Source organism: Candidatus Nitrotoga sp. 1052, assembly GCF_927312905.1.
In the GTDB taxonomy this organism is placed as follows: Bacteria; Pseudomonadota; Gammaproteobacteria; order Burkholderiales; family Gallionellaceae; genus Nitrotoga.
This window is the reverse complement of sequence record NZ_CAKMHQ010000050.1, coordinates 1-47,925: the sequence shown is the minus strand read 5'-3', so window position 1 is coordinate 47,925 and position 47,925 is coordinate 1. Positions and strand designations below refer to the sequence as shown.

Genomic DNA, 47,925 nt, shown 5'->3' with positions numbered 1-47,925 from the left:
TATTGATGCTAGCTATAAGTATTGATTATAATTAAACGATGTTACATTTAACCATCCGCCAGCTTTCATGTAAATCTATAAATCGATCTATCATAGAGAATGAACATTTTGAAACAGCTCTAATTTTCGCTTGCATAAGCGAATCTATAACCTGGGGGCTACTGAAAAAATATGAATATTTGCCGTACCATTTAGCTCCATCTCTTTAGCGGCATGAAGAGATGCGTGGTCGATGGCTGCCTTCGATGAACCATATTAAAGACCAACCATCGGTTACTTTTGATGCAGCGCCTCAAGATACATTGATAACGATTCTCCCGTGCAAATCAGGGCGCGGTAAGCGATTTTGTCCTGCGTGTGCATGCTTCATCGATCAGCTCTATCCAGTGCCGCACCGGCACGCCGGTGCCGCTTTGCAGATGGGTCAGGCAGCCGATATTGGCGGTGGCGATGGTTTGTGGAGCGCCGTTGTTCAGCGCGTCGAGTTTGTTGCTGCGTAATTGCCGTGCCAGTTCGGGTTGTAGGATCGAGTAGGTGCCGGACGAGCCGCAGCAAAGGTGGGAATCCGCGACCGTGGTTAACTGGAAACCCGCCATGCTCAACATGCGTTCGATTACGCCGACGATCATCTGGCCATGTTGCAAAGTACACGGTGCATGGAATGCTATTTTTTCGCGTTGGGCGGGCGAGATCAGCGCGGCCAGGTGCGCCTGTTCGCCCGCGATGATCTCGCTCAGGTCGCGCGTCAGCCCGGAAATACGCGCGGCTTTGGCTGCGTACTCGGGATCATGTCGCAGCACATGTCCGTAGTCCTTGACCATCACGCCGCAGCCGCTGGCGGTGATGACGATGGCCTCGCAGTCATGTTGCAATAGCGGCCACCACGCATCAATGTTGCGTTTGATGGCAATCATGGCGGCGTCTTGTGCATTGAGGTGCTGGTCAAGGGCACCGCAGCAACCGGCGTTGCCGGGGCGTATCAACTGTATGCCGAGGCGGTCGAGAACGCGCGCCGTTGCCGCATTGATGTTGGGAGACAGTGCAGGCTGGACGCAGCCATCCAGGATCAACATGCGGCGAGCGTGTGCCGTGTTCGGCCATGCGCTGGCGCTTTGTCTGGCGGGGATTAGTTGGCGCAATGACGTCGGCACGACTGGCCTGATCAATTGCCCGAATTTGAGCAGCGCGCCGAACAGCAGCCGATTGGATAATAGCTTGCGCAGTCCCCAACGTTGCATGTTTTTCCATAGTCCGCGCGGGATGCTCTGTTCGGCGATGTTGCGTCCGATGTCGAGCAAATGTCCGTATTGCACACCGGATGGACAGGTGGTCTCGCAGGCGCGGCAGGTCAAACAGCGATCCAGGTGTAGTTGCGTCTTCGCGGTGACCGGCGCGCCCTCCAGCATCTGTTTAATCAGATAGATCCGCCCACGAGGGCTGTCCAGCTCATCGCCGAGCAACTGGTAGGTCGGGCAGGTTGCCAGACAAAAACCGCAATGCACACAGCTGCGTAATATCTGGTCTGCCGCCTGACCGTCGGGTGTGAGTTTGATAAAATCAGCGAGGTTGGTTTGCATGAGCGAGGAGTGTGAATGCCGGAATGGTTACGTTTCAGAATTCCCGGAACAGGCGGCGCGGATTGAAAATACCATGCGGGTCGAAGTTATTTTTTATGCGCCGCTGAATAGCAAGCAGCGCGGGCGGCAAGGGATGGTAAACCCCGCTGTGTTTGTCGCCGCCGCGAAACAGGGTGGCTTGACCGCCTGCGGCAGCAGCAGCGTCTCGAATCGTGCCAGGCACTGCGTCGCTAAGTAGCCAGCGCAAAGCACCACCCCATTCGATCAATTGTGTGCCTTGCAGCATGAGTGTAGCAGCGGTACTGGGCACGGACAGCCGCCACAGCGGCAGCGGCGATAAAAAGAATGCCGCACGCTGTTCGCGGATGTCGCGCCAGAATGTCGTGTCATCCGCAACAAGCTCCCCGCCGAGTTTTTCGCGTGCCGCTTGAATGGCGCGCTGTGTTCCTTCCAGGCGGATAGTCAATTGACCATCCTGCCAGCAGGTGGCGCTCAGCGGCAGTGCTTGTCCGGCCCAGGCATTCATGCGCCGGATGGCAGCCTGTATATCGTAAGCGAAGCGCAAGCTGAGCGCGGCGGCGGGCAGAGGCAACACTTTCAGCGAGACGTCGAGCAATACGCCCAATGTGCCCAGCGATCCGCTCATCAGGCGAGATACGTCATAGCCCGCGACATTCTTCATCACCTGGCCGCCGAATTTCAATTGCTGGCCGCGGCCATCGAGCATGCCTACACCCAATACGAAATCGCGCACCGCGCCGCTGTAGGGGCGGCGTGGGCCGGACAGTCCGCTGGCGACACAGCCGCCCAGCGTGGCATGGGATCCAAAATACGGCGGCTCGAATGCCAGCATCTGGTTGTGCTCGCGCAGCAACTGTTCGATCTCGCTCAGCGGTGTGCCGGCGCGTGCGGTCAGCACCAGTTCGGAGGGCGCGTAATCAACGATGCCGTGATGAGCAGCTACATCCAGCGTTGCGCCCTGCAACTCGCCGCCATAGAAAGCCTTGCTGCCAGAGCCACGAATTGCCAGCGTTTGGCTATGAGCTGCGGCATGCTGAATTTTTTCTATCAGTTCGGTGATCATGTCGCGCTCAGAATCTGGGCAGGTCAGGATGTTTCAACTGCCCGCCATGCACGTGCATCGCGCCCAGCTCGGCGCAGCGATGCAAGGCCGGCACCGCTTTGCCCGGATTGAGCAGGCGCGCTTCGTCCCAGGCTTGCTTGATGCCATGGAACAAAGCCAATTCTGGCGCGCTGAATTGGCCGCACATCTGGTCGATCTTTTCGATGCCGACGCCATGTTCGCCGGTGATCGTTCCACCAGCGGCCACGCACAGCTCCAGGATTTTTCCTCCGAATTCTTCGGTGCGCTCCAGCTCGCCGGGAATGTTGGCATCGTACAGAATCAGCGGGTGCAGGTTACCGTCACCGGCGTGGAACACATTGGCGACACGCAATCCATATTCGACAGAAAGTTCGCTGATGCGTTGTAGCACCTGCGGCAACTGGCGGCGCGGAATGGTGCCGTCCATGCAGTAATAATCCGGCGACAAACGACCGACCGCAGGGAAAGCGGCTTTGCGACCCGCCCAAAATTTCAAGCGTTCGGCCTCATCCACGGCGGTGCGCAAACTGGTCGCGCCGCTGCTTTTCAGGATGTCGTGCAACTTCAACATCTGCTCCGAAACCTCTTCGTTCAGGCCATCCAGTTCGCATAACAGGATCGCGGCTGCGTCGCGCGGATAACCGGCATGCACAAAGTCCTCGGCGGCCTGGATCGCCAAGGTGTCCATCATTTCCAAGCCGGCCGGGATGATCCCTGCAGAGATGATATCGCCCACGGCCTGCCCGGCTTTTTGCACGTCATCGAATGCGGCCAGGATCACTTGCGCGCGTTCGGGCTTGGCCAACAATTTCACCGTCACTTCGGTGATGACCGCTAACATGCCTTCCGAGCCGGTGAGTAAGGCCAGCAAGTCATAGCCCGCGCTGTCGAGCGCCTCGTTGCCGATCTCCAATATTTCACCATCGATTGTGATGACACGCAGACGCAGCAGGTTATGCACGGTGAGGCCGTATTTCAGGCAATGCACGCCGCCGGAATTCTCCGCGACATTTCCGCCGATGGTACAGGCGATCTGGCTGGAGGGATCGGGGGCGTAATAGAGACCATATCGCGCCGCCGCCTCGGAAATAGCCAGATTGCGCACGCCGGGCTGTAGCCTTGCAGTGCGCGCCTCGGCATCGATCGCGATTATCTGTTTGAAGCGCGCCAGCGACAGAATGACACCATTGACTAGCGGCAGCGCGCCTCCCGACAGGCCAGTTCCCGCGCCGCGCGCCACTACCGGAACCACGTGCCGGTGGCAGATTTTTAGCACTTGCTGCACTTGTGTTTCGGTCTCCGGTAAACACACCGCCAATGGCAACTGGCGATAGACGGACAGGCCATCGCATTCGTAGGGATGCAAATCCTCAGGCTCGACCAACAGGGCGTGTTTGGGCAGGACATTGCGCAGCAGATCAAAGAAGTCGGCGTTCATGGTTATGTGGGTGTCAGCGTGAGGTCATCATCATATCCCAGCCAGGCGGCGATAGGCCGTGGCCAGTGCATCATCGTCACCGACATTGCCGGGAAAGATTACCACCGGCATCTCGGCATAGCGCGGGTGATCGGACGGACAACGCACCACTGAGCAGCCCGGCAGAATCTGCCCGAGTACCCGCGAAGCCTTGAGCGCAAGCCCATCGGACAGCACGTCGTTCGAAGTGATGCCGCCTTTGCTGATGAGAAAGCCCAGTGTGGTCGGCAGGCCGCGTACCACGTCCATCAGGAATGCGGAAACTTGTTCGCCGAATGCCAGACGCGCGGCTTGGTCGGCAAAGCCGCGTTCTGCGCGGCTGGTATAGATCACCGGTGTTGTACCGGCAGCGTGGGCAAGCGCGGCTTGATGCAATACTTCCTGCAATAGGGCGGAACGCTCCGTGGCAATGCGGTCCACGTCCGCTTCGATGGCAATGATGCCCGGTTCTTTCAACAGCTTATTCAGTTGCGCCGTGGTCTTCTTGACATGCGAGCCGACGATCACTGCGCCGGGTTTGCCATTGCGCACGTACTGGCGCATGGCGCTGGCAGCCACAGGCTGAGGCGGTAGTTGCGCCAGTGCGGTGAGCAGGCTGGCGGCAGAGCGGAACAGGAAGCGCTTGCCGCTGGCGGCGGCATTTTTCAATTGAGCGGCAAAGTAATTTAGGTCGGCCTGGGTTTCTGCATCCACTACACAACACACGTTGTCGTGCAGTCCCATTAGGCGCGCCGAGACGTCACCGCGAATTTGGGCGAGCAGAAAACGCTCGACCTGATTCGCCTTGATGCGTCCGGCGGTTTTTTCCTCGACATAATCGGGCAGGTAGCTGGTGGAATAGCCGAACACCGAGTCGCGCGCGAATTCGGTCTGGTGAACCGGTGTGGCCACGCCATCGGCCATCAGGTAGTGGATGCTGTCGCGGGTGAAACGCCCGCCTTCAAAGAAGGCCGGAATCAGGAAATGCGCATCGAAACCTCCCAACTCTTCGGTCATTACATCGGTTTCCACCGGGTAATGACCGCGCAGCGTGGAGTCGGAGCGGCTGACGAAAATCGGATTGAAATGCAACCCTTGCGCGGCCAGGCTGGTCAAGGCCAGCTTGAGGTTGCGGCACACTTCGCGCGTCACCGTAGCGGCACGCATCGTATTGATGCCACGGGTGTTGGTGAGCACAAAGAAGAGCGGCGAGTCATCCAGTAACGCGGCACGCAACGTGTCCTGATCCCAACGAGTCAGCAGCAGGCAGGAATGTACCGTCTGCGAGCCGGTCGGGTCATCGTCGAGCACGATAATCTTGGTTTTGATCATGGTGATTCAGCCCAACATCGCCGTCGCCCTTGCCAGCATCGCGTCTGCGGTCAGGCCGTTGAAGGCCATGATCTCGCCGGCGCTGGCGGTGGTTTCGCCGCGCTTCCAGGCCATCACTTCGCGGCGTGTGGCACGGGTGCGCAGCAGCACCGGTTCGAGCGGGCCGGATGGTCCACCGGACACGGCGATCAGCGCATCAGCGTCGAACAGCGCGTTGAAATGGTCGTTGTCCATGAAGGCGTTATCCGGTTCTGATACGGTGTCCCAGGACACATCCGTCGGACGATACAGGCGGCGCGGATTGGCCATATTGACGATGCGCACGCGATGTCCGACCGCTTCCAGTTTGTCCTTGGCCTCGAATACCGGCAGCAACACCATGTCGCCGGTCACTGCAAACACCACGGTTTTTTTCCCGGCAGCGCTTTCATACAATTTCACCGCTCCATCCGCGATGCCCCGGCGCGCCTGTTCCAGCGTGGTGTACACCGGCAAAGGGCTCTTGGAGGCGATCACGATGATGCCCTTGTTATAGGTGTCCAGCGCCCATTCGTAAGCAGCCTGGATTTGGTTGGCATCACAGGGAAACAAGGGATAGACGTTGCCATTGCGCATCTGCGCCGCGAAGTAGTTCTCGATCTCCGGGCGTTGATGGGTCCAGCCGTTGCGCCCCTGTTCCAATGCGCCTGCGGTGAACATGCAGATCAGCGAGGGCGTCTTGCGGCGCAGTTCTGCCATCGCCTGAGTGACGGTCTGCATGATAGGCCAGCCGTTGATGGCGAAACTTTCATAAGACAGCCAGATCGAACGGGAGCCGAACAAAGCTAGCCCGGCCGCCAGGCCTGCGCAGGCATCCTCGTTGAGCGGCTCGTAAACTTGCCCGGATGGCCCCTGGTGGTACAGGTCATCTTTTACCGGATGGCGTATTTTCAACGCGACGTTAATGTTGGACATCGCCGAGGCTTCGTTGCCGTCGGCGTTGGTCACCACGAAATTTTTGTCATGTAGGCCCACGAATGCCACCAGTGCGCCGAACGCAGTGGCCGGTACCTGTTTGTCGCCCGGTGCAAACTCCTTGATCGGCAAGGCCGGCAAGCAAGAGATAGGCAACACGTGTTCGGTGACTGCGGTCTTCGCAGCTGGACCTCCGCCGGCGCGAGAGAAGTTGTCGCGCACGATCTGCCAGGCTTGCGAGTTGAGCGCACGGCGTTGCAGGGCGGTGACGATGTGTTCTGCGTCCAGCGTGTCGGCGGGGTACAAGTTGTGCGACTTGGCGCCTAGCCTGTGTACACCGCTGCCTTTTAATTGTTTCAGGATCAGCGCAGTGCGGGTTCCGCCCAGTGCGCTTTTTGCTGCTGCATCGGTTGATTGCAACACATTTGCGGCAAACGCCAGGCGCTGCTTGTGCGAAAACAGGCTGCTGTCCACGTAGGCACCGGATTGATTCTGGTCGTCGAAATCCTTCGCGTTCACCAGCAATACGTTCTCGAAACCGTGCCCGCGCCAGTAGGCAATCATTTCTTCGTTACTCCAGGTGGTGCACATGGAATGGTGCTCCTGACTGTAACCGTTCCATATCAACGCAGGCAGGAAATTGGTCACCGTAGGGTAGGCAGTATTGAAATGCATCATGCTGTTCAATACATAAGGTTCGCCCATGCCGCCATCGCCTATGGTTACCGGGAACAATGTGCCGGGATGCAAGAAGGCACCGGCCATGGCGAAGTGCTGGCCTTGGCCCAGAGGGCCGGCAGGTGCCAACAGGCCGGGAATCGCGCCGGACAAGTGGCCGAGCAGGCCGTGCTTTTCGCGGAAACGCTCGCGCATGTGCTGCACCGTGGTGATGCCCATCTCCTCTAATGAGCTATCCAGGAACATCGCAGAATAGAATCCCGGTGCGTGGTGGCCTACTTCGGTGACGATGTTGGTGTGGCCGAGCATCACCAGTGACGCGTAAACCTCGGCACTGGAGGCGAAGCCGCCGGGGTGACCGGAAGACTTCGCAGCGCAGATTTGCAAGGTCAGATAACGCAAGGCATCGGCGGCCAGCAGCGTCTGATAAGCCGCCGATGGATCAGCGGCATCGCTTACTGCTTTTGCATGCGCTGCGATGGCCGGTTGGGAGGCGTGTTCGTTAAAGCCCGGCCATGCAGGGTTGAAGTATTGGATACCCTGGCAAAAAGCCGGGATGGTCTCGGAATGGGCAGATGGGTACATGACAGGCTTCCAAAGTTAAGTTGATGCTATCTTACGGCAATAAATATCTTTTCACAATGCAGTTTTTGTTTCATAATGTGAAATATGAAAAAAACTAAATCTCATCTTGTGTCCTCATCCATCCAAGTCATCGACCGAATGGTTGCTTTGCTCGACGCGCTTGCTGCAGAAGGCAGTACATCGCTGAAAGTCCTTGCGGCGGAGACCGCACTGCATCCGTCCACCGCATTCCGCATCCTGGATTCGATGATCCGGCATGGCATGGTTAGACGCGATGAGGCTGGGGCTTATTTGCTTGGGCCTCATCTGCTGCAACTGGCCGCGCAAGCGCGTGTTGGTCTGGACCTGCGTGCCGTTGCGCGGTCTGAAATGGAGTGGTTGCGCGATCAAATCGGTGAGACAGTGAATCTCACCGTGCGCCAGGGAGATGAAGTGGTTTACGTCGAACGCGTCAGTCCTCAACGTATGATCCGTGTAGAGCAGGTGGTCGGAAGCCGCGCTCCGCTGCATGTCACCGCAGTGGGCAAGCTGATGTTGGGTGAAGCGGGCGAGAGCGTGATCAGCGATTATGTGCGCCGCACGCGCTTACCTGCTTACACCGTGAATACACACAGCAATCGCCAGCAGCTACTGGCGGATATTCAAGCTAGTCTGGCTCGTGGCTACGCACTGGATGATGAGGAAGCCGAGCTCGGCGTGGGCTGTATCGGCGTATTGGTGCGCGACGCAAGCGGTGCTGCGGTTGCCGGTTTGTCGGTGTCCGCACCGGTGGAACGGCGCCAAATCGACTGGGTTGGTCTGGTACAGGAAACCGCGCGCCGTATCTCGGCGCGCATGGGCTATGTCGGGTAAGCTGCGCCAAACGGAGGTAGTTTTATGGCAATTTTTGCTGAACGAGGCGCATACCGCCTTGCCGTGGCCGCTGGCGAACGACGAACGGTATGTGGCTGGCGCGGAGAGCAGGGCTTGCGCGTGCTGTCAGTGGACAGTTCTGAGGCGGCGATGAATAAGGCTGGGACGGGGAAAGTAGGGTAACAGGATAAAGCCAGAGATCTGGCTGCTGTTGGATTTATTCATCTGGAAAGTTTTGGGTAAATGCGCGCTTCAAATTCAAATTTGTTAATGGCGTCGCCATGTACAAAATCGCACCTAGCATTCTCTCCCCTAATTTCGCCAAGCTTAGTGAAGAAGTCATCAATGTCATCGCCTCCGGCGCGGACATTATCCACTTCGACGTGATGGACAACCATTACGTATCCAACCTGACCATTGGTCCGCTGGTGTGTTCTGCCATTCGTCCGATTACCCAAGCAGAAATCGATGTGCACCTGATGGTAAAGCAGGAATTGCTGCTGCGGGTTGCGATACCTTCGTAGCTGGCTCCGATGTGTATGGTGCAGGCAAGGACACTGACCCGCATCGCTATGATTCCATCATCGCCGCTCTGCGCACCGAACCACACCCGCTGCCGCTACTGCATGCCGCGAAGTTTTTCGTCATTCTGGTGGAGCAAGTGCTGCTGATCGGCGATTCACCCAATAACTCGATTGCGGCGCGCGCCGCCGGCTGTCCAATAATCTGCGTGTCCTACGGTTACAATCACGGCGAGCCCGTGGATAGACTTAATCTGGATGCTGTGAATGACACGCTGCCAGATGTGATAAAGCTGATTAGAAAAGCATGACCTGATGACTCACGAGAATTTCAAAACCCGGAAAGAAATTACTGCAAGGCGGGGTGCCTGATTTTTGTCAAGGTTGGTCACTTTGACGACGAGTCCTCCGCGATATTGCAAATGAGATCTGCCCACCACACTTTGCCACCGACTTCTTTGTCATGGCGGAGATCTGTTTCATGGCGATAAAACCGGCACGCTGACCTCTATTTTCAACCACCACAGCACCGGGGATTTGCCTTTGGCGCTGCGCCCCCACTTTCCACTGCGTCGGCCACCTATCAGGACATCGACAATCTCGATCAGATCTTGCAGGCGATAGAAGCCATCGTGATACCCCATGGCAATGCGTATCTTGCGCAGCATCCGGCAGGTGGTGATCTTGGATACGTCGATTTGTTTGTAAAGCCGCGTGCGAAAATACCGTCCTTGTCTGATGCAGCCAGATAGACTGTCCAGAGCCACTTAGTCAAGGAGAGGTTGGTGGAGTGAAACAGCGTCCCAGCCATGAGCGAGGCTTAGTAATGACACTCGGGGCATGCATAACTGTGGCCCGTGGTGATGGCATAGCCATGATCATGTCCACATCACGGACAACGGAATCTTTCCGATTAGCGTCGTTGCGCCAGTGCGCGGGCGCAGGCTTCTTCCGCTCCTTACCGTTTCTGCCAATCCAGCAGGTTCGTTTCCGTCGTATTCATGAGTCAACTCCTTATATCTTTGATTACGAAGGATTGGTCAAGTAGAACTGAAAATGGTTCAGAAGCATATTTCCTAATGCCTCGCTCCCATTCTTTGCTCTCACGGTATAATCGCACTCCTTTTTTATCGGCGATCCAGCCTGAATGTTGATTTTTCGCGGACTTCACTCAACAGACAAAACGCCAGTTGCACTAACTATCGGCAATTTTGATGGAGTACATCTGGGTCATCAGGCGTTACTCAAACAATTAAGGATGGCAGCGCAGCTGCTCGGACTTCCGACAGCGGTACTGGTATTCGAGCCGCATCCGCGTGAATTTTTTACGCCGCAGGAGGCTCCTGTGCGGCTGACCAGCATGCGCGAGAAGCTTGAGTTTTTCGCGACACTCGATGTGGATCGCGTATATGTATGTCGCTTTAACAGCAGTTTTGCACAGATGAGCGCGGTGGATTTTATTCATGCTCTGCATGAGAAGTTGGCGGCGAAGTTTGTGCTGATTGGCGATGATTTTCGTTTCGGTAACCGACGCAGCGGCGATATTGCGTTGATGGAGAAGATAGGCAGTCAGCAAGGTTTTAAAGTGGAGGTCATGCATAGGGTATCGCATAATGGCGTACGCATATCCAGCACGGCGGTGCGCGCTGCGCTGGTTGAAGGTGATCTGCGCGCGGCACAGCGTTATTTGGGGCGGCCTTATGGTATCAGCGGCCGTGTGGTTCATGGCGACGGTTTAGGCAAGCAGTTGGGGTTCCCGACCGCAAATATCCAGTTGAAGCACAATCGGCCGCCGCTTACCGGTATTTTCGTAGTAAGGGTGCAGGGGGATGGTCTGCCACCAATGCAGGGCGTAGCGAGCCTGGGTGTTCGTCCCACAGTGAAACAAAACGGCAAGCCAGTACTGGAAGTGCATCTGTTCGATTTTTCGGGCGAAATTTATAACAAACATTTGCGCGTGGATTTTCTGCACAAGCTGCGCGATGAAGTGAAATACCTCGACCTGCAAAGTTTAACGCAGCAAATTGAGCTCGACGTGTGTAATGCAAAGCAATGGTTTATACAACATGATTGATTATAAAAAAACTCTTAATCTTCCCGATACGCCTTTCCCCATGCGCGGCGATTTGGCCAAGCGCGAACCGCAGATGCTCGCCCAATGGCAGGCTCAGCAACGCTATGAAAAAATACGCGCCACCAGCCTGGGACGTCCAAAGTTCATCCTGCATGACGGCCCGCCATATGCTAACGGTGATATCCACATTGGGCATGCGGTGAACAAGGTGCTCAAGGACATAATTGTCAAAAGCAAGACTTTGTCCGGCTTCGATTCGCCATATGTTCCCGGCTGGGATTGTCACGGTTTGCCGATTGAATTGCAGGTAGAAAAAAAACATGGCAAGGAGATGCCGCCCGCTCGCTTTCGCGAGTTGTGCCGCGAATACGCCACCGAGCAAATCGAGAGACAGAAAAAGGATTTTATTCGTCTGGGTGTGTTGGGTGATTGGGACAATCCCTATCTCACCATGAATCACCAAACCGAGGCAGATATCATTCGCGCTTTGGGAAAAATACTCAAGCGCGGTCATCTTTATCAGGGGCGCAAGCCTGTGAATTGGTGTCTGGATTGTCAGTCTGCGCTGGCCGAGGCAGAAGTCGAACATGAGGATAAAGCTTCATCCGCGATTTATGTGGGTTTTGAAGTCATAAGTAATGATTCATTGGCTAAGGCTTTTGGCGTGTCTTTGCCGGGTGATGAAAAAGCTTATGCGGTCATTTGGACTACTACGCCATGGACGTTGCCCGCTAATCAAGCAGTAAGCGTACATCCTGATTTTGACTATGTGCTGGTACGAACCTCACGCGGATTGCTGATACTGGCTGCTGATCTGAAACAAGCATGCCTGGATCGCTATGACATTGATGGGGAAACACTCGCCACTTGCAAGGGCGTTGCACTGGATGGCACGTCATTGCATCACCCATTCGATAAACGTAGGGTAAATATTATTTGTGGTGACCATGTAACACTGGAAGCAGGTACAGGCTTAGTACATACCGCACCGGCACATGGCCTGGACGACTATTTTGTTGGTCAGAAATACGGGCTGCCTAATGACAGCCCGGTGGGCGACGATGGCAAGTTCCTCGCCAGCACGCCGCTGGTTGGTGGTTTGTTCGTATGGAAAGCGAATGATGTGGTGGTTGCCACACTTCAGGACAGCGGGCATCTGCTGCACTTGGAAAAAATCCAGCATAGCTATCCGCACTGCTGGCGGCACAAGACTCCGATTATTTTTCGCTCCACACCGCAGTGGTTTATCGGCATGGAACAAGTTCATCCCACGCAGACCCTTCCGAAGACGGGAGAAGGAGCAAACTTGCGTGACCTTGCCAATAATGCGGTTGAAGCTACTCAGTTCTACCCAGCATGGGGCAAAGCGCGACTGAAAGCGATGATTGCAAACCGCCCGGACTGGTGCGTGTCTCGCCAGCGTAATTGGGGCGTGCCGATGCCGTTCTTTGTCCACAATGAAACCACGCAGTTGCACCCGCGCACGCTTGAGTTGACCGAGCAGGTCGCGCAGCGCGTTGAGCAGCAGGGTATAGAAGCGTGGTTTTCGTTGGATGTCAAAGAGTTGTTGGGCGAAGAAGCGGCACAATACCGTAAACTTTCCGACACGCTGGACGTGTGGTTCGATTCCGGCACTACCCATGAGTCAGTGTTGCACCGACGCAAGGATTTGTCATTTCCGGCGGATTTGTATTTGGAAGGATCGGACCAACATCGTGGCTGGTTTCAGTCTTCTCTGCTTACCTCCTGCGCCATGAATGACCGTGCACCATACAATGCATTGCTCACCCATGGTTTCGTGGTGGATGGCCATGGACATAAGATGAGCAAATCCAAGGGCAATGTCATCGCGCCGCAGAAAGTTTTTGATACGCTGGGTGCTGACATTTTGCGCCTGTGGGCTGCGTCCACTGACTACTCCGGCGAGATGACCATCTCTGATGAGATTTTGAAGCGTGTGGTGGAAAGCTACCGTCGCATCCGTAACACTTTACGTTTTTTGTTGGCGAACACTGCTGATTTTGATGTCCAACGAGATGCCTTGCCAGTGGAAGAATGGCTGGAGATTGATCGCTATGCACTGGCGCTGGTAAGCAGGTTGCAGATAGAGGTAACAGGCGATTATGCGCGCTACGAGTTCCATCTGGTCGCACAGAAATTGCAGACTTTTTGTTCCGAGCAACTGGGTGGATTCTATCTGGATATCCTTAAAGATCGTCTCTACACTACGGCGAAAAATTCGCACGCACGGCGTTCTGCACAGAATGCACTGCACCATATCAGCCATAGTTTGGTGAGGTTAATGGCGCCGATACTCAGCTTCACCGCAGAAGAAGCGTGGGAGGTATTGAGTGGCCAGCAGGACGTGAGCGTGTTTCAGCAGGTATGGCTTTCCCTGCCAGATTTGCCTATAACAGACAATCAAGTGTTGGTACAAAACTGGACGATAATTTGTAACTGGCGTGCCAGAATAAATAAGCACATCGAAGAGGTGCGCGCTGCCGGGTTGATTGGCCAGGCGCTGGCCGCTGAGGTGGAAATTTATGCAGCGGATGAAAGTTTCGATGTACTGGCCCGTCTTGGTGATGACCTACGATTTGTGCTGATAACTTCGCGTGCTACCATGCATCGCGTTACATCTGAAGCGGAAGAGCGCATTGAAGTGACGCCGAGCAAGAATATCAAGTGCGAACGTTGCTGGCATTATCGCGCCGATGTAGGCAGCGATCCTCAAAACGCTACTCTGTGTGGGCGCTGTGTCAGTAATTTATCTGGTGACGGTGAGGAGCGGAAGTATGCTTAAGCAAAAACTTTATCCCCCTCTATCTCTTATGGAAAAAGAATGACGAAGCCAGTTGGGGGCGGTGTGGGGTTGATATACTGGTTAATCTTGGCAACGGTAATAATCGTCCTCGATCAGATCACCAAGCTGTGGATAAGCCAGAGTTTTGTTTATGGCGAGAGCGTGGCGGTGACAGATTTTTTTAACTTGGTACTCGTGCATAACACTGGTGCTGCGTTCAACTTCCTCAGCAACGCTGGTGGATGGCAACGTTGGTTATTCAGCGCCATCGCCGCGACTGCTTCGGTGTGGATAATTTGGCTACTGCGCAAACATAAGCATGAGAAGCTGTTTTGTTTTGCTCTGACATTGATACTAGGTGGTGCACTGGGTAATTTGATAGACCGTGCTGCTTACGGCTATGTGGTGGACTTCCTGGATTTTTACTGGAACACTTATCACTTTCCAGCATTTAACATTGCCGATTCAGCAGTTACCTGTGGCGCGGGTTTGTTGCTGTGGGAAAGTTTTACAAAAAAAACATAGGATGTTTTTCTGCCTTCGCGAGAATAGCAAATTACGGTGCTTCTAAAAATTCAGAGTTCTCCAAATGCAAAACGCAGAAAATATTCAAAGCGCTGTATATGCCTCTGATATGCAAGCAATAAGTCCTAATTTTTGAGGTATTCATTATTTATTGAAGAGATGGAATGGAACTATTACTCGCTAATCCCCGCGGTTTCTGTGCTGGCGTTGATCGCGCCATCGAAATGGTCGAGCGTGCGTTGACCCTGCATGGTGCCCCAATCTATGTGCGCCACGAAGTGGTACACAACGAGTTTGTGGTTGCTAACTTGCGAAAAAAAGGCGCAGTGTTCATTGATGATTTAGCCGATGTGCCAGCGGGCAGTATCCTCATTTTCAGCGCACATGGCGTATCGCAAGCGGTACGAAGCGAAGCGGCGGCACGCGGGTTTACGGTATTCGACGCAACTTGCCCGCTGGTAACTAAAGTGCATAGCGAAGTTGCGCGCCTGCGCGAGCGGGGCAAGGAAATTATAATGATAGGGCATGCCGGTCATCCAGAAGTGGAAGGCACGATGGGGCAGGGCGACGGCAGCATGTATCTGGTGGAGTCACCAGCAGACGCGCAGCTTTTGGAGGTGAAAGACCCAAATAATATCGCCTTTGTCACCCAGACTACTCTATCCATGGATGATACTGCTGCCATTATCGCGGTGCTCAAGACACGTTTTCCGGGCATCACCGGCCCCAGTAAGAATGACATTTGCTATGCAACGCAGAACCGTCAGGATGCGGTCAAACATCTAGCTAGCCAATGCGACGTGGTAATCGTGGTGGGTTCGCCCAGCAGTTCTAATTCCAACCGCTTGCGCGAAGTGGCACACAACATGAACGTTCCATCCTACCTAGTCGACAATGCCGGCGAATTGCAAGCGGAATGGCTGTCCGGAAAATTTCATATCGGCATCTCGGCTGGCGCTTCCGCCCCGGAAGTGCTGGTGCAGGACGTAATTGCACGGTTACAAGAGCTGGGTGCAGAGAGTGTGCGTGAATTGGATGGCATTAACGAAAATGTAGTATTCCCAATCCCCAAAGCGCTTATCTGAACAAAATCTGGGACCGCGCGATATCTTTAAGCTACGCACCAGATGTGGCTTCAAACCGCGAGCACGCTAATGCCAGCGCAATGCTGGTAGCGTCCACTCTCAGAACTTTTTCCATCGTGCGAGTGCCCCCAAATTGCAGCAGGCGAAGAGCCGCTCTTGACCACCCGCAGGATTGCCATGCAGACCTGCGTTCCAGCATTATATTAGTGGCCAAAATTAGGAGTGAGCCTTTGAGCCAGTACAAGCTGAAGGTCTTGTCCAGATCGTGGAAGGCCTGGGTATTCGGGGCATTCGTCACACGAATTATTAATTCATGTCCGCAAAACCAGTTTCGTCCGGGTTGAAGAACAACCATGAAATCATCTCCGCAGCCAGCTGATACAAGCACAGCCAACCCCACTAACGAGAAGGATGCGCATATTTCCGGTCAATTGCTGGAAATGGGGCACGCCGATGCAGCTGTAGCATTGCAGCAGCTTGCATCGCGCTTCGATGGCCTGACGCAGGCTGAAGCCGGTGCTCGCTTGAAGCAATATGGGCTGAACGTGATTGCCCGAGAGCAGCGGCTATCTGCCTTGATGCGCCTGTTGAGCAACGTCAAGAATCCATTGGTCCTGCTGCTCATAGCGCTGGGCGTTCTTTCTTTTATGACCGGCGACTTGCGCGCGACGGTCGTAATTTTCGTTATGGTAATTCTGGGCACTGTGTTGCGTTTCGTGCAGGAGATGCGCGCTGATAACGCGGCTGCGAAACTTGAAGCGATGGTCAGCAACACGGCTACGTTGGTGCGAGACGGCAAGGAAAAGGAAGTCCCGCTCAAGATGTTAGTGCCCGGCGATATCATCCGGCTGGCAGCAGGTGATATGACGCCGGCCGACGTCAGGGTGCTGTCCGCTAAAGACTTGTTTCTCAATCAGGCGGCGCTTACCGGCGAATCCCTGCCGGTGGAAAAAAAGGCCGACGTTGCGCCTGCCGATGTTCACAACCCGCTGGAACTCGCGAATATCTGCTTTCTGGGCACCAACGTGGAAAGCGGGGCCGCAACGGCGGTGGTCATCTGTACCGGCAAGCAAACTTACTTGGGATCGCTTGCTGCCAGTATAGTCGGACAGCGTCAGTTGACCAGTTTCGATAAGGGCATCAACAAGTTTACCTGGCTGATGATCCTGTTCATCGCCGTGATGGTGCCGACCGTGTTTCTGCTCAACGGGCTGAGCAAACACAACTGGACGGAAGCATTTCTGTTTGCTATGGCCGTGGCAGTCGGGCTGACACCCGAAATGCTGCCGATGATAGTCACGGTTAACCTGTCCAAGGGGGCATTGGCGATGGCGCGCAAAAAAGTGATTGTAAAGCGCCTGAATGCTATTCAGAACTTCGGTGCGATGGATGTGCTGTGTACCGACAAGACCGGCACGATTACCCAGGGCAAGATCGTGCTGGAAAAGCACTTGGACGTGAACGGCGAAGACAGCGAGAAGGTGCTGCATTTTGGCTACCTGAACAGCTTTCATCACACCGGCTTGAAGAACCTGCTGGACGAGGCCATTCTCAAGCATGAGGAGCTGGAACAACACCTGCAAGTGCAGGAGAAGTACCGAAAGATAGATGAGATTCCTTTCGACTTTGTGCGGCGCCGAATGTCGGTAGTGGTGGAAGATGAAAGCGGACTGAACACGCTCATCTGTAAAGGCGCGGTCGAAGAAGTGCTGAGCCTGTGCACGAGGGTGGAACTGAATGGCGAGGTGATTGCTGTTCAGGCCGAGCATGACACCAGACGCCGACAGCTTGCGGACGAGCTCAATGGCCAGGGTTTCCGCGTGATTGCCTTGGCTTACAAGCAAATGCAGGGCGCGTCGGATGAGCCGGTGTACGCGGTCAAGGATGAGTCGGACTTGATCCTGCTGGGTTTTCTGGCCTTTCTCGATCCACCCAAGGACACCGCTGCCGAGGCCTTGAAGCGGCTGCACAGACTGAATGTGGACGTCAAAATCCTGACCGGTGATAACGAAATTGTCACCTCCTACATCTGCAAGGAAGTGGGCATGCCGGTCGAGAATTTGTTGCTCGGTTCTCAAATTGAGGCGATGAGCGATGATGAACTTGCTGTTGCCGTAGCTGCAAGCAGCGTGTTTGCGAGGCTTGCTCCGGCGCACAAGGAGCGCATCATCCGCGCGTTGCAGAGCAAGGATCACGTAGTCGGCTTCATGGGTGATGGCATCAATGACGCCCCGGCGCTCAAGGCTGCCGACGTAGGCATTTCAGTGGATAGCGCGGTCGACATCGCCAAGGAGTCCTCCGACATCATTCTGCTGGAAAACAACTTGCTGATACTGGAGCAGGGGGTGCTGGAGGGGCGGCGGGTGTTCGGTAATATCATCAAGTACATCAAGATGGCGGCCAGTTCCAGCTTCGGTAACATGTTAAGTGTGGTCGGGGCCAGCGTGTTTTTGCCCTTTCTGCCGATGTTGCCGATCCAGGTGTTGATCAACAACTTGCTGTACGACTTCTCGCAGACCACGATTCCCACCGACGAGGTTGATGCCGACTGGCTGACCAAGCCGCGCAAGTGGGCGATAGGTGAGATCGAGCGTTTTATCCTGTTTTTCGGCCCGATCAGTTCGATTTTCGACTACCTGACATTCTTCATCATGCTGTACCTTTTCAACAGCTGGCAAAACCCGGCACTGTTTCATACCGGTTGGTTCGTGGAATCGATCTTCACCCAGACGCTGATCATCCACATTATTCGTACAAACAGGATTCCGTTCATCGAAAGCCGGGCCAGCTGGCAACTGATTGCCACGTCGCTGATCATCGTTGCAGTGGGTGCTTTACTGACAGTTTCGCCACTGGCTGACACGCTCGGCTTTGTTGCGCTGCCACCGTTGTACTGGCTGCTGCTGGCGATCATGTTGCTGTGCTATATGATCTTGACCCAGTTGGTGAAGACTTGGTTTATCCGCAAGTTTGGCGAATGATCGCGGTGATAGAGAGAATGTATATTTTGTTGCTATCCGCACCGGTTCAGACTGGCTCTATTTGGCGATAGTGCTGGACTTATTCTCGCGCAAGGTGATTGGATGGGCAACGGTGTCTTGATCACACGTCATACCTTAGCAGACCCGCTTAAAGCCATCACAGATCACCCGAACAAACTGACCGGAATAGGCATCAAAATCTTCCTTTCCCTTAAAAAGCGAATCAGCTACAGATTTGCGCTGAATTTTAGTAACCCTCAGTCACAATTATCCATGAAATTAACACTATCTTCCATATTGCAAAATTCGTCGATCCAGGCAGCCAAGCGTGCCATAGAAACAGACTCAGCGCATGTTTTCAGACGGCACTGCATGCCAGTTTCCTGTTTCGTCAGTTGCAATGACCACCCCAAGCCGTGCAGCCAGATGAGGAATGCCAGCCAGGATACATGTTGCGGCGAGACTGGCGCATTGGACGGGGTTTCCAGAAACTCCGCAAAATTTCGCGCATCGGGAAACACGATAGTCTCATCGCCTGAAACTTGAACCTTGCTGGACAGAACTTCTGACAGCAGCTTGAGTCCATCCTTGCCTTGCCAGCCCTGATAGCGCTGTTTGATTTCGGCAAGCCTGTTGCATACGGCATACCCGAACTGGCCGCTACGATAAGCTTCCGCGCTGACCACGTCCGAATAATCCATTAGCTGCCAGTCAGGTTCGGGGGTGTTAACGCCGACGGCTGCGGCGGCAGATAGATAGCTCTCCACAGGCAAAAACTGCTCCGGTCCGGTAAGGCTGGCGCAAATGATATACAACGTACCAATGCGGTTCGATACTGTTTGATTTTGCCGCACCGTTAGTTTCTCACGCAGAAGCAGGGCATGCTCCTTACGCAAGGTTGCCAATTCCAGTGCTTGCTTCAATTCCATCCTTAGGGCGGATATTTCCCACGGCTTCTGGATGTAGCGGTGGATTTGCCCTTGATTGACGGCCTCAACGGTATGCTCCAGTTCGGAATATGCAGTAGTAAGAATCCGCGTCATGTGCGGATACTTGAGCTGCGCGTATTGCAGCAACTCATTACCGTACCCTCCCGGCATGCGCTGGTCGGACACTAGCACCGCCAGCGTCAGCGCATGTTTGTCAAGCATCCGCTTGCCTTCTTCCACAGTGCCGGCAGTAACCACGGGAGCCAACGAGTTAATCGCCCGCTGAAAATATTTGACAGCAGTTGCTTCGTCGTCAACGAACAAGATTAGCGGGGCAGTGATATCTTCTTCGGTCATTGAGCGCTCCTTTTAACTTGATTATTAATAGTGGGAAAATTCAGTGTGACGTCTGTATGTATGTCAGGGGATGAGCGAATAAGGATACTGCCACTGAATGATTGCATGATGCGCTTGCAGAAGATCATGCCCCACCCCTTTCCACCGGAATTTGCATGGGTAGTGACAGAATCAACTAGCAGACGTTCCAGAATATCAGGCGGTATGCCGGGGCCGTTGTCAGCAATGCGAATCTGCGGATGTTCTTCTATGAGCACGGTGAAGCGAATCATCGGCGAAGGATGGTCATGTAGGGCGCGTAACGCGTTACTTAATATGGAAGACAACACCAGCGCAATGCAATTTGGCAGCGTTATAATCCGGAAATCTTCCTGTATGTCGAGATGAATGGAGGCTCGCTGAACAGAAGTCAGCGGATAAGTATCTAGCAGAGATAAAATCATTTGCTGTGCCGTGCTGCCGGAATGTTGATTAAATAACGCACCGGCTCCTTGAACCGATTCGACAAAGGTAGACAGCAGTGAAAGACAATATCGGGCATTGTCATCCATTGCCAGTGCGGCTTTTCCGATCTCGGTTTGTTGTTGAGGCGACGCACTTCTATCGGCGACTCGGCACTGAACGCCTCGGGCAAAATTGATGATCGTGGCAAGCGGAGTATTAAGTTCGTGTGCAAGAAAGGCGAGTGTCTCATCAATTGCCATCAACTTTTGCTGCCTTGCGCTGCGTTCCCGTGACAGTTCACCTGCAAGACGCAAGGTGTTCCTGACCTCATCCAAATCCAAAGGCTTTTCAATAATCCGGAAAACTTCACTGGAATTCACTGTATCCAGAAGTACTTCCCGATCCGCATATGCCGTCACCAGAATACGAACAACATATGGAAATTCGCGCTCTATTTGGCGCAGCAGGTCTCCACCATTTCGACCTGGCATACGGTAATCTGTGACGACTATGCCGATCTGCCTGTTTTTGTCCTGCAATATCTCAATCGCAGTATCGGCATCCGATGCCGTCAGTACTTCAAACCCTGCGCCGACAGAACGGACGAAGTACTTCCGCGCCATTTCTTCATCATCCACATACAAGATAGTGGCGACCGCATGCTCAAAATTGTCCATCGCTACACTCATCATGCGGCTCGCGGTAGATCAAAAACCATTTTCGTCCATTCGCCGACAGCACTCTCTGCGATCAATGTGCCGCCATGCTGTTTAATTACGCTATAACTTATGCTCAGTCCCAAGCCGAGGCCTTGCCCGATCTCACGGGTGGTAAAAAATGGCTCGAATACCCGCGCGAGATTTTCAGGCGGGATTCCCGGACCATTGTCCCGTACCGTGACACGGAGACGGTCGCCCTCCCACACTGCGGACAGTTGTATGGCGGGCTCGGTGCGATTTGCTGCGCGCATTGCCAAGGCTGCGTTACCGATCAAGTTGATCAATACGCCGATGATGGCCGCCTCGTCCCCACGTACCAGCGTGTCTGAAGGCATATCGCGTGTGATGGAGACGCCTTTGCTTTCGTGCCAGACAAGACGAATGGCGGAATCGACAACTTTCTCAAAAAGAAAAACGGTTCCGTCAGCCGATGTTTCGCTTGTTCGATAGGCGAAAGTCTTCAGGTCTGAAACGATATGTTGAACTCGCTGCATACCTTCCTTGGCATCTACCAGACATTCATTGAGTGATGCGCTGGTTCTGGCAACAGGATCTTCCAGTGCGATGTTCATAGCCATCAAGCAATAATTGACGGGATTATTGACTTCATGTAGCAGTCCTGCCGCGAGTGTGCCGATGGCTGCCATTTTTTCTTGTTGCAGCATTTGGCCTTTGATTTGGGCGAGATTTGTATTGGTTTCTTCCAGTTGATTATTTTTTTCAGCCACCTCTGTTTTGAGCCGAAATAACATGAAGCGGGTGCGTTCGTTGAAGTAGGTACAGATAGCACTAATAACAATGACAAACAGTAGGAACAATGAATTGATAACAAAAACGCCTCGCAATACAAAACTTTCCGGATGAAAAGAACATGCGGCAACATAAAGTAAGAAGGTGAGTAGGCTTAAAACAAGGTTATGCCAAAAATTGAACGGCAGTGCAATGCTGGACGCAAAAATAGCGAGGTATAGTCCAATACTGTACATGGATGTCGCCCCTTCCGTTACGGCGATCATCCATGTGATCATGATCTGGGGGAGCAGGAGCCAAACGAATGCCAACGCCTCAGTCCTGTCCTGTCCCCACTTTGTTCGCAAGATAAGAATAATGCCGTAGATTAGTAGTGAAACAATCACCCGTACGGCACCAAACAAATACTGCATATGCGGATAAAGCGCGTAATCCAAACCGACGCCAAGCAGAATTAGAACGATGGCGGCATATGCACAGGCTCGGCTAAATGCGAGACGAGATTCCCGAATCTCATTCTCATATCCTGAGTAGCGTTCTTTGCTCATGAATAATGATTCATCGGTCAGGTAATAGTCGCTTCCGCGAAAATATTCATTCCGGTAGCATCAACATAAATTTTCCGCGCAATCGATTGAACAGGGAGAAGGGGATCCATATTTGCTTCGTCTCGATAAATGAGATACCACTCCAGCAGATGCTCCATCACAAACTTCATTGGATTGCTCGAATGCACATTTGTGACCAGAAGCGTGCCTCCATGACAAGTACGCGCAGCAAAGTGAGCCGTAAGTCTGGAACAAACCTTATCGGACAGATAATCGAACAAACCGGCACAGTAGACTGCATCGAATTCTCGTGCGCTGTCCGAGGCAGGATCGTTGCGGCGTTTCAGCAGTTTATGCACAGAGTCATGCACGTAATTGATGGCGACAGGCTTCCCGATCTGTTCGATGATGGACGAAAGTTTTTCACGCGTCCATGCCAGTGTTTCTTCGCTGAAATCAACAAGCTCGAAAGACAGAAATTCGGGGTGTGAATAACTTTGCAAAAAACGTTGTATCTCGATGGCGGGGCCACAGCCGACGTTCAGGATACGGAATGTTTTTCCTGCCTGCTGTGCCGCGTCGGCCATGCGTTTCAAGAAATCTACCAGTATATCGATACGGTTGCGGTGGGCGAGTGCAAGGGCATTTTGCAAAAAGGCGGTGTTCACCATCTGAAAGTACGTGCTCGGCCCTTGGCGCGGGTCATCAAGCATCTGGTTGACCATCTGATAATCGCCCGCATACCCCAACGGTTTTGTATAGGTGCGGAACACAAAGGGCGCCCGAAGCAACAGAGGGTGCAGAGCAGCTTGCGCAAAGGAGCGGTGTGCGGACGCGAATTCATCATCGATCAGGTATGCCTCGCTGTTCAGCCCGTCAAGATAAAATTCCATCTTCTGCATTATCGGAACAAAAAGCTCATTAAAAACATCCGTCCGTAGCCGTCCATCCACCTTGGGAAGAGATTCGGAGAGATCCACTTGCTCAACCCAGCGCGAAACGTCGGACAGATAGGCGCGCATTTCATTCACTAAAATCTGGTAGTCGCGCCGAATTTGGAAACGCTTCGTCCAGTCCTGAACGAATGCCTGCGCTTCTGCCGCGACCGCCCCCGGGACTACCACCACATCGTTCAATTCACGCCATTCGTCTATGAGCGTCACTGAAACAATGGCGGTGAGGCCGGTGTTGACCAGGCTGATGACAACTGCTTTGCCGAGGTAAGCAATCTTGGCGCTGAATCGCACCGTGAGTCCGCCCAGGACTTCGCTGACCTGCACGATGGAATATGGATTGTAAACCTCCATCACGAGGGATTTTCTCTGGAGGTTGATGATTGTCCCCCGAACCGCCTCGCCTTCCGAGTTGCGGAAGCTAACCAATGGGTCAATTTGTGATTTTGTGTGCAAGGTAATGTTCAGGAAAGTCGGTACGGGCATTTATGCCGTCCGAGGATTGTTAGACTCGTGCGTTAAGCGATTACAATACCAGAAAGATTGCAGAACGAAAACAAAGTGCATTTTTCTCTCGTACTTCTGCCAATTGCACAACAGAATGCGGTGAACATCATTCTCTGTTAAATTATCGGCCTAATTACATAATGAGGTGGGTGTGCATTCGTTGCGCCTTCAATTGCTGCAAAAATGGACAATCAATTATCTGTTTATCAATACCCAACGTTGACTGTACTGATAGACGATAGTCGAAGCTTTCTTTCCAGTCTTGCATTCCAACTGAACCCGCAATTGGCATGCAAGGCTTTTCACGATACTGATGCTGCCATTAAGTGGCTACATCATACACATTGGCATTCCATTAAAAATGAGAATGAGCCGATCCGTGTTGGCTACGATAAATTGACGGAATCCTTTGAGCGGTGTTGTGCCTCAATTGATCTTGATCTAATTTACCGTATTGTGATGAATCGGCACCGTTTTGATATGCCGGCTGTGCTGGTGATTGATTATGCTATGCCGCAGATGAATGGTGTGGAGTTTTGTCTGGCAGTCCAGGACTTGCCTTGCAAAAAAATCCTGCTAACCGGACAGGCCGACGAAAAAATCGCCATTGACGCATTTAACCGCAAATTGATTGATCGCTTCATTAAAAAAAATGATCCCAATGCACTTAATCATCTAGAGGCCGAGATAGTCAAATTGCAAAAGGAGTTTTTTCGTAGCCAGACAAGCACATTAAAAGATCTTTTATCACGCCATTCTTACTCATTCCTAACCGATCCCACCTTGGGAGCACTCGTTAGTCAACTGTGTAGCTTCTACAGCTTTGAAGAATATTATTTATTCCCAAACCCGGCCGGCATACTTTTTTTTGATATCCAAGGCAAAAGTACCCTGATGGTGATAGAAACTAAGGCTAGTTTAATTTCGCAGCTTGAGATTGCGCAGGATCAAGGCGCTCCGCCCGAACTTCTCACTGCCTTACGCGAATTCCGTTTAGTGCCTTTCTTTTGCGATACTGGTGGAGTGTACCGGGAGGAGGTTGGGCATAACTGGTTATCGTATTGTTTGCCGCCGCAGATTTGCCGGGGACGGAAGGATTATTACTGGGCTCTGTTTGATTTGCCGCCCCATTATTTGCAAGGCCCCGTGTATTCTTATGCGGACTTTTTACGCGATCACGCAGCCGGTTTAACTGGGTATCCCCCAGGTTATTAGGCGGGCTATCGGGCCATTCAAAGTCTTTGTTCTATACGGGCTCGGTGATCTTAGAAAACTTGGTTTGCTGGACTATTCGAAAGGGCGAGAATCGCCACCAACCAAACAACATCTTGTTTATCTTTCCGCTGAAAGAAATGGAAGTTCCAGTGGAAAGGTTCAGTTTCACTTTCACTTAGTCTCAAACAGCTTCCTTCATCCTATAGAGCATGACGACGCTCACCCCGAATTTCTCGGTCACCTCTTTGATAGGCAAGACCGCAGCATCCATCAGCGGTTTTACCTGCTGAATTTCTTTTTCGGGAAGTTTCTTCTTGCACCCACCCTGCCGCGATCGGGCAACAGAAGCATTGAATCAAGTAGATGAACGGCTGGTAATGACCAAAATTAAAAGTGGAGGCAATCACAACATGGAGTCCTGCACCAAACGCAGACCCCGAATTACCTCGACGACCAGCTCAACTTCATAATCAGTGTGACGATTTTGTTGTCGTAATCGTAGAAACTTCATTGCGGAGAATGACGCGTAATGAGTCTCCTGGAAATATCTGCTCTTGATTGTTCTGGAAACGGTTGAGCTATTCGCCATGAAGGACTTTTGCTTCAATCATGTGGTCGCCGTATTTGAACCCCCATTGGAAACTGCCAAGATAGTTTGGTTTTTTGACTTTTAAAAATGCGTTCGCCCACGAATGCGATGGTTTCGCGGGTAATCAACTCTCGCACTACGTTTTCAGACACAGTAAGCACTGTGTTGTATTCAGATGCACCAACAGATGACTTGAAAGTCGCTACATTATTATTTTCGAGGCACTCCAGAGCGCCTTTGATCGAGTTTATGATGGACAGTAGGGTGGGAGCCTCAAGTGCAGCATACGCAGGAAGTACCTTAATATTGGGAAGTATAGAACCGGAGGCGAGCATCGCCAGCGCAATCGCCATCATCCCGATGAATTTAGCACTGGCGTGGTTTCCGATTACACTCGCGCTAACTGTCTTGCCATATGCCTGGCTAGCCAGCTTCTGCAAGTTCAGTGTCAGATCAAATTGAGGTTGCTACAAATTAAATCCTCACGCCGCAGCATAAATACAAACTCGTCACCTGCTGATACTTCCAGCCAGATGAACGGCAGATTAGGGTATGCGGCTTCGAGTGCGGGACGATTATGGCCGATCTCTACCACCAGCAATCCATTGGGATTGAGGTGGTCAGCCGCATGTTCCAGTATTTCGCGTGTGGCATTTAGCCCATCTGCGCCACTGCCCAATGCGAGTTGCGGCTCATGCCGATATTCTGGCGGTAGCGCGGCCATGGATGGCGCATCCACATAAGGCGGGTTACTGATGATGACGTCGTATTGTTTGCCCGTCAGATTGGAAAACAGATCTGACTTTATTATATTGATTCTGTCTTCCAAGCCATAGTCAGCAACATTGCGCTGTGCAACTTCCAATGCGGCTGGAGAAATATCGACAGCATCCACTACGGCATCAGGGAATGCGTGAGCAGCCAAAATGGCGAGGCAGCCGCTGCCAGTGCATAAATCCAACACGCCAGTCACGATCTTTGTCTCGGCTATCCAGGGCGCAAATTGCTCCCGTATCAGTTCAGCGATAAATGAGCGTGGCACGATGACGCGCTCGTCCACATAGAAGCGGAAGTCCCCTAACCAAGCTTCATGCGTCAGGTAGGCGACAGGAATTCGTTTGTCTACGCGCTGCTTGAGCAATGCGAGCAATGCATTTTTTTCTTCAGCAATTAGTCGCGCGTCGAGAAAAGGATTCAACGTGTCCAGTGGCAGATGCAGGGTGTGCAGAATAAGATAGGCTGCTTCATCATATGCGCTGGCCGAGCCATGTCCGAAACTGAGCTTTGCTTCGTTGAATGCACTTACCGTAAAGCGCAGCCAGTCACGCACGGTGTGAAGTTCGTTGGTGCAATCGAAATGGTGCAACACACTCATATTTTATTAACCAGCAGATTGACCAGTGTGCGGTAGTAGATTTCGGACAATACATCCAAGTCGGTCACGGATACGCATTCATTGAGTTTATGTATCGTTGCGTTGAGCGGACCGAACTCAATCACTTGCGGACAGATATCGGCTATGAAGCGTCCGTCCGATGTGCCGCCACTGGTGGAAAGTTCGGTTTCGATACCAGTTACCTCCTTGATAGCAGCGCTCACTGCATCTACCAGGTCGCCGCGTGGTGTGAGGTAGGGCTTGCCGGACAGTGACCAGGTCAACTCATAATTCAGCCCGTGCTGATCGAGAATGGCGTGGGTCTTGGTTTTCAGTTCGTCCACTGTGCTTGCTGTTGAAAAACGAAAATTGAATTCGATTTCCACTGTGCCCGGAATAACATTGGTTGCCCCGGTGCCGCTGTGTATGTTGGAAATCTGCCAAGTTGTAGCCGGGAAGTAATTGTTTCCATTATCCCAAACCATTGCGGCCAGATCGGCGATGGCCGGAGCGGCAAGATGGATAGGGTTTTTGGCCAAGTGCGGGTAAGCGATGTGGCCTTGCACCCCTTTTACGGTAAGTTTGCCTGAAAGCGAACCACGTCGACCATTTTTGATGGTGTCGCCGATTTTGGCAGATGAGGTGGGTTCGCCCACGATACAGTAATCCATTTTTTCACCGCGCATTTGCAGCATTTCTACCACGCGAACGGTACCATTCACGGCTATGCCTTCTTCATCAGAAGTCAGCAACAAAGCAATTGAACCGGCATGACCGGGGTGCGCGGCCACAAATTGTTCGATGGAGGTAACGAAGGCAGCCAGTGAACCTTTCATGTCAGCAGCTCCGCGCCCATATAACATTCCATCGCGAATGGTTGGAGTGAATGGGTTGCTGTGCCACTGGTCCAATGGGCCGGTCGGCACGACATCGGTGTGGCCGGCAAAACATACCACGGGGCCGTTGCTACCGCGCCGCGCCCACAGATTGTCCACATTGTCGTAGCGTAACGCTTCCAGCTTGAATCCAAGTGGCTCGAGGCGCGCGCCGATGAGAGCCAGACAGCCTTCATCCAACGGTGTGAGTGAACGGCAGGCGATAAGTTGTTTGGCAAGTTCCAGGGTGGTGGACATATATAGATTAAGACTTAAAGTTGAAAATTTTTTCGTAGCTGACATCGTCGAAGCCGATATGCAGCAGCTTGCCATCCTGTTCCAATAGCGGGCGTTTAATGACGCTGGTTTTTTCCAGCAGCAGTGGTAATGCGCTGGTGTTATCCTTAATAATTTGTTTTTGTTCTGCCGACAAACCGCGCCAAGTCAGACCCTTACGGTTGATTAGACTTTCCCAGCCTATTTGTTGCAGCCAGCACTGCGCCAGTTCCGGTTCAAGACCCTGTTTTTTGAAATCGTGAAACTGATACGCGGCACAATGCTGCTCCAGCCAAGTGCGTGCTTTCTTGACAGTGTTACAATTTGCAATGCCATACAATTTCATCTTGCTGAATCCATTAATATATTTAAATCTTTTTATTTCGATCAGTATGACATTGCCGAAGTCGCCTGCAATCTGATGGGGTGTGCTATGAGTAATAGATTAAGGATGATAAATTGCTGGCCGAGTCGGCGTTGCGCAAAGCATCTTCCTTGGTGATCTCACCATTTTTGTATAGCTTGTACAACGCCTGTTCGAAGGTCTGTGAACCGGGCGATACACTTTGATCGATAGCATCCCGAATTTTGTCGATCTCATCATTTTTAATCAGCTCTGAGATAAGTGTTGTGTTAAGTAAAACTTCGACAGCAGGAACCAACGTGCCATGCACGTTTGGAACCAAACGTTGAGAAATCACTGCCCGCAAGCTCATTGCCATGTCGGCGAGTACTGCCCGACGAGTATCTTGTGGAAAGAGATTTACGATGCGGTTCAGTGCATGGTAGCTATTATTGGCGTGCAGCGTGGACAGGCACAAATGGCCGCTCTGGGCAAAGACCAGCGCATGCTTGAAGGTTTCACGGTCGCGGATTTCACCAATCATTAGAACATCAGGTGCTTCGCGCATGGCGCTTTCCAGGGCATTGCCATAGGAAAGAGTGTCGGTACCGATCTCACGCTGATTAACAATGGATTTATTATATTTAAACAGATATTCGACGGGGTCTTCAATAGTCAGGATATGGCCGGAGGCAGTGCTATTGCGATGCTCAATCATCGCTGCCATTGTGGTGGATTTTCCCGATCCAGTTGCACCAGCAACCAATACCAGGCCACGCTTTTCCATAATGAGCTGATTCAATACCGGTGGTAGATTCAGTTCCTCGACGTTGAGAATGCTGAACCGTATGTAGCGAATGACAATAGAAATGCAGCCTCGTTGGCGGAAAATATTGACCCGATAATTTCCGGCATCCAAGACACGATAGGAAAAATTCATTTCCATGCTGGACTCGAAGGTCGCGATTTGCTCCGGTGTCATTATTTCATAGGCAATGCGCTCAATAGTTTCGCTATCAAGTTTTTCTGCGTTCACTGGCATAACCACGCCATTGATCTTGATGTTGATTGGTGCACCCGCGGAGAAGAAAAGATCAGAAGCCTGTTTGTCGGCAGCCAACTGTAAAAAAGGTGTAATGATCATAATCTTTTCCCCGGGTTAAATCTGGCTTTAAATTCCGCGTAGTAGCTCATTAATACCGACTTTTGCCCGGGTTTTGGCATCCACCTTTTTTACGATCACGGCACAATACAGGCTGTAGCTGCCATCCTTGGAGGGCAAATTGCCGGACACTACCACCGAGCCTGCCGGTACGCGACCATAATGTACTTCACCAGTTTCGCGATCGAAAATCTTGGTGCTTTGCCCGATGTACACACCCATAGAAATCACTGCGCCCTCTTCCACAATCGCGCCTTCGACAATTTCCGAGCGCGCACCGATGAAGCAGTTGTCCTCGATAATGGTCGGGTTGGCCTGCACCGGTTCCAGCACACCGCCGATGCCAACCCCGCCACTCAAGTGAACGTTCTTGCCAATCTGCGCGCAAGAACCGACCGTCGCCCAAGTATCCACCATAGTACCTTCATCCACATAAGCGCCAATGTTGACGTAAGAGGGCATCAAGACCACGTTCTTGGCTATGAATGAACCCTTACGCGCCGCAGCTGGCGGCACTACGCGGAAGCCGCCCTCTCGAAAGTCGCGCGAGTTGTAATCGGCGAACTTGGACGGAACCTTGTCGTAATAATTGGTAAAGCCGCCCTTGATGAAAGCATTGTCTTCCATACGGAAAGACAATAGCACTGCTTTCTTCAGCCATTGATGGGTTACCCACTGACCATTTATTTTTTCCGCCACTCGCAGAGTGCCGTGGTCGAGGTGCCCGATAACGGTGTCCACCGCATCTTTCAGTTTTGCGTCTACGTTGCGTGGTGTAATCTCGGCACGGCGTTCAAAGGCGGGTTCGATGATCTGTTGCAGTTGTTCCATGATATTCCTAGTTAAGTTTGCGGGTAAATTCGGCGATGCGATGCGCGGCTTCCAAAGTTTCGCTCAGCTCTGCTACCAAGGCGATGCGGATAAAATTTTCGCCTGGATTTACGCCATGTGCATCGCGCGCCAGAAAACTGCCGGGCAGCACTGTGACATTATAGTCTCGATGCAGATATTGCGCGAAGCTGGTGTCAACTATGGGCACGCGCAACCACAGGTAAAAACTGGCATCCGGCAGCACCACCGGCAGCACGGGTTTCAGGATGCCGATAACCTGTGAGAATTTCTCCGCATACAGGCGGCGGTTTTCGGCGACATGTTCTTCATCCTGCCAGGCGACGGCACTGGCGGCTTGCACTGCCGGGTTCATGGCGCAGCCGTGGTAAGTGCGATACAGCGTGAACTTCTCTATCACTTTTGCATCACCCGCCACAAAGCCGGAACGCATGCCGGGTACGTTTGAGCGCTTGGACAGGCTGAAAAAAGACACCAGATTGCGGTAATCGCTGCGTCCCAGTTGCTGCGCTGCTTGTAGCGCACCGAGTGGCGGCGTATCGAAATAGATTTCAGAATAGCATTCGTCGGCAGCGATGATAAAGCCGTAACGGTCGGCCAGATCGAATAGTGTCTTCCATTCTGCAAGTTCAATTACATGCCCGGTCGGGTTTCCAGGCGAGCACACATAAATCAGCTGCGTGCGCTGCCAAACATCCTGCGGCAATTGATCAAAATTCAACGCGTAGTTATCTTCCGGCAGGGTATTGAGGAAATAGGGCGTGGCACCAGCCAGCAGGGCTGCGCCTTCATATATCTGATAGAACGGATTAGGACAAATCACGGTGGGGTTGTCGCACGTACGGTCAATCACTGCTTGGGCGAAAGCAAATAGCGCTTCACGACTGCCGTTCACCGGCAGGACTTGTGATTTTGCATCCAGCGCAGGGATATCGTAACGTTGCGCAAGCCAGCTGGCAATGCTGCCACGCAGCGCGGCACTACCTGCGGTTGTGGGATAATTCGAAAGTCCCGCCAGATTGGCACTTAATGCGTCACTAATGAATCGCGGAGTGGCATGTTTGGGTTCCCCGATGTGCAGGCTGATAGGCCGGCAGGCTGGGTTGGGTGTAACTGAGCTAAATAAATTGGCGAGTTTCTGGAACGGGTAGGGCTGTAGACGATCAAGATCAGGATTCATAATTTTTTGTTTAAGCTGAATAGACACAATTATAAAGGCGTAGCGAGTGGCATCAAAACAAAAAATTTTGTCGGTGATAGGCCTGTTAAGTGGTGCGCTGGTGTGGGGACTGATGTGGTATCCCTATCGTGCACTACACAACATGGGGGTAGGCGGCGAATTGTCTACGCTACTCAGCTATTCTATGGCAATGATATTAGGCCTGCTGTTCTTGGGACCGATATGGCGCGAGTTACGAGTTGCCGGATGGCTGAGTATTGTGTTGATGGCGAGTGCGGGCTGGACCAATTTAGGCTATGTGCTGGCTACGTTGGATGGCGAAGTAATGCGCGTGCTGCTGCTGTTCTATCTCGCGCCATTGTGGACGGTGCTCTTTTCGCGCTGGCTGCTCAGTGAAAAATTAAATTATTACGGCTACGCCATTATCGCGCTGTCATTGGGTGGTGCGTTCGTTATGCTGTGGGATATACAGCATGGTTTGCCGCTGCCGCAAAACCGGGCGGAATGGATAGGTCTCTCAGCGGGGATTAGTTTTGCTTTGATGAATGTAATGGTGCGTCGCATGCAGCACCTGAGCGTGAATTTCAAAGTGGCCAGCATATGGTTTGGCACAATGCTGTTCACTTCCGTGTTGCTGTTGTACCAAGGCAAGGTCATAGCGCAATTGCAGAGCATCACACCGGATGCGTGGTGGCTGCTGTGGCTGATTGGATTGGTATTATGCGCTATTAGTTTTGCCGTGCAATACGGACTGACTTATTTGCCCGCCAACCAGGCTATTACTCTGTTTCTATCTGAGCTGGTATTTGCTGCTGTATCCTCGTATTTATTGGCTGATGAGGAAATGGGACTGCGGGAAGTTATCGGTGCAGTGCTGATTGTTTCGGCCAGCTTGCTGTCTGGAAAATGCACACCACACCACGGAAAATGATTTTTTGGGGGGGATAATTGAATAAGGCAAAATTTATTACCTTTGAAGGGGTAGACGGGGCAGGTAAGAGTACCCATCTGGCCTGGTTTGCCGAGGCCTTGCGCAAACGCGGCAAGGAGGTGCTTGTAACGCGTGAACCGGGTGGTACACCCTTGGGTGAATGTCTGCGTGACATTCTGCTAAACCAACCCATGCATGCAGAAACGGAGGCTCTGTTAATGTTCGCCGCTCGATTTGAACATATCGAACAGGTTATCAAGCCAGCTTTGCAACGGGGAGCCTGGGTAGTGTCCGACCGTTTTAGCGATGCCAGTTTTGCCTATCAGGGTGGGGGCAGGGGGGTGAAGGTGGCGAAGCTGGAACAATTGGAATGCTGGGTACATGAAAATTTTCAGCCGGATTTGACATTGTTGTTTGACCTTCCGATTGAGGTGGCACGCCAACGACTATCTAAGAATATAACTCTGGATCGCTTCGAACAAGAAAAAGACAGCTTTTTCGAGAAGGTGCGGCAAGCTTACCTGGAACGACGTAAGAAACATCCAGATCGCTTCGTTTTGATTGATGCTGCCCAAACGCCAGAGCAAGTTAAAGCAAATTTAGAGAAAGCAATCCTATTGATTTGAATTAATGAATAATTGCAAATTAACTATAGCTTTATCAGTTTGTTTTTGAATAATCCCATAGGCGCCTTGTCTTCGCAATTACCTCGTCGTGACACAGGTTCCCGCCAACGCAAATTAGGTAACCATTTTACCAGCATAGGCCCTAGCTTTCTGCCTAGGCATAGCGCCGTTGGCGCAGATTGATAGCTATGAGACCGGAATTAAGAAAAAAAGTGGAATACGTCTTAACTGCTTGAGGAGAGCAGAGCCACGATCCCACCATGCTTGTTCTTGGTGGCAAGAGTCAATGGCGTAGTGCCATCCCGATACTCGGCGTTGCGGTTCGCACCCTTGACGAGCAGCAGTTGGACCATTTCAGTATGACCGTTAGCAGCGGCCTTATGCAGCGGTGACCATCCATCGTTGGTGGCGAGATTGACATTGGCTCCACCGTCAATCAGATGTCTGGCAGCAATCAAGTGGCCGCGTATAGAGGCTTGCAATAGTGGTGTCCAGCCATGGTTGCTGAGTGCGTTTGTATTGGCCCCTTTTTTGATGAGCAGTTTCACCACGTTGTCGTAGCCATTGAATGCGGCCCAGTGAAGTGATTCATAGCCTCCTGTGTCCTTGGCATTGATGTCGGCAAAGTTACGGATGAGCAAGAGTGCAATTTCTTCATTGCCATGGAAGGATGACACCATCAGCGGTGTCCAGCCGCGCGCGTCGCGCGTATCAACGTTCATGCCGCCGCTCAGGAACAGCGCGACGGCATTTAGGTTGCCTTTTTCGGCTGATTGCAGGAATACCTTGGGAGAAAAGTCATAGCCTTGCTGCACAATGGCGGTTTCTTTTGAGAGTTTCTCGTGGCCCCATGGATTGGATGCAGCTGTAGGTTGATGTTCTTGGCTGCGTAATTTGGCGTTAAAACTGCTCAGTACAAACAGCTCGGAGGCAACCTCAAGGGGGAATCCCTGGCGGTCACCGCGGCTATCAATCAGCAGATCTGTGAGGTAGTCGTCAATTTCCGGTGAATACCATAACTCGACAATACGATTTAACACTCGTAGATACTGTTGTTCCAAGTTTTTCGGGTAGATATCTTTCCTACCGTTCAGCATGTGTAACAGTGTTTCGTCCATTGAAATTTGGCCTGTGTTTGTCAAGATAAATTGCAGATTAACCTCTAACAGATTACTGAAAAACGCTTGTGTATTTTCCTTTACGGCAATTGCAGTCTGAGGCGCATAATAATCGCTCTGGCGCAATCGAGGGACGCCCAGTTTCTGAATACATATCAGAAAAAAGCGCGTCCATTTGATCGAGTTGATCGAGCGCGATATCGACTATTGTGCGGATTGCACGCAGAAGATCAATTATCGGCACGTGTTGATAAAACTGAATGAAATTGACTGCCAACACCACGCCCATTAGCACACCCGAAGCAACAGCCTGACGCGTCTGTTCCAAGGCTATCTCGGGTTTAGTCGCGAATAGAATGTTCTCTGGAACACCCGCTGCCTTACGACGCTCCGCATCGCCCGCCCAGTCTTTGGGAAGGTAGAGTTGATACGCGATGGGAATGCTGCCCTGAACGCCTAATAGCGATTGAACTCCTTGACTGTGTCCATCATGCCACTTCTCAGTAGCTATAGGCTGGCAATCATATCGCTTTTTATGACACAGTAAGATTAATAGGCGATCTGGATTTATATTTCAAGGGCGCCTCTAAAAATTCAAGTTTCTAAACAAGACAAGGCACGAGTAAAAAATTGGAGCGCGGCATATAGTTGATATGTAAGCGATAATTTTTTTCGAGTAACGCCGTATTGTGACGAAAATTGGATTTTTAGAGGCGCCCTCAATACGGTAGGTAATAGAGTAGATATGATTTAAGCGAAATCAGCAGAGTTCAGCGACCTTTGCCATTTCTCAGCTCTCTTGCGATAATCTAATAGTAACGGTGTGACTTGCCGCGTATTCAGAAAATTAATCTACCGCATTATTTCCTATATGAGTGAACTACAAATTAGCTTGCTCGGCGTTTGCATCGCCGTGGTACTGACGATATATATTTATAATTGGTGGCAGCAACGCCAATATCGGCGCAAGTTCGGTGCGGCGTTCAAGCAAAGGCATGAGGATGCATTGTATCGCCCAGCTGTAGAATTGCCGACGGATGATTCGCTGGTCGAGAAGATGGAGCAGGCTGTGCCCATTAGTATATTGCCCAATGAGTCGCAACACGGGCACATGGTAGATGCTATGTGTGCGTTGCTGGATAAGGAAACCGATTACATTGCAGTAATTTCGCCTAAAAGCCCGGTGGGTGCAGATGCGCTAACATTATTGTGGCAACAGCGCTTTGATTTTGGTAAAAGCGTTCATGTGTGCGGTTTGGGTGCGGCGCGCGGCGGATGGGAGAAAGTGATTGCGGATAGCCCATTGGCCTACACCTCGTTTAAGCTGGCATTACAATTAGTTAATCGCTCCGGTGCGGTGAGTGAAGCTAAATTGATGGACTTTCGCGAACTGGCGCGAAAGATTGCAGCACAATTGCATGCCGGTGTGGTATTACCGGATGTGGCAGAAACTGCCGTGCGCGCGGTAGAGTTGGATAAATTTTGCGCAGGTGTAGATCAGATGATCGGCCTTAATATTTTGCCCAGCGATAAACAGATATTGACTGGTAACAATATCGCGCGCGTGGCTGAGCAGCACGGTTTACGTTTGCAAGCGGACGGTGCGTTCCACTTAATTGATACGCACGGACATACTTTATTCAGCCTGTGTAATGAAGACAACACCCCATTTCAACACCATACTTTGGACCAATTGCATGTAGACGGCCTGACTTTGTTGCTGGATGTGCCACGTGTGGAGCAGCCCTCACTAGGTTTTGACCAAATGGTGGTTTTGGCACGACAATTGGCTAGCGAACTGCGTGCAACCATAGTGGACGCGCACCATGTGGCATTAAGCGAGGGTAGCATTACGCTAATCCGTGAGCGGATTGCTGCTGTTGAGGCTGAAATGCGAGCAAGCCACATTATTGCTGGGAGCGCCCAGGCGCGCAGACTGTTTTCCTAGATTTTTTTTCAGATTAGGTTCAATTGATGAGTGAATCGGTATCGCAGCGTATTGCGCATTTGCGTGAGGAAATCGAGCGACATAATTACCAATATCATGCGTTGGATGCTCCTCTGATTACCGACGCGGAATTCGATGCAATGTTCCGTGAACTGCAAACTCTCGAAATGCAATATCCCTCACTCGCTACGCCGGACTCGCCTACCAAGCGAGTTGGTGCTGCGCCGCTGCTATCCTTTGCCAAAGTAGTGCATCGCTCGCCGATGCTTTCGCTTAACAACGCCTTCAATGAAGAAGAAGTACGGGCATTTGATGTTCGTACCCGCGAGTCATTGGGCGTGGCCGAAGTAGAGTATTCAGTAGAACCTAAATTTGATGGTCTGGCCGTTACGCTCACCTATCGCGATGGGATATTTGTGCAGGGCGCGACGCGCGGCGATGGCGAGGTTGGCGAAGATGTGACGCAAAACCTGCGCACCGTAAAGAATATTCCATTGCGATTGGATTCAGGGCGATTAGCAAAGCCCATTCCATTTATAGAGATACGCGGCGAAGTGCTGATGTTCAAGGTTGATTTTATCGCGCTGAATCGCCAGCAAGCAGACAAGGGCGACAAACTGTTCGCCAATCCACGCAATGCTGCGGCTGGTTCGTTGCGCCAACTCAATTCGCGGATTACATCCAGTCGTCACCTGAGTTTTTTAGCCTATGGAGCAGGCGCGGTCGAAGGATTCATATTGCCTGACACGCATGCCGAGCAGTTGGAGTGTTTGCAAAAATTGTCTGTGCCGGTGCCACAGGAACGTCGAGTAGTGCACGGACTTGACGGATTACTTACCTATTATCGCGAAATTGGTGAACTGCGCAACAAGCTACCCTACGAAATTGACGGCGTAGTATACAAAGTCAATAACATCTCGCAACAAAGCAAACTGGGCTATGTGTCACGGGCACCGCGCTTTGCTCTTGCGCACAAATTTCCGGCAGAAGAAGCTTTGACCACTGTGCTGGACATTGAAGTGCAGGTGGGCCGCACTGGTGCATTGACTCCAGTAGCGCGCCTGGCACCAGTATTTGTCGGTGGGGTAACGGTGACCAATGCCACGTTGCACAACGAAGAAGAATTGCGTCGCAAGGATATCCGCGTCGGCGATACTGTAAGCGTCCGGCGTGCCGGCGATGTCATTCCTGAAGTGGCCCGTGTCCTACTTGAGCGGCGTCCTGTAGATGCGCGTGAATTCAACATGCCGCGGACCTGTCCAGTATGTGGCACACACGTTTCCAAACAGCCGGACGAGGCAATATGGCGCTGTAGTGGCGGGCTGTTTTGCCCGGCGCAACGCAAGCAGGCGCTGCTGCATTTCGCCAGCCGTCGTGCCCTGGATATTGAGGGACTTGGCGAGAAGCTGGTTGACCAACTGGTGGAACAGCAACTGGTGCATACGCCTGCAGATTTATATAAACTGAATTTGCGGGCACTGGCCCAACTGGAGCGTATGGGTGAGAAGTCCGCCCAAAATTTGCTGGATGCAATAGAACACAGCAAGCAAACAACACTCGCGCGTTTCATCTATGCGCTTGGCATCCGTAATGTAGGCGAGGCGACGGCGAAAGAACTGGCGCGTCATTTTGCAACGCTGGATAATTTCATGACAGCCGACGAAACACGCCTGCAACTTGTACCGGATATCGGGCCTGTTGTTGCGCAAAGCATTTCAACGTTTTTTGCCGAGCCGCATAACCTTCAGGTGATCGCCCAATTACGCGCTGCTGGCGTGCAGTGGCCGGAGCAAGCCGAAAAGGCAGTGCAGATATTGCCTTTGAACGCTAAAATATTTGTATTAACCGGTACCCTTGCCAGCATGAGTCGCGACGAGGCTAAATCCAGGCTGGAAAAACTCGGCGCGCGCGTGACTGGCAGCGTGTCGCAGAAAACTGATTATGTGGTAGCTGGCGCCGAGGCGGGTACCAAGCTCAGCAAAGCACGGGAACTAAATGTTACTGTGCTGGATGAACAACAATTTTTGCATTTATTAAATAAAATCGAAATGTCATCAGCCACTGGCTAAATCGTAATTGTTTTTTTGAAAATCTTTAACCGGAAAGTTATGGGGAAATATTATGACTAAAATTACTAAAGCTGTATTTCCGGTAGCTGGATTGGGCAGCCGTTTCCTGCCCGCCACCAAGGCCAGTCCCAAGGAAATGATGCCGGTGGTCGACAAGCCGTTAATCCAGTATGCGGTGGAAGAGGCGGTGGCAGCTGGTATTACTGACATGGTGTTCATCACTGGTCGCAACAAACGCGCTATTGAGGACCATTTCGACACGGCTTATGAGATTGAAGCTGAACTTTTCGCGCGCGGCAAAAGCGAGCTGTTACGTGCAGTTCAGGAAGTAATCCCCAGGCATGTGAATTGCATTTACATCCGCCAGTCAGAAACGCTTGGGCTCGGTCATGCAGTTCTGTGCGCGCAGCCGGTGGTGCACAACGAACCGTTTGCGGTGATTTTGGCTGATGACTTGATCGCCGGGGACATATCCATCATTAAACAGATGGCAGACGTGTACCAGCGCTATCAATGTTCCGTGCTCGGCGTGGAGGACGTGCCCCGTTCACAGACGGGTCACTATGGCATAGTCAGCAGTAGCAATCTGGAACAGAATGTGGAGCAGGTACATGCTATCGTTGAAAAGCCCAGCCCGTCAGATGCGCCTTCCACTCTGGCGGTGGTGGGGCGCTATGTGTTGACGCCGCGTATTTTTCATCACCTGGCGAAGTTACAGGCGGGTGCGGGCGGTGAAATTCAGCTGACCGATGGCATTTCAGCGCTGATAAAGGAAGAAAAAGTGCTGGCATATCGGTTTAACGGTATTCGTTACGATTGCGGCTCCAAGCTGGGCTATCTTAAGGCAACTGTGGCATTCGGCCTTAAGCATCCTGAATTGGGTGAAGAGTTTGCCGCTTACCTGGCAACGATCAAATAATGCTCTCTAATCAGCAGGCGAGCGATATCCTGAATCAAGCCGAGTTGATTATTTCAGCTGAAGAAGTGCAGGCGGCCGTAATGAGCGTCGCGCGGGAAGTAAATGCTGTATTGGCCGGCGTACATCCACTATTGCTATCCGTGATGGGTGGAGCGGTGGTGTTTACCGGGCAGTTGCTGCCGCTGCTTACTTTTCCGCTCGATTTTGATTATGTGCATGTATCGCGCTATGGTAGTAACCAGCAGGGCGGAACCTTGCACTGGAAAGTCGAACCGCGCGAAAATGTAACTGGCCGCGTGGTGTTGGTATTGGATGACATTCTCGACGAGGGCGAAACGCTGGCCGCGGTTAAGCAGCGTGTGCTGGATTTGGGTGCCGCCAAGTTTTACAGTGCGGTTTTTGCTGACAAACGGATTGGAAAGGCTAAGCCGATACGTGCCGATTTTGTCGGGGTAGAATTGCCTGACCGCTTTGTATTCGGTTTCGGTATGGATATACATGGCGCGTGGCGTAATCTACCTGCGATTTACGCAACGAGGGAAAAATAGAACAAAATATATTAAAGTATTACATTCAATTTTAAAGATTAGATATTGATTTAATTTATTATGTATTAAGTACTTTAATCGCATTCCCTGAATTACTGAATTTCCGGAGATGCGGGAATAATGATTAGTAGATTTTCCAAAAGGTAATAACAAATGTTAGCGATTATTGGTGGCACGGGGCTGACGCAACTGACCAATCTGGAAATATCGCATCGACAGGTGATGCGAACGCCATATGGTGAGCCTTCAGGAGCGATTACCTTTGGCCGCTTGCGCCAGCATGAGGTGATGTTTATTGCTCGTCATGGCTACGGCCATACGATCCCGCCGCATGAGGTGAATTATCGTGCCAATCTTTGGGCGTTAAAAGAACAAGGAGCGCAACGCATCATTTCTGTCGCGGCAGTTGGCGGTATCCGTGCTGACCTGTCGCCCGGTGTTATTGTGCTGCCAGATCAGATTATTGATTATACCTATGGGCGCGAGTTCACCTATTTTGATGGGCGCGATTGCTCGGTAACGCATATTGATTTTACCCAGCCTTATAGTCAGGAACTACGCCAACAAATTCTGGATGCTGGCAGATGTGCCGACATCCCTTGCCTGGATGGCGGAGTATATGCCGCTACTCAGGGGCCGCGCCTGGATACAGCAGCGGAAATCAACCGCCTGGAGCGTGACGGCGCCGATATGGTGGGTATGACTGGTATGCCTGAAGCCGCCCTGGCCAAAGAGCTCGGCTTGAAATACGCCGCTATCGCGGTGGTGGTGAATCATGCTGCCGGGCGCGGTAGCAGCCGCGATGGCGTGCATTTGGAAACCATCAGTGCAGTGGCACAACCTGCCATGGCGCGCGTGCGCAACATCCTCGAATGCGTGGTGGATTCTGATGTCGACTAGGGAAGTATTGCGTATGGGCGATGCGCGCCTGTTGCGTTGCGCGGAAGAAGTAATTGATTTCGATACACCGGAACTGCACGCCTTGCTGGTCGACATGCGCGACACCATGCAGGCGCTAGACGGCGCGGGACTGGCAGCGCCTCAAATAGGCGTAAATTTGCGTGTAGTGATCTTCGGTGTGCAGTTCAATCCACGCTATCCCGATGCCGAAATCGTGCCAGAAACGGTATTGATCAACCCCATTATCACTCCTCTAACAAAATCAGGTAATCCATTAAGTGTAGTAGAACCGCATGTGGGATTGACATTGAATCCAGATATGGTGGAAGGATGGGAAGGCTGCTTGAGCGTGCCGGGACTGCGCGGGCTGGTACCACGTTTTCAATCCATCCATTACCAGGGACGCGATGAATGTGGCGTATTGATAGACCGCACGGTAAACGGTTTTCATGCTCGCGTGGTGCAGCATGAGTGCGATCATCTGGACGGGATTCTGTATCCCATGCGTATCCGAGACCTAAGCCAATTTGGCTTTACCGATGTGCTATATCCTGATCAACATTTGGTGGACGAGTAAGGAGAGGGGAGGATGTAGAATTGCACAGCATGGGTTTTGAGCTACGCGAGAATTGGGTACATTAAGTGGTTTTAGATAAATCAAGTCATCTTCGCTGGCTGTACCCAGCAGTCGAATTCTTCTTCCGTAACATAGCCTAGAGCTAATGCCGTCTGTTTTAGCGTGCCGCCATCCCGGTGTGCTTGTTTAGCGATTTCGGCGGCCCGATCGTAGCCGATATGCGGGGTCAAGGCGGTCACCAGCATCAGCGATCGTTCCATAAGTTCTGCAATACGCTCGCGGTTGGCCTGGATGCCGTACACGCAGTGTGTCTCGAAGCTTGCCATTCCGTCAGCAAGCAAGCGCACACTTTGTTGGAAATTGTGAACGATGAGCGGCTTGAAAACATTGAGTTCAAAATTTCCAGAAGCGCCACCTATATTGATTGCAACGTCATTGCCAAAGACTTGGCAACATAGCATGGTGAGTGCTTCGCACTGTGTGGGATTAACTTTGCCCGGCATGATCGAGCTTCCCGGTTCATTCTCTGGAATACTGATTTCCCCAAGACCAGAGCGTGGTCCCGAAGCCATCCAGCGGATGTCGTTGGCAATTTTCATAAGAGCGGCAGCGAGTGTTTTGAGCATGCCATGTGCAGCCACTAGAGCGTCATGTGCGGCCAGAGCCGCAAACTTGTTGGCAGCGCTTTTGAATGGCAAGCTGGTGCTGCGAGCAAGTTCCGCAGCAACGCGCTCCCCGAATTCGACATGTGTGTTAAGTCCGGTACCAACTGCAGTACCACCGACTGCAAGTTCGCAAAGCGAGGGCAGGGTAGCTTTAATCATGGATTCTGCATAATCCAACTGCGCCACGTAAGCAGAAAATTCCTGCCCAAGCGTTAGCGGAGTAGCATCTTGCAAGTGCGTGCGCCCAATCTTGACGATGCCGTCAAAGTTGCGGGATTTTTCCTCCAATGTCGAGCGCAGTTTGCGTAGGGCAGGAAGCAGGGATTGAATGATGCTGAGGCTGGCTGCGACGTGCATTGCAGTGGGGAAAATGTCATTAGATGATTGACCGAGATTCACATCATCATTGGGATGTACCAGCCGGTCTTTGCCCCATTTTCCGCCGAGCAGTTCAGAAGCACGGTTAGCGAGTACCTCGTTCAGGTTCATATTGGTCTGGGTACCCGAACCCGTCTGCCAAACAGAAAGTGGAAACTCTTGCGTATGCTGGCCAGCCAGTATTTCATCCGCCGCCCGCACAATAGCATCCGCCTTGGCAGCGCTCAGCAGATTTAAATCGCGATTGACCAGCGCGCAAGCGCGTTTGACCATAGCGAGTGCAAGAATGAGTTCCTCCGGCATGCGCTCGGAGGAAATATGGAAATGTTCAAGCGAACGTTGCGTTTGCGCGCCCCACAACCGGTCTGCTGCAACCTCTATGGGACCGAATGTGTCGTGCTCTATTCTGGTTTGAGTCATGCAATACTGCTTTTATTTGGTAACAATATAAGCCTGCTGAATGCCAAAGCCGCCGCCAGAAAAGTCTTTCTCGATATCATAAAAAATGCGGTTGATCGGATTGAAGCCCGGGTATGCTGCCGGGTCTGTTACTAACTCTCTCAAAAATCTAGATCCCAGGTAATAAATTGATGAAAAATCATTTACTGTAAACGTCAAACCCTTTTGCGTGAGGAAGTCCTCTAATACAGCTTTTTTAAAGAATCGATTTGAGTCATGCTCGATTAATGGTGGCATATCCTTAAGTTGCCTCATTGCATTGAGCAATGTAAATGGCTCCAAAAAAGGCTCAGAAAAAATCACCTTGCCGCCTGGCTTAACAACCCGCAGACATTCATTGATAGCAATTTGTTGCTCTTCCCAAGTAGACATAAGGGTAACCACTCGTGTGGCATAAGCTACATCAAAAGTATCATCAGGAAATTGCAGGGAATTAATGTCACCTACTTCAAATTTTATAATATCGCCTACCCACTGAGCTTTTTTCAGCATATTGGCCTGTTTAATCATGTTTTCAGCAAAATCAACACCTGTAATCGAACCGACATCTTTGTGCCGTTCCAATTGCTGGAACGCGGAATATCCATTAGCGCAACCCACATCAAGAACATGATCCCCACTTGAAATGTGCTCTCCTACGGCATCGATTTCAAGTTCAATCATAAAGTTATCGCTCCAAGATGCCAGATGTGAGCCTTTATGGGTTTTAGCCTGATTTTCCCAATAGTCTTTAGCAACATCCTTTTCAATCTTTTCCACTCTTTCTCCTTATAGGCTAAGTACACTAAGTACTATTGCCTGCTTAATAATTAATGTTGCATTTCGCACGAAATTTATTTCGTACAATACTTACCTACATGTCGAATACCATCATTGACTTTGCTTATGCAAAGTAAGGGCAGTATTCTAAACAATTCAAAAAATAATTGCCAAACAATGCGCTAACTTGCGAATTGTTAAATTTGACTATGTCGCTGCTGTTGAAGTTCACTCCAAGCAACTTGACATCTGGTTGATTGCGCAAGAGGTAACACTTTTAGAGACTCCCTTATGCAGATGGAGTGAGCACGGTTGGTACGGCCAACGGCAGCGTATCGGGGTAGTCCTTGCTGTAGTGTAATCCGCGGCTTTCATGCCGAGACAATGCACTTTGCACGATGAGATCGGCCGTTAACACCAGATTGCGTAATTCCAGCAAATCAGCTGTTACATGAAAATTGGCGTAATACTCGTTGATTTCCTCATGCAATAATTGGATGCGGTGTTGTGCGCGTCGCAGTCTTTTGGTGGTGCGCACAATTCCGACATAGTCCCACATGAATTGGCGCAATTCCGCCCAGTTGTGCGAGATGATAATTTCTTCGTCGGCATCGGTCACCCGGCTCTCATCCCATTGCGGCAGTGGGATGAACTGACTTTGTGGCGTGGCCAGTATGTCGCGCGCGGCAGCCTCGGCAAACACCATACACTCCAGCAGCGAATTGCTTGCCAGGCGGTTGGCCCCGTGCAGGCCGGTGTGAGCGGTTTCGCCTACGGCATAAAGATGGGCGAGATCGGTGCGTCCATGCAGATCAGTAATGATGCCACCGCAGGTATAGTGCGCAGCCGGTACCACTGGTATGGGCTGGTGCGCGATATCGATACCCAGCGACAGGCAACGTGCGTAGATGGTAGGAAAATGCGCTTGCAGAAATTCTACCGACCGATGTGAGATATCAAGATACACGCAATCTAAACCACGCTTTTTCATTTCGAAATCGATAGCGCGCGCGACGATGTCGCGCGGCGCGAGTTCGGCGCGCTTATCATGAGCAGGCATGAATCGTGTGCCATCGGGCAGTTTAAGGATGCCACCCTCGCCACGCACCGCCTCAGAGATGAGGAAAGACTTGGCGTGCGGGTGATATAAACAGGTCGGGTGAAATTGAATGAATTCCATGTTGGCCACCCGGCAACCGGCACGCCAACCCATTGCAATGCCGTCGCCAGTGGCGGTGTCTGGATTGGTGGTGTAAAGATATACCTTGCCAGCACCGCCGGTGGCTAGAATTGTGTCATGAGCAGCGATCGTGCTGACTTCTCCGCTCAAGCTGTTGAGTGCATAAGCGCCATAGCAATGATTGTTAGTGTGGCCGAGTTTATGGCCAGTAATCAGATCGATGGCAATGTAATGCTCCAATAGCGTGATATTGGGATGTGCCAGAACTTTGGAGGCGAGCGTTTCCTGTACGGCATGGCCAGTAGCATCGGCGGCGTGGATGATACGTCGATGGCTGTGGCCGCCTTCGCGTGTCAGGTGATAGCCGGTATCGGTATTGGCATCACGTGTGAACGGCACGCCTTGCGCAATTAACCAGTCAATTGCCGGCTTGGCGTGTTCGATAACATAACGCGCAGTGGCTGGGTCACAGAGGCCAGCACCAGCGGTCAAGGTATCCTGTATATGCTCGGCCAGTGAATCTTCTTGCGACAACACGGCAGCGATTCCGCCCTGTGCCCAAACACTTGCACCTTCCAATAACGATTTCTTGGTGATAACGGCGATTTTTCGCTGATCGGCAAGTTTTAATGCCAATGAAAGCCCCGCCAGTCCGCTGCCTATAATCAAAATATCAAATTGCAGCATGCTAGCCATCCGGTTGGTTGTTAATTCTAAAGGCAATTATCTTATTACACAGACTAGAACAAACCTAAAGTTCATGTTTTTATTGAATTTGAACTATAGCAAATCTTGCTTGTCTGCGGAAAAATGACCTGTGCTATAAATGAACTAATTTCATTATGCTGTGCCAAATTTATACGGTGAGCCTGACTCCTCTCGCCTGTCCGGTTATACTAGCGAGCCACCTCAAGGGCGGCATGATAAAACTTAGGGTAACAGAATGGGCGAAAGGGAAGTCGATCAGCAATTGGTTGATCGCGCGCAGCGCGGGGACAAGCACGCCTTCGAATTGCTGGTCGCCAAGTACCAGCGTCGACTGGCGCGATTGATTTCACGTTTTGTGCGTGATTCAGTCGAGGTCGAGGACGTGACTCAAGAAGCCTTTATAAAGGCTTATCGCGCCTTGCCGACATTTCGCGGAGAAAGTGCATTCTATACTTGGCTGTATCGCATTGGCATTAATACCGCGAAGAACCATCTGCAGACGCTCAAGAGACGGACTCCGACCACAACCATATTCGATGCTGAAGAGTCGGAAGGCTTCGAGGATGCGGGGTTGTTACATGAAGTTAGCACACCTGAAAATGAATTAATGAGTAAACAAGTGGTTGACGTAGTGAACTCATCTTTGCAGGAGTTGCCTGATGATCTACGTACTGCACTCACTTTGCGTGAAATCGAAGAGTTGAGCTATGAGGAAATCGCAGCCGCGATGAATTGCCCGGTCGGCACCGTGCGTTCTCGTATTTTTCGAGCGCGTGAGGCGATTGCTACAAATTTACGCCCATTGCTGGGAACTAGTAAAGACAAGAGGTGGTGAACATGAAGCAGGAAATTTCAGCATTGATGGATGGTGAGTTGTTCGATGACGATGCGGAAGCAGTTCTTGACAAATTTAAGCGAAATCCTGACACACATGAAGAATGGCGAACCTATCATCTGATTAGCGATGTACTGCGCCAGCCCGATCATGTTCATGCCAATATCAGTATTGCCATACGTGAGCGTTTGCAAGCCGAACCCACGGTTCTCGCGCCGCGCAGCCGTGCCAGCCATAATGTCAGATGGTTCGCGCTTTCTGCCGTTGCATCGGTGATGGCATTCACACTAGTAGCATGGCTATCGGTGCAAGTTGGGTCGGAAACCGCTCCGCAAATCGCCATGCAGCAGTCAAATGCTGTGCATTCAGCTAGCCTGCCCGCGAATGGCTTGGACGATTATCTGATAGCACATCAAGAGTTTTCACCCAGCTCCGATGTGTATGGTATGACTTCCTATGTTCATACAGTGGCACGCCAGCAGGAGGATAAGTAGCCATGAAGGCCAGATTTGCGCGGATCGTGGTTTTGTTTTTTACCGTCGTTCCAGCGTTCGCCGATACTGGCAGGCAGGTTGACTTGGATTGGCCACAAATTATTGCTTTTGCTAAGCACCAAACCAATTACAGCGGGACTTTTGTATATCAGCATGACGGTCACATGGAAACCGCGCGCATTACTCACATTTCCGACCAGCGCGGTGAGCATGAGAAGCTTGAAAGTCTGGATGGTCCACGTCGTGAGTTCATCCGCAATAACAATGAAATCTGGTGGTATTTGGGTGACCACAAAGCCGTGCAGGTCGAAAGACAATATAGTGGCAAGAGTTTCCCTACTCTGTTGCCGGAGCAACTGTCCGCACTTAACGAGAATTACTTGATTCATACCGCCGAACAGGCGCGCATCGCCGGTTTTGACACTCAAGCCATCGTATTCCAGCCTAAAGATACTTTGCGCTATACCCATAAAATGTGGGCGCACAGGGATTCCGGCTTGTTGTTAAAAGCTGTCGTGCTGGACGAACGTAAACAAATTGTGGAGCAATATACTTTTATCCAGTTGAAAATTGGCGGTGACATTGAGCGTACGCAGGTGATGCCGGGTCAATCCGCCACTTCCTTGGAGCAACAATCTCATTTTGTCACGCCGTCCGAAACAAGTGCGCAGGCTGCAAAGAGTGACTGGAAGATAGTTGCCTTGCCCACCGGCTTTAAGAAAATCATGGAAATGCGCCGCCTGCTGCACGGTAAAAAGACAGACGTAATCCATTTTGTATTCTCAGACGGATTGGCTGGCATCTCAGTCTTTATCGAAACATTAGGGAATAATTTTGATAAAAAACTTGGTCTATCCAGCCGAGGTGCGATCCATGTTTACAGTAAAGTAAAGGGCGATTACTTGGTAACGGTGGTTGGCGAAGTGCCTCCACGTACAGTGATGCAGGTCGCCGATTCAGTTCGCTATAGGGGGCAGTGAACATGCTGAAGCAGTGAGCATGCAGGAAACGCCAGTCTAATTCAATACTCGTCAGAGCTGCTTTATCCGCGATGCGCCAATACTCTTTTGTTTCCGAAACACATCATGCGACGGCAGCATCGGTGGAGAACATAAGGGCGCCTCTAAAAATTCAAGTTTCTAGGCAAGACAAGGCATGAGTAAAAAATTTGAGCGTGGCATATAGTTGATATGTAAGCGATAATTTTTTTCG

General features: G+C 51.7%; 40 protein-coding genes and 4 pseudogenes. 21 read left to right on the top strand and 23 right to left on the bottom strand.

All coding sequences use genetic code 11. The features are described from left to right. Positions 1-326: 326 nt before the first annotated feature. From glcF to MJ768_RS10445, 5 genes are read right to left on the bottom strand one after another with little or no spacing between them, the layout of a single operon-like run. Positions 327-1,577 carry a glycolate oxidase subunit GlcF gene (gene glcF, locus MJ768_RS10465; RefSeq protein ID WP_239291598.1) on the bottom strand — a complete coding sequence of 417 codons (1,251 nt, stop codon included), beginning with the start codon at positions 1,575-1,577 and terminating at the stop codon, positions 327-329. A gap of 34 nt (positions 1,578-1,611) precedes the next feature. Continuing rightward, positions 1,612-2,661: a glycolate oxidase subunit GlcE gene (gene glcE / locus MJ768_RS10460; protein WP_239291596.1), complete on the bottom strand. Its 1,050-nt coding sequence runs from the start codon at positions 2,659-2,661 to the stop codon at positions 1,612-1,614. 7 nt (positions 2,662-2,668) lie between these two features. Beyond that, positions 2,669-4,120 carry an FAD-linked oxidase C-terminal domain-containing protein gene (locus MJ768_RS10455; protein WP_239291594.1) on the bottom strand — a complete coding sequence of 484 codons (1,452 nt, stop codon included), beginning with the start codon at positions 4,118-4,120 and terminating at the stop codon, positions 2,669-2,671. Between the two features lie 30 nt (positions 4,121-4,150). Further along, the gene (locus MJ768_RS10450; protein WP_239291577.1) at positions 4,151-5,470 is read right to left on the bottom strand and encodes a four-carbon acid sugar kinase family protein; all 1,320 of its coding nucleotides are present in this window, start codon (positions 5,468-5,470) and stop codon (positions 4,151-4,153) included. 6 nt (positions 5,471-5,476) lie between these two features. Beyond that, a complete protein-coding gene (locus MJ768_RS10445; RefSeq protein WP_239291575.1) occupies positions 5,477-7,687 on the bottom strand; it encodes a phosphoketolase in 2,211 nt (736 codons plus the stop codon). A gap of 84 nt (positions 7,688-7,771) precedes the next feature. On the opposite strand from MJ768_RS10445, the gene MJ768_RS10440 reads away from it, so the two are divergent. From MJ768_RS10440 to MJ768_RS15455, 4 genes and pseudogenes are all read left to right on the top strand, one after another. After that, positions 7,772-8,539 carry an IclR family transcriptional regulator gene (locus tag MJ768_RS10440; protein WP_239291573.1) on the top strand — a complete coding sequence of 256 codons (768 nt, stop codon included), beginning with the start codon at positions 7,772-7,774 and terminating at the stop codon, positions 8,537-8,539. A gap of 24 nt (positions 8,540-8,563) precedes the next feature. Further along, positions 8,564-8,722 carry a hypothetical protein gene (locus MJ768_RS10435; protein ID WP_239291571.1) on the top strand — a complete coding sequence of 53 codons (159 nt, stop codon included), beginning with the start codon at positions 8,564-8,566 and terminating at the stop codon, positions 8,720-8,722. A 98-nt stretch (positions 8,723-8,820) separates the two neighbouring features. Next, a pseudogene (locus tag MJ768_RS15460) lies at positions 8,821-9,027 on the top strand (ribulose-phosphate 3-epimerase); the annotation flags it as partial. Between the two features lie 47 nt (positions 9,028-9,074). Further along, a complete protein-coding gene (locus MJ768_RS15455; protein WP_445082988.1) occupies positions 9,075-9,371 on the top strand; it encodes a hypothetical protein in 297 nt (98 codons plus the stop codon). Between the two features lie 130 nt (positions 9,372-9,501). Here the strand turns inward: MJ768_RS15455 and MJ768_RS10425 are convergent. Further along, a pseudogene (locus tag MJ768_RS10425) lies at positions 9,502-10,063 on the bottom strand (transposase); the annotation flags it as partial. Positions 10,064-10,207: 144 nt separating this feature from the next. Here MJ768_RS10425 and MJ768_RS10420 point away from each other — a divergent pair. From MJ768_RS10420 to mgtA, 5 genes are all read left to right on the top strand, one after another. Next, positions 10,208-11,134, top strand: coding sequence for a bifunctional riboflavin kinase/FAD synthetase (locus tag MJ768_RS10420; protein WP_239291569.1), 927 nt, complete (start codon positions 10,208-10,210; stop codon positions 11,132-11,134). After that, complete coding sequence (ileS, locus tag MJ768_RS10415; RefSeq protein WP_239291568.1) at positions 11,127-13,937, top strand: isoleucine--tRNA ligase; 2,811 nt, start codon at positions 11,127-11,129, stop codon at positions 13,935-13,937. Before MJ768_RS10420 ends, ileS begins: the two co-directional genes overlap by 8 nt. Before the next feature lie 39 nt (positions 13,938-13,976). Beyond that, complete coding sequence (gene lspA, locus MJ768_RS10410) at positions 13,977-14,462, top strand: signal peptidase II (protein WP_239291557.1); 486 nt, start codon at positions 13,977-13,979, stop codon at positions 14,460-14,462. 164 nt (positions 14,463-14,626) lie between these two features. Continuing rightward, positions 14,627-15,547: a 4-hydroxy-3-methylbut-2-enyl diphosphate reductase gene (gene ispH, locus MJ768_RS10405; protein ID WP_239291548.1), complete on the top strand. Its 921-nt coding sequence runs from the start codon at positions 14,627-14,629 to the stop codon at positions 15,545-15,547. 353 nt (positions 15,548-15,900) lie between these two features. Further along, positions 15,901-18,528, top strand: coding sequence for a magnesium-translocating P-type ATPase (mgtA, locus tag MJ768_RS10400; protein ID WP_239291538.1), 2,628 nt, complete (start codon positions 15,901-15,903; stop codon positions 18,526-18,528). A gap of 257 nt (positions 18,529-18,785) precedes the next feature. On the opposite strand, the gene MJ768_RS10395 is transcribed toward mgtA, so the two are convergent. Genes MJ768_RS10395 through MJ768_RS10380 form a run of 4 tightly spaced genes read right to left on the bottom strand, consistent with a single transcriptional unit; the run spans position 18,786 to position 23,714 of the window. After that, positions 18,786-19,814, bottom strand: coding sequence for a response regulator (locus MJ768_RS10395; protein WP_239291536.1), 1,029 nt, complete (start codon positions 19,812-19,814; stop codon positions 18,786-18,788). Further along, a complete protein-coding gene (locus tag MJ768_RS10390) occupies positions 19,811-20,935 on the bottom strand; it encodes a hybrid sensor histidine kinase/response regulator (RefSeq protein WP_239291534.1) in 1,125 nt (374 codons plus the stop codon). The genes MJ768_RS10395 and MJ768_RS10390 overlap by 4 nt, the downstream gene beginning before the upstream one ends. Before the next feature lie 11 nt (positions 20,936-20,946). Beyond that, entirely contained in the window at positions 20,947-22,275 is a 1,329-nt protein-coding gene (locus MJ768_RS10385; RefSeq protein WP_239291532.1) for a sensor histidine kinase, read from the bottom strand. Between the two features lie 17 nt (positions 22,276-22,292). Next, positions 22,293-23,714, bottom strand: coding sequence for a class I SAM-dependent methyltransferase (locus MJ768_RS10380; RefSeq protein WP_239291530.1), 1,422 nt, complete (start codon positions 23,712-23,714; stop codon positions 22,293-22,295). 204 nt (positions 23,715-23,918) lie between these two features. Here MJ768_RS10380 and MJ768_RS10375 point away from each other — a divergent pair, with 204 nt between their 5' ends. Continuing rightward, positions 23,919-24,950 (top strand): hypothetical protein, encoded by a 1,032-nt coding sequence (locus MJ768_RS10375; RefSeq protein ID WP_239291528.1) that lies wholly within the window; start codon positions 23,919-23,921, stop codon positions 24,948-24,950. 603 nt (positions 24,951-25,553) lie between these two features. On the opposite strand, the gene MJ768_RS10370 is transcribed toward MJ768_RS10375, so the two are convergent. From MJ768_RS10370 to dapC, 7 genes are all read right to left on the bottom strand, one after another. Next, on the bottom strand, positions 25,554-25,979 hold the full coding sequence (locus tag MJ768_RS10370) for a hypothetical protein (protein ID WP_239291526.1): 426 nt from the start codon (positions 25,977-25,979) through the stop codon (positions 25,554-25,556). A gap of 8 nt (positions 25,980-25,987) precedes the next feature. Then, on the bottom strand, positions 25,988-26,914 hold the full coding sequence (gene prmB, locus MJ768_RS10365; protein WP_239291524.1) for a 50S ribosomal protein L3 N(5)-glutamine methyltransferase: 927 nt from the start codon (positions 26,912-26,914) through the stop codon (positions 25,988-25,990). Beyond that, positions 26,911-28,047, bottom strand: coding sequence for a succinyl-diaminopimelate desuccinylase (gene dapE / locus MJ768_RS10360; protein ID WP_239291522.1), 1,137 nt, complete (start codon positions 28,045-28,047; stop codon positions 26,911-26,913). Before dapE ends, prmB begins: the two co-directional genes overlap by 4 nt. A 7-nt stretch (positions 28,048-28,054) precedes the next feature. Then, entirely contained in the window at positions 28,055-28,411 is a 357-nt protein-coding gene (locus MJ768_RS10355; protein WP_239291512.1) for an ArsC family reductase, read from the bottom strand. Between the two features lie 85 nt (positions 28,412-28,496). Next, entirely contained in the window at positions 28,497-29,552 is a 1,056-nt protein-coding gene (locus tag MJ768_RS10350) for a PilT/PilU family type 4a pilus ATPase (RefSeq protein ID WP_239291510.1), read from the bottom strand. 27 nt (positions 29,553-29,579) lie between these two features. Beyond that, positions 29,580-30,401, bottom strand: coding sequence for a 2,3,4,5-tetrahydropyridine-2,6-dicarboxylate N-succinyltransferase (dapD, locus tag MJ768_RS10345; protein ID WP_239291508.1), 822 nt, complete (start codon positions 30,399-30,401; stop codon positions 29,580-29,582). Between the two features lie 7 nt (positions 30,402-30,408). Beyond that, the gene (gene dapC, locus MJ768_RS10340) at positions 30,409-31,599 is read right to left on the bottom strand and encodes a succinyldiaminopimelate transaminase (RefSeq protein ID WP_239291506.1); all 1,191 of its coding nucleotides are present in this window, start codon (positions 31,597-31,599) and stop codon (positions 30,409-30,411) included. Positions 31,600-31,645: 46 nt separating this feature from the next. Between dapC and MJ768_RS10335 the strand changes: the two genes are divergently transcribed. Further along, a complete protein-coding gene (locus MJ768_RS10335) occupies positions 31,646-32,530 on the top strand; it encodes a DMT family transporter (RefSeq protein WP_239291504.1) in 885 nt (294 codons plus the stop codon). A 17-nt stretch (positions 32,531-32,547) separates the two neighbouring features. After that, positions 32,548-33,156: a dTMP kinase gene (tmk, locus tag MJ768_RS10330; RefSeq protein ID WP_239291502.1), complete on the top strand. Its 609-nt coding sequence runs from the start codon at positions 32,548-32,550 to the stop codon at positions 33,154-33,156. A 224-nt stretch (positions 33,157-33,380) separates the two neighbouring features. On the opposite strand, the gene MJ768_RS10325 is transcribed toward tmk, so the two are convergent. The 3 genes and pseudogenes from MJ768_RS10325 to MJ768_RS10320 form a co-directional block, all read right to left on the bottom strand. Continuing rightward, entirely contained in the window at positions 33,381-34,274 is an 894-nt protein-coding gene (locus MJ768_RS10325) for an ankyrin repeat domain-containing protein (RefSeq protein ID WP_239291500.1), read from the bottom strand. A 100-nt stretch (positions 34,275-34,374) separates the two neighbouring features. Continuing rightward, positions 34,375-34,563, bottom strand: a pseudogene (locus MJ768_RS15450) (hypothetical protein); the annotation flags it as partial. Further along, positions 34,546-34,740: pseudogene (locus MJ768_RS10320) on the bottom strand (transposase); the annotation flags it as partial. The pseudogenes MJ768_RS15450 and MJ768_RS10320, both read right to left, overlap by 18 nt. Positions 34,741-35,145: 405 nt before the next feature. Here MJ768_RS10320 and MJ768_RS10315 point away from each other — a divergent pair. From MJ768_RS10315 to MJ768_RS10290, 6 genes are all read left to right on the top strand, one after another. Continuing rightward, a complete protein-coding gene (locus MJ768_RS10315; RefSeq protein WP_239291498.1) occupies positions 35,146-36,222 on the top strand; it encodes a cell division protein ZipA C-terminal FtsZ-binding domain-containing protein in 1,077 nt (358 codons plus the stop codon). A 26-nt stretch (positions 36,223-36,248) separates the two neighbouring features. Continuing rightward, the gene (gene ligA / locus MJ768_RS10310; protein ID WP_239291496.1) at positions 36,249-38,291 is read left to right on the top strand and encodes an NAD-dependent DNA ligase LigA; all 2,043 of its coding nucleotides are present in this window, start codon (positions 36,249-36,251) and stop codon (positions 38,289-38,291) included. Positions 38,292-38,343: 52 nt separating this feature from the next. Beyond that, positions 38,344-39,210: a UTP--glucose-1-phosphate uridylyltransferase GalU gene (gene galU, locus MJ768_RS10305; protein ID WP_239291494.1), complete on the top strand. Its 867-nt coding sequence runs from the start codon at positions 38,344-38,346 to the stop codon at positions 39,208-39,210. Beyond that, positions 39,210-39,758, top strand: coding sequence for a hypoxanthine-guanine phosphoribosyltransferase (locus MJ768_RS10300; RefSeq protein WP_239291492.1), 549 nt, complete (start codon positions 39,210-39,212; stop codon positions 39,756-39,758). The genes galU and MJ768_RS10300 overlap by 1 nt, the downstream gene beginning before the upstream one ends. Positions 39,759-39,911: 153 nt before the next feature. After that, the gene (locus tag MJ768_RS10295; RefSeq protein WP_239291490.1) at positions 39,912-40,658 is read left to right on the top strand and encodes an S-methyl-5'-thioinosine phosphorylase; all 747 of its coding nucleotides are present in this window, start codon (positions 39,912-39,914) and stop codon (positions 40,656-40,658) included. Continuing rightward, entirely contained in the window at positions 40,648-41,235 is a 588-nt protein-coding gene (locus MJ768_RS10290) for a peptide deformylase (protein WP_239291488.1), read from the top strand. Before MJ768_RS10295 ends, MJ768_RS10290 begins: the two co-directional genes overlap by 11 nt. Before the next feature lie 80 nt (positions 41,236-41,315). Here MJ768_RS10290 and fumC read toward each other — a convergent pair whose 3' ends face one another. The 3 genes from fumC to nadB form a co-directional block, all read right to left on the bottom strand. Further along, on the bottom strand, positions 41,316-42,698 hold the full coding sequence (gene fumC / locus MJ768_RS10285; RefSeq protein ID WP_239291486.1) for a class II fumarate hydratase: 1,383 nt from the start codon (positions 42,696-42,698) through the stop codon (positions 41,316-41,318). Between the two features lie 12 nt (positions 42,699-42,710). Further along, positions 42,711-43,496 (bottom strand): class I SAM-dependent methyltransferase, encoded by a 786-nt coding sequence (locus MJ768_RS10280; RefSeq protein WP_239291484.1) that lies wholly within the window; start codon positions 43,494-43,496, stop codon positions 42,711-42,713. A gap of 289 nt (positions 43,497-43,785) precedes the next feature. Then, the gene (gene nadB / locus MJ768_RS10275; RefSeq protein WP_239291482.1) at positions 43,786-45,363 is read right to left on the bottom strand and encodes an L-aspartate oxidase; all 1,578 of its coding nucleotides are present in this window, start codon (positions 45,361-45,363) and stop codon (positions 43,786-43,788) included. 256 nt (positions 45,364-45,619) lie between these two features. Here nadB and rpoE point away from each other — a divergent pair, with 256 nt between their 5' ends. From rpoE to MJ768_RS10260, 3 genes are read left to right on the top strand one after another with little or no spacing between them, the layout of a single operon-like run. Further along, positions 45,620-46,219, top strand: a complete 600-nt coding sequence (gene rpoE / locus MJ768_RS10270; protein ID WP_239291480.1) for an RNA polymerase sigma factor RpoE — start codon at positions 45,620-45,622, stop codon at positions 46,217-46,219. Positions 46,220-46,221: 2 nt separating this feature from the next. Beyond that, positions 46,222-46,713 carry a sigma-E factor negative regulatory protein gene (locus MJ768_RS10265; protein ID WP_239291478.1) on the top strand — a complete coding sequence of 164 codons (492 nt, stop codon included), beginning with the start codon at positions 46,222-46,224 and terminating at the stop codon, positions 46,711-46,713. A 2-nt stretch (positions 46,714-46,715) separates the two neighbouring features. Continuing rightward, positions 46,716-47,693 (top strand): MucB/RseB C-terminal domain-containing protein, encoded by a 978-nt coding sequence (locus tag MJ768_RS10260; protein WP_239291476.1) that lies wholly within the window; start codon positions 46,716-46,718, stop codon positions 47,691-47,693. Positions 47,694-47,925: the final 232 nt, after the last annotated feature.

Bases quoted from the DNA above. Each gene is read 5' to 3' on its own strand.
- glcF (WP_239291598.1), bottom strand. From the start codon at position 1,577: ATGCAAACCAACCTCGCTGATTTTATCAAACTCACACCCGACGGTCAG.
- glcE (WP_239291596.1), bottom strand. From the start codon at position 2,661: ATGATCACCGAACTGATAGAAAAAATTCAGCATGCCGCAGCTCATAGC.
- MJ768_RS10455 (WP_239291594.1), bottom strand. From the start codon at position 4,120: ATGAACGCCGACTTCTTTGATCTGCTGCGCAATGTCCTGCCCAAACAC.
- MJ768_RS10450 (WP_239291577.1), bottom strand. From the start codon at position 5,470: ATGATCAAAACCAAGATTATCGTGCTCGACGATGACCCGACCGGCTCG.
- MJ768_RS10445 (WP_239291575.1), bottom strand. From the start codon at position 7,687: ATGTACCCATCTGCCCATTCCGAGACCATCCCGGCTTTTTGCCAGGGT.
- MJ768_RS10440 (WP_239291573.1), top strand. From the start codon at position 7,772: ATGAAAAAAACTAAATCTCATCTTGTGTCCTCATCCATCCAAGTCATC.
- MJ768_RS10435 (WP_239291571.1), top strand. From the start codon at position 8,564: ATGGCAATTTTTGCTGAACGAGGCGCATACCGCCTTGCCGTGGCCGCT.
- MJ768_RS10420 (WP_239291569.1), top strand. From the start codon at position 10,208: ATGTTGATTTTTCGCGGACTTCACTCAACAGACAAAACGCCAGTTGCA.
- ileS (WP_239291568.1), top strand. From the start codon at position 11,127: ATGATTGATTATAAAAAAACTCTTAATCTTCCCGATACGCCTTTCCCC.
- lspA (WP_239291557.1), top strand. From the start codon at position 13,977: ATGACGAAGCCAGTTGGGGGCGGTGTGGGGTTGATATACTGGTTAATC.
- ispH (WP_239291548.1), top strand. From the start codon at position 14,627: ATGGAACTATTACTCGCTAATCCCCGCGGTTTCTGTGCTGGCGTTGAT.
- mgtA (WP_239291538.1), top strand. From the start codon at position 15,901: ATGAAATCATCTCCGCAGCCAGCTGATACAAGCACAGCCAACCCCACT.
- MJ768_RS10395 (WP_239291536.1), bottom strand. From the start codon at position 19,814: ATGACCGAAGAAGATATCACTGCCCCGCTAATCTTGTTCGTTGACGAC.
- MJ768_RS10390 (WP_239291534.1), bottom strand. From the start codon at position 20,935: ATGGACAATTTTGAGCATGCGGTCGCCACTATCTTGTATGTGGATGAT.
- MJ768_RS10385 (WP_239291532.1), bottom strand. From the start codon at position 22,275: ATGAGCAAAGAACGCTACTCAGGATATGAGAATGAGATTCGGGAATCT.
- MJ768_RS10380 (WP_239291530.1), bottom strand. From the start codon at position 23,714: ATGCCCGTACCGACTTTCCTGAACATTACCTTGCACACAAAATCACAA.
- MJ768_RS10375 (WP_239291528.1), top strand. From the start codon at position 23,919: ATGGACAATCAATTATCTGTTTATCAATACCCAACGTTGACTGTACTG.
- prmB (WP_239291524.1), bottom strand. From the start codon at position 26,914: ATGAGTGTGTTGCACCATTTCGATTGCACCAACGAACTTCACACCGTG.
- dapE (WP_239291522.1), bottom strand. From the start codon at position 28,047: ATGTCCACCACCCTGGAACTTGCCAAACAACTTATCGCCTGCCGTTCA.
- MJ768_RS10355 (WP_239291512.1), bottom strand. From the start codon at position 28,411: ATGAAATTGTATGGCATTGCAAATTGTAACACTGTCAAGAAAGCACGC.
- MJ768_RS10350 (WP_239291510.1), bottom strand. From the start codon at position 29,552: ATGATCATTACACCTTTTTTACAGTTGGCTGCCGACAAACAGGCTTCT.
- dapD (WP_239291508.1), bottom strand. From the start codon at position 30,401: ATGGAACAACTGCAACAGATCATCGAACCCGCCTTTGAACGCCGTGCC.
- dapC (WP_239291506.1), bottom strand. From the start codon at position 31,599: ATGAATCCTGATCTTGATCGTCTACAGCCCTACCCGTTCCAGAAACTC.
- MJ768_RS10325 (WP_239291500.1), bottom strand. From the start codon at position 34,274: ATGGACGAAACACTGTTACACATGCTGAACGGTAGGAAAGATATCTAC.
- MJ768_RS10315 (WP_239291498.1), top strand. From the start codon at position 35,146: ATGAGTGAACTACAAATTAGCTTGCTCGGCGTTTGCATCGCCGTGGTA.
- ligA (WP_239291496.1), top strand. From the start codon at position 36,249: ATGAGTGAATCGGTATCGCAGCGTATTGCGCATTTGCGTGAGGAAATC.
- galU (WP_239291494.1), top strand. From the start codon at position 38,344: ATGACTAAAATTACTAAAGCTGTATTTCCGGTAGCTGGATTGGGCAGC.
- MJ768_RS10300 (WP_239291492.1), top strand. From the start codon at position 39,210: ATGCTCTCTAATCAGCAGGCGAGCGATATCCTGAATCAAGCCGAGTTG.
- MJ768_RS10295 (WP_239291490.1), top strand. From the start codon at position 39,912: ATGTTAGCGATTATTGGTGGCACGGGGCTGACGCAACTGACCAATCTG.
- MJ768_RS10290 (WP_239291488.1), top strand. From the start codon at position 40,648: ATGTCGACTAGGGAAGTATTGCGTATGGGCGATGCGCGCCTGTTGCGT.
- fumC (WP_239291486.1), bottom strand. From the start codon at position 42,698: ATGACTCAAACCAGAATAGAGCACGACACATTCGGTCCCATAGAGGTT.
- nadB (WP_239291482.1), bottom strand. From the start codon at position 45,363: ATGCTGCAATTTGATATTTTGATTATAGGCAGCGGACTGGCGGGGCTT.
- rpoE (WP_239291480.1), top strand. From the start codon at position 45,620: ATGGGCGAAAGGGAAGTCGATCAGCAATTGGTTGATCGCGCGCAGCGC.
- MJ768_RS10265 (WP_239291478.1), top strand. From the start codon at position 46,222: ATGAAGCAGGAAATTTCAGCATTGATGGATGGTGAGTTGTTCGATGAC.
- MJ768_RS10260 (WP_239291476.1), top strand. From the start codon at position 46,716: ATGAAGGCCAGATTTGCGCGGATCGTGGTTTTGTTTTTTACCGTCGTT.